Genomic DNA, 57,671 nt, shown 5'->3' with positions numbered 1-57,671 from the left:
TAGTCGTAGGTGTACGGCGACAGGCTGGTCTGCCGCACCAGCGACCACGCCCGCTGCATGTAGATGCCCTCGTCGGTGAGGTACAGCGGATACTCGAACAGGTGCCAGCCGTGCGTGACGAGGCCCGTGAGCACGGCGGCGCCCAGCGCGATCTTCCCGCCGGGCCCCAGCGGGGGGAACCGGCCCGGCGTGACGACCGGCGGCTCGGCGCGCCGCCGCGGCGCCGGGGCCTGTCCGGCGGCCTGTCCGGTCGTCTGTCCGGTCGTCTGTCCGGTCGTCTGTCCGGTCGTCTGTTCGGTCGTCTGTTCGCTGGATGCGCGTCCCTTGTCGGGGACCACGACCAGCCGGGGCCTCATCGAACCCCGTCCCGACTCACGCGACATGGGAGTCCGCCTCCGGTGGCTCGGTCCGGTGGGCGCCTACGTGCTGCGTCTTCTCCCAGTCGCTGCGGCCGGCCATCTGACGACGCATGGCGCGGATCGCCGCGTAGGCGAGGACGAGCTGGTACGGGTACCAGGCGGCGGCCATCTTCAGGACGGCCATCGGCGACCCCCGCAGCCCGTGGGCGTCGGTGAACTCGTACAGGCCGACGGCCTGCGTCACGAAGTGCGCCAACAGCATCAGCACGGGCAGCCAGGAGACGAGCGCCACCAGCACCGGGACCTTCAGGAAGAACATCATGCCGAGCGAGACCAGCAGGTACACGCCCAGCAGCGCCTGTCCGTGCGGGAACGCCAGTACGTAGAAGGCGAGCCAGCGCTGTTTGCGGGTGGGCATCTGCTTCCAGGTCCCCTTGCGCAGGGTCTGCATGAACCCCTGGCTCCACCGGGTGCGCTGCCGGACGAAGTGACCGAGCGTCGGCGGGGTCTCCTCCTTGGTGACGTAGCGGTCGTCGTAGACCACGCGTACGCGCTCCCCCGCGACGGACACCCGCAGCCCCAGGTCCGCGTCCTCGGTGAGGTTGCGGTCGTCCCAGCCGCCCAGGCGCACCAGCAACTCGCGTGCGAAGAACACCGTGTTGCCGCCGAGCGGGATGGCTCCCTCGAGGGCGTGGTAGTGCAGCCGGCTCTTGAACCAGAAGAAGTACTCCAGGACGTTCAGGGAGGAGTACCAGGTGGACTGGTAGTTCATCAGCTGCACGCCGGCCTGGACGACCCTGACCCGGTCCTGGAGCATCACCGTGTTGACCAGGTTGAAGATCGCGGGGTGGATGTCGTCCTCGGCGTCGAAGATGGTCACCACGTCGTGACGCGTCTGCGGCAGGGCCGCGTTGAGGCCGTGAGGCTTGTTGACGGGCTGGTCGTCGAAGACGACGACCCCGACGTTGTGCACCCCCTGCCGGCCGAGCTCGGCGATCTTCTCCTCCGCCATGCCGATCGTGCCGGTGTCGTCCGCCGAGCAGATCACGAAGACCTCCAGCAGTTCGGCCGGATAGTCGGCACGCACCACCCGCTCGATGGTGGTCTGGATGACGTCCTCTTCGTGCCGGGCCGGCAGCAGCACGCTGAAGGACAGCCGGGGCGGCAGGAACTCCTCCGGCGCCCTGGCCCTGTCCTCGGCGTCCTTCTGGTCCCAGGTGTAGAGCATCAGGTACAGCACGTGGGCCGACTGCGCCGTGAGCAGGACCGAGACCGTGACCAGCACGGTGTACAGGACGGAGGTCATCGGATGCTCCCCCCGGTCCCGTCCCACACCCACAGGGCGCTGGAGGCGTAGTTGACGGCGAAGGCGGCGCCGACGGCGAGCACGTTCGCCGGCACGAGGGGGACTCCGCCGTGCACCAGGATCCACAGCACGAGCACGTTGACCCCGAGCCCGGTGAGCATGGACACGTTGAACTTGCCGAACCGCTTGAGCGACGGTGCCCGCGCGGCGAAGGTCCACCAGTCGTTGAGCAGGTAGTTGTTCACCACGGCGACCTCGACGGCGACGGCCGAGGCCGCGAGGAGCGGCAGCCCCAGCGGGCCGTGCAGGAGGTACAGCACCGCCGTGTTCACGACCGTGCCCACACCGCCGACCACCGCGAACCGGAGCAGCCGACTCTGCAGCAGCGCTCGGGCCCGAGCTCCCCAGGCGGTGGACGCGGCGGTTCTCGGGGACAGTTCGTCCTCCGCTCGTGGTTCGTCGGTGTGCACAGGCACCGTTCGGAAACAGCGCATATCGGCTCCTCCAAGCGGGAGACGCCCCGACTCCGCACGGCGGGACATCACACACCAGCGTGCGCTCAGGAGGAGGCGCGGACATCACATAAACGGGTGAGCGCCATGGCCCCGTTCTGGGGAGGCGCCGCTCCCCCGTTCGGGGGACCCACCACTGACTCCCCGAAGAGGGGGGAGCCCCTTCCCTCACCCGAAGGGGGGAGCGGCTCCTCACCCGTTGGCGGGTGCAACGCCCTTCTCCCCCTGCGGAAAGTGGACCGCGCAGGGATGTCCCGGCCCGGCCCTCCCGGTGGGAGCGGCGGGGACGGGGCCACCGGGCCGCCGGACCGGACTCGGCGGCCCGGCCCATGGCCCAGCAGCGGAGGTAGGTGCCTCACATGGCCGGTCCTTACACGTCACGTTCCAGGCTAGCCGCGCGCGCCGGAGCAGCCGTCGCGGCGGCGGCTCTGGCCGTCGGGCTCTCGGGCACAGCCGCTCCGGCGGGCTCCGGAGGGCTACGCGATTCCGAATGGGCATTGCACGCCCTCAAGGCCGACCGGGCCTGGGAGACCTCCAAGGGGGAGGGCGTGACCGTAGCGGTGATCGGCACCGGCGTCGACGCCTCCCATCCCGACCTGCGGGGCCGCGTGGTCAGGAGCAAGGACGTCAACGCCACGCACGACGAGGCCTCCGCCCCGGTACAGGGCACCCACGCGGCGGGCGTGATCGCCGGAACCGGCCGCAACTACGGCGGCGACGGCCTGGTCGGGCTCGCTCCGGAGGCGCGCATACTCCCCTTCCGGGTCTACCGCGACAACACGGCCCTGACCGCCGCGACCGCCAGGGCGATCATGGACGCCGCGCGGCAGGGGGCCGAGGTCATCGACGTCACCGTCGGCTTCCGCCGCCCGAGCGACGACCTGAGGACGGCCGTCAAGTTCGCGGCCGACCGGGATGCCCTGGTCGTGGCCGGTGCGGGCGACACGGGCGGGACGGGGAACGCGGTGACCTACCCGGCCGCCTATCCGGAGGTCCTGTCGGTCACGGCCGTCGACAAGAAGGGCACGGTCTGGCCGAACTCGCACCGCGGCAAGGACGTGGACCTGGCCGCGCCCGGTGTCGACATCCTCACCACCGCCGGCGGCCACGACTACTGGACCGGCACCGGCACCGGGTTCGCGGCGGCCTGGGTGGCGGGCTCGGCGGCACTGCTGCGCTCCGACCACCCGAAGTGGACCGTCGAGCAGGTCACCCGGTCACTGACCGAGACGGCCACCGAGCGGGGCAAGGCGGACTGGAACGCGCGGTACGGCTGGGGGGCCGTGGCCCCCGCCGTGGCGCTGTCCCAGCGTGCCGCCCCGTCCGGCTCCGACGCGGCCGCGCCGGCGAACGCCCGGGCGGCGGACATCGGCGTCCGTCACGCCTCCGACACCGGGCCGATCCTGGTCGTGCTGGCCGTGGCCGCGACGACGCTCGTCCTGGCCGTCGCCGCCTGGTTCCTGATCCGCCGCAGCGTCACCGCGTCGGACGACGAATGACGACCCGGTTGAGCGAGCCCGCCCCCGAGCGCGCGTGCCCCGAAACACCGGCCCCGGGGCGCGCGCTTCCCCGTCCGCTGCGGGTGCGGCTGACGGCTCTGCTGGCCTCTTTCGGCCTGCTCGTGGTGGTCGCCGTGGCAACGGCCGCCCCGTTCCTCCCGGCCCCGGGCACCGGTGCCGCCCCGCCCCGCGCCCTGCCGGAGCCGCGTCTGCCCGCCACGGGCCGCCTCTACACCGCCCCGGACACGCCGGCCGCGGGCTGGGTGCGCGATCACGCCGACGACCCCCGGGCGGCGGTCATCCGCAAGCGCATCGCCTCCCGGCCCCAGGGGTCCTGGTTCACCGACGCGGATCCGTCGCAGGTGGAGGACCAGGTGCGCGCCGTGGTCGACGCGGCCCGGGCCCGGCGCGAGCTGCCGGTCCTGGTCGCCTACGCCGCGCACCGCCGCGACTGCTCCGGGCACAGCAGCGGCGGCACCGGCGATCTGGCCTCCTACCGTGACTGGATCAGGGGCTTCGCCCGCGGGATCGGTTCGACGCGCGCGCTGGTGGTCCTCGAACCGGACGCCCTCGCGCTCGCCGACTGCCTCAACGCCCGGGAGCGGAAGATCCGCTTCGCGTCCCTGTTCTACGCGGGCCAGGTGCTCCGCCGCGACGCCCCGGGCTCCAAGGTCTACTACGACGCGGGCAACTCCGGCTGGCAGCCCGCCCGGACCATGGCCGACCGGCTCCGGCGCGCCGGTGCCACCCGCTACGCGGACGGCATCGCGCTGAACGTGTCCAACTTCAACCGGACCCGTGACGAGATCCGCTACGGCCGCTCGGTGCTCCGGGAACTGGAGAGCACCCGCCTGACCATGGTGATCGACACCAGCCGCAACGGCGCCGGTCCGGCCCGGGGCCACCACGCCTGCGATCCGGCGGGCCGGCGCCTGGGACGGGCCCCGACGACCGACACCGGCGTGCGCGGCGTCGACGCCTACCTGTGGGTGAAGCCGCCGGGACAGGCCGACGGGTGCGCGGCGGCCGCGGGGACCTTCGACGCGCGGTACGCCTACCGGCTCGCCCGCTGATCGGACATAAGCCTCACATCATTACCTTTCACACACAACCCATATAAGTAACCAAACGGCCGAATTCGGGCTACTTCAATTGAGGTAGCCCGAATTCGGCCGTTTAGTGTGCATGGAATTCGACCGGTCGCAGGAAGATTTGACCAGAACTCTTTTCCTAGTGTCGTGGGCAACGCAGTAAGAAGTCCGAAGGAGCCCACCGCCCATGAAAAGAGTTCTCGTCGTGGAGCCTCATCCGCAGGTACGGGCGGCCCTTTCCGATCTCGTAGAGGACGAGTCCGGATGTGAACTCGCGGGGGCCTTCACCACCATCGCCGAGGCAATGCCACTGGTCAGTGAGCTAATGCCGGACGTGGTCCTGATCGACGCGGACACGCCGGACCGGCAGGCCCAACGACTCGGCGAACTCCTTCCCACGGCATTTCTGGTCTTTATCTCGACCGCCACCGAGCCGTGTGAAGAGTGCCCGGAGCCGTCGGCAAAAACAGCCGGCATCGGCATCCTCAAGTCCGACGTAACCGAATTCCTCAGGAGTCTTACCTCATGAATTCCCCCCTGGGAAAGAACAACGACTCGACCAATCCCATGCCCGAATCCGCGGCCGCTGAGAAGAAGCCGAGTCGTGGTCGGCGGCGGCTGGTGCTGAGTGTCACGGCAGCGGCTGTCACGGCCGCCGCGATCGGCGGAACCGTCACCGCGTTTACAGTGGACGGCGTGAGCGGCTCCACCAAGAAGGACACCGTTTCCGGGGTGCAGGGCGCGCTGCACACCAAGGGCGGCGACATCGTCGACGCCAACGGCAAGAAGGTGGTGCTGACCGGCGTCAACTGGTTCGGCCTGGAGACCGGCACCTTCGCGCCGCACGGACTGTGGACCCGCAACCTCGACTCCATGGTCGAGCAGATGGTCGACACCGGGTTCAACACCCTCCGGCTGCCGTACTCCAACGAGCTGTTCGACGCCAAGAGCAAGCCCAACGGCATCGACTTCAAGCAGAACCCCGAGCTCAAGGGCCTCAACGGCCTGCAGATCATGGACAAGGTCGTCGACTCGGCCACCAAGCACGGGATGATGGTCATCCTCGACCAGCACCGCCCGGACCAGTACGGTCAGAGCGAGCTCTGGTACACCGAGAAGGTCCCGGAGAGCAAGTGGCTGTCCGACTGGAAGATGCTCGCCGAGCGCTACAAGAACAACGACAAGGTCATCGGCGCGGACCTGCACAACGAGCCGCGCGGCCAGGCCACCTGGGGTGACGGCAACCCCAAGACCGACTGGAAGATGGCCTCCGAGAAGGCCGGCAACACCATCCACTCGGTCAACCCCGACTGGCTGATCTTCGTCGAGGGCAACGACAACTACAAGAACGAGACCACCTGGTGGGGCGGCGAGCTGCGGGGCGTCAAGGACCACCCGGTCAAGCTCAAGGAAGCCGACAAGGTCGTGTACTCCGCGCACGACTACGGGCCGGGCGTCTACAACCAGAACTGGTTCATGGACAAGGACTTCCCGAACAACATGCCCGCCTTCTGGGACAAGCACTGGGGCTTCGTCAAGAAGGAGAACATCGCTCCCGTGCTGCTCGGCGAGTTCGGCGGCCGGAAGAGCGCCGGCAAGAGCACCGAGGCCGTCTGGCAGCAGAGCCTGATGCAGTACCTGAAGAAGAACGGCATGAGCTACACCTACTGGTGCTGGAACCCCGACTCGGGTGACACCGGCGGCGTTCTCCAGAACGACTGGAAGACGCTGGACCAGGGCAAGAAGGATCTGCTCTCCGTCTACCAGGAGCGGCTGCCGGAGGCGAAGAAGACGGCGGATTCCTCGCAGCGCTGATTGCGGCGATCCCCCGCACAGCGGTGATCCACCGCACCCGGCCGGGTGACCGGTGAGCGTGAGAGGCCGCGGGCATTCGTGCCCGTGGCCTCTCAGCCGTACCCGCCCGCTTCCGCGGCGTCGCCGCCCGGGCGGCGACGACCGGGGCGATGCGGCTGAGCGCCTCCGTCACGCCGACCACGGGTAGTCGTCCACCGCGACGAGACCTTGGGCGAGTTCACCGGACGGCACCAGCCCCAGCCGCAGGGCGTGGGCGACCGCCTGGGTCCGGCTGTGCACACCGAGCTTGTCGAAGATGTGGCTGACGTACGTCTTCACGGTCTGCTGCCCTATGCCCAGCTCGCGCGCGATCTCCTTGTTCGCCTTGCCTCGGGCCAGCATGACCAGTACCTCGGACTCGCGCTCGGTGAGACGCTCCGGCCCGCCCGCGCCGTTGACCTGGTCCACCAGGCGGGCGACCGCCGCGCTGGAGACGTACGTCTTGCCCGCCGCCGCGGCCTTCACCGCGTGCCGCAGTTCGTCGGCCTCCGCGTTCTTCAGCAGGAAACCCGTCGCGCCCGCCCGCACCGCCGCCATCACGATGCCCCCGTCGAGCGCGCTCGTCAGCGCCACGACCCTGACCTCGGGCAGTTCCTCACGGATCTGCTCCGTGGCCTCGATGCCGTCCATGACGGGCAGCATCAGGTCCATCAGCACCACGTCCGGGCTCAGCTCCCGGGCCAGGCGAACAGCCTCCCGGCCATTGGTCGTCTCACCGGCCACCGCGATGTCACCGTCAAGGCTCAGGAAGTCACGCAAGCCCTGTCGGACCACCGCATGGTCCTCCGCGATCAGAACATGCACTGCCACTGATGATCTCCGTTGTCGAGCACCGGCTCGCGGCGCCACCACGACTGCTGCGCGGTACGCGCCCGCGGCCGACACGGCCGGCATCGTCCCTGGGTTCCCTCCAATTCCCGAACAACAGGGAACATGAATGGATTTTTAAGGACATACCGGGAACCCGCGGCGGCCCGCGCTCATTCCACACCCGGGGATGCGAGGCGAGCGCCGCACCCACGGGAGACGGCGCGGTCCGGCACCGCGCTCCGCGCACGCAGGGCCTCGGCGCCCCGTCGGCCACGGTCACCACGGGGGCCGGCCACGGCACGGGAGCGGTCCGCGACCGCTCCCGGAGCCCGCCGGCCCATACGGTCAGACGCTCGGCGAAGCGCTCGCAGCGCGGCAGCGCCAGCAGTACCAGCGCACCGGCGATCCAGCCGCCCAGGGCGTCGCTGAACCAGTGATAACCCTGGTAGACGGTGGTCAGCCCGACCGCCAGCGCGGCCAGCGCGGCCAGCACCCCCGCCGCTCCGCGGCGACGCGGGGCGAGATAGGCCAGCGTCCCCCACACGACGACGCTGTTGGCCGTGTGTCCGGACGGGAACATGTCGCCGCCCCGGAAGAACTCGGGGGATCCGAAGGCGTGCGCGTAGTCGGGCCCCACGCGCCCGGTACCGAGTTTGACCGCGCCGACGCTCACGTTGAGCAGCACCAGCGCCGCCAGCAGGACCAGCAGCGGGCGTGGGTCCCGGCTGCGCCGGAAACGCCACCCCAGCCACGCCGCCGCCACGGTCGCCGTCGGACCCCGCTGCCCCGCGACGACGAGGACGCCCAGCAGCCCGGCCGGCCGCGGCCATTGCCGGTACGGCCGCCACATGGCCACCCGCCAGTCGAGCTCCAGCAGGGGCGACCGGGTGAGCACCGCCGCTAAGAGGGCCGCGTACGTCGTGGCCGTCAGCGCGAAGAGGGCCACCGTGCGCCCGCCGCCCCCCGGCCTCCGTCGGCGTTCACGCCGAGCGGAACGGGACGGCGGAAGGGCGCCACGCACTCCTGGGACGAACAGACCCCGTCTCGGGGGAAGGGGCATCATGCCCATATCGCACTCCCAGCCCCTCGGGAAGTCCGGCCGTGCGGCCGGGAATCCGGATGCGGCGCGATGCAACGGCACATACAGGGAATTCAGCCACGCATACCGGGAATTCCCGTTTTGCCAAATATATCCTCGGGGGTCGACGGCGACCACACGGCGACCGCACGGCCGCCCGCGCCGAAGCGCCACCCGGCGGCCCAGCCCCGGCCGGCCACGCGGGGGGCGTGGCCGGCCGGGGCTGGAGAGGCGCGCGGCCGGGGCGGGAGAGGCGCGCGGCCGGGCGGGCAAAGGATGCGCGCGGCCGGGCGGGCGGGGGCGTCGCTCAGGACGCGCCGCTCCCCGTCGCCGTCAGCGGTGCGCCCTCCGGTTCGTCGACGACCGCCGAGGACAGCGGGATCGGCGTGAACATGGGGGGCTCCTCGTCCGGTGTCAGCGCGGTCGGGCCGTAGACCCAGTCGGTGAAGGAGTAGTCGTAGGTGTCCCGCGCCCGCATGAGCGCGTTGCGCTGGAGGCGCCGCGTGCCGTCGAGGTGCCACAGCTCGCCCCAGACCCGGCCCGTGCTCTGCACCCGGCGGCAGTGCTCCACCCGGACCGCCTCGTACGCCACCAGCGCGGCGTCCCAGTCGGGCCGGGTGCCCGATCCGGCGTCCGCGGCCGACCGGGCGTAGTGCTCGGCCAGCACCCAGCCGTCCTCGATCGCCATGATGGCGCCCTGCGCCATGTACTGCAGCGGCGGGTGGGCGGCGTCGCCGAGCAGGGCGATGCGCCCGTGCACCCAGGTCTCGATGGGGTCGCGGTCGAACATCCGCCACCAGCGGTCCCGCCACATCAGCGGAATGCCCTTGCGCACGGTGTCGCAGGTGGCCTCGAAGGCCGCGTCCAGCTCGTCGGGCGTGCCCCAGTCGTCCTGGCCGGCCAGGGCCTTCGGCGACTCGAACACGGCGACCTGGTTGAACATGTCGCCGCCGCGCAGGGCGTACTGGACGAAGTGGCAGCGGGGGCCGACGTAGACGGTGACGTCCTTCTCGGCGACGCCGTTGTCGCGGACCTGCTCGATCGGGACGGCGGCGCGGTAGGCGACGTAGTCGGAGCTGACCACGTCGTCGCCGACCAGCAGGCGGCGGGCCACGGAGTGCAGTCCGTCGGCCGCGATGACCAGTTCGGCGGCCTCGACGCGGCCGTCGTCGAGGAGGACCCGGGCGCCGTCCCCGGTGTTCTCGTAGCCGATGACCGTCCGGTCGGTCAGCAGCTCGACGCCGGTGCGCTCGCAGGCGCGCAGGAAGATGCCGTGCAGGTCGCTGCGGTGGATGACCATGTACGGGAAGCCGTAGCGGCGTTCGAGGTCGCGCAGGTCGAGCCGGGTCAGTTCGCTGGCGTCGAGCGCGTCGCGCATGACCATGTTCTCGGGTACGACGCCGAGTTCCTCGGCCTCGTCGAGCAGGCCGTACCGGTCGAGGATGCGGGTGCAGTTGGGGCCGATCTGCAGGCCGGCGCCCACCTCGCCGAACCGCGGGGCCCGTTCGAGGACGCGCACGCGCAGTCCCTGGCGGGCCAGGGCGAAGGCGGAGCTGAGGCCGCCGATGCCGCCGCCGACCACGAGGACGTCGGGCCGCCCGGCGGGGGTGGATGGGGGTTTCATGATCTGTTCCTTCGGTCGCGGGGCGGGCGGGCCCCGGGTCAGAGCCAGGCGCCCAGCGCGGGGGCGGGCGTCCTGTCTGCGGTGAGCGGGCCGGCGTCCCGCCCGGTCAGGTAGGCCGCGATGGCGTGCAGCTCCCCCGTGACCGGGACGGCTTCGCCGGCGCCCGGCAGGTCCCACCCGGCTCCGGCGGCCGGGGCACGCAGGGCCACGGCCGGGCCGGGGGCCGCGGCGCGCTTGGTGACGACGTCGTCGCACAGGGCGGTGAGGAAGTCGTCGGGCAGGTCGGCGAACGTCACGCCGGTCGCCAGGTCGACGGCGTGCACGCACACCTCGCGGGAGCGCAGCCAGGGCACCTCGGTGGCCGGCACGGTCCGGCCCTGCGCGGTGACGACCGGCGCGCGCCACCGCTCCGCGTCGAGGGCCGCCATCCCCTTCTCCAGCGCGTCCGCGGAGTCGTGCAGCCACGCGGCCAGCTCGGCGGCCGGCAGGGCGCGGCCCCGTTCGATGCCGGCGGCGCGTTCCTCGGGCGAGGCGTACATCGGTGTGGGTTCGCCGGTGGCGGCCCAGTGCACCAGGTTGGACAGCGCCTCGGCGTTGGCGGCGACGTGCGCCGCCACGTGCGCCCGGCTCCAGCCGGGCAGGGCGCTCGGCGCGGCGAAGGCGTCGTCGTCCAGTCCGGCGGCGGCCTTGATCACCAGCTCGGTGCCGAGCCGGGCCCAGCGGCGGGCGTCGTCGAAGGTCCGGGGCATCAGGAGGCGTTCTCCTTGACGACCCGGTTCTCCAGGCGGCCGATGCCGTCGATCTCGGCGACGACCGTCTCGCCGCCGAGGAGGTAGCGCTCGGGCCTGCGGGCGTGGCCGACGCCGCCGGGGGTGCCGGTGGCGATGATGTCGCCGGGGTTGAGGCGGACGACGGTGGAGACGTACTCGACCAGGTCGACCGGGTCGAAGAGCAGGTCGCCGGTGGTGTCGGACTGCATGACCTCGCCGTCGACGAGCAGGCGCACGTCCAGCGACGGGCGGACTCCGCCCGGCAGCTCGTCGGGGGTGACGAGGTAGGGGCCGACGGGCGTGGTGGAGTCCCACACCTTGCCCTGGAGCCACTCGCGGGTGCGGAACTGCCAGTCGCGGCAGGTGATGTCGTTCAGCACGGTGAAGCCCGCGATGGCGCGCTCGGCCTGCTCGCCCCGGGCCCGGCGCACCGGCGCTCCGACGACGACGGCGAGTTCGACCTCCCAGTCGAACTGCCCGGTCTCCTCGGGGCGCACGATGTCGTCGCCCGCGCCGATCAGCGAGTCGGCGAACTTGGCGAAGAGGGTGGGGTGTTCGGGCAGGTCGCGGCCCATCTCCTGGATGTGGTTGCGGTAGTTCAGGCCGACGCAGACCACCTTGGACGGCCGCGGGACCAGCGGCGCGAAGTCGGCGCCGGCCACGTCGTACGTCTCACCGGTCGCCGTGGCGGCGCGCTCGGCCCAGCCTTCCTGGGCGAGCAGGGCGCCCAGGTCGGGGACGCCGAGGTCGACCAGGGTGTCGCCGTCGAGCCGGACGGCCCGGGTGGTGCCGCCGGTGCGGAGGGTGGCGAGCTTCATCGGGTGGTTCCTTCCACGTGGGTGCGGTCGAGCCGGAGGGCCTCGAAGATCGGGGCGTCGCTGAACCGGAACAGGTCCAGGGCGCCGGAGTCGGAGTCGGTGGCGCCGGCCTCGGAGCGCACGGAGAGCGGCTGCCAGGACGGCACGACGAACAGGTCGCCGCGGGTGACCGACCAGGAGGTGTCGCCGACGGTGACGGTGCCGGAGCCGTCGAAGACCTGGTAGACCGACGAGCCGGTCCCGCGCACCGGCGCGGTCTCGGTGCCGCGGGCGATCCGGTGCATCTCGGCGCGGATCGTGGGCAGCACATCGGCTCCGGTGGCCGGGTCGGTGAAGCGGACGGCGGCGTGGCCGGGCTCGACGGTGCCGGCGTGGCCCTCGGCCTCCAGGGCGAGCTGGTCGGCCAGGGCACGGTCGGTGTGCTCCCAGCGGTAGGCCAGCAGCGGCGAGCCGGGGGCGGTGGCGCCGGCGGAGAGCGGGCGCAGTCCGGGATGGCCCCACAGGCGCTCGGAGCGGGAACGCTCGGGGGTGATCCGTTCCGCGTCGGTGATCTCGTCCCGGCCGAACTCGAAGAACTGGGTCTCGGTGGCGTACTGGAAGGGGATGTCCAGTCCGTCGATCCAGGCCATCGGCTCGGTGGTGGCGTTGTGGTGGGCGTGCCAGTTCCAGCCCGCCTGGGGGAGGAAGTCGCCGCGCCGCATGGCGACCGGGTCGCGCCCGACGACCGTCCACACGCCCTCGCCCTCGACGACGAAGCGGAAGGCGTGCTGGGTGTGGCGGTGCTCGGGGGCGTCCTCGCCGGGCATCAGGTACTGGATCGCCGCCCACAGCGTCGGGGTGGCGAAGGGCCTGCCGCCGAGGGAGGGGTTGGCCAGCGCGATGGCCCGTCGCTCGCCGCCGCGGCCGACGGGGACCAGGTCGCCGGCCCGGGCGGCCAGTTCGCGCAGCCGCTGCCAGCGCCACAGGTGCGGCACGGCACGGGAACGCGGGTGGGCCGGCATGAGGTCGCCGATCTCGGTCCACAGCGGTACGAGCAACTCGCTCTCGAAGCCCCGGTACAGCTCTTCGAGCGCCGGGGTGACCTCGGGCTGCCCCTCGGCGGTGACGGCCTGGAGCCGGACCGGGGAACCCGTTGCGTTGTCTTGGGCGATGGAGGACTGAGTCACACTCCGCAGCGTGCATCGCGTCCTCCAGGAGAACGGATAGATTCTGGAGAGCAGAATTCAGCCGGGGAACCGGCAGGCCCGGCGACCTGGAGGACCGGCGATGGACAAGCCGCTCAAGACGCCGCCGCCGTATCCCATCGCCAGCGTGGACCACGCGCTGCGGGCGGCGACCATCCTGCAGATGGAGGGCGGCGCGACGGTGTCGCAGATCGCCGAGCGGCTGGGCGTGGCCCGGTCGACGGCCCACCGGGTGCTGGCGATGCTCGTCTACCGGGACTTCGCCGTGCAGGACGAGGACCGTGTCTACCGGGCGGGGCCGGTGCTGGAACTGGCCGCGCACAGCCAGTCGCTGGTGTCCCGGCTGCGCGCCGCGGCGCTGCCCCACCTGCACCGGGTCGTCGATCTGCTGGACGAGACGACGAACCTGACCGTGCGCACCGGGGACACGGCCCGGTTCATCGCCAGCGTCGAGTGCCGGCAGGCGCTGCGGGTCGGCTCCCGGGAGGGCATGGTGTTCCCGGCCCACCGTACGACGGCGGGCCTGCTCCTGCTCGCCGACCTGACCGACGCGGAACTGGAGGAGGTCTACGCCCCCGAGCGTTACCGCGACCGTCCGGCCGACCGCCCGGACCTCGGCCGGCTGCGCACCGAGCTGAGGCGCCTGCGCCGCAACGGGTTCGCGGTGAACAAGGAGCGCTCCGAACGCGGCCTGGTCGCCGTCGGCGTGCCGGTGCGCGACCGGGACGGCACCGCGGTGGCCGGCCTGTCGGTGTCCATGCCCAGCGTGCGCTACGACCCCCATCGTCTCCAGTCCCTGGCCGCGACCCTGGCCGCCACGGCGCACGCCCTGGAGAAGGACCTGGCCGGGCACTCCACTTCACCCCGCTGACCCGACTCCCCCTCGCCGACCTGGCCCTGCCGCTGAGCGGACACCGGACCGGCCGCCGGAGCAGACTCTCTTTACATGACGGTTGTTCGGCTTAGATCACGAACAAATCATTGACGTGGCGTAAAGCGAATGTCATTCTCCACGGCATCGGGCGGACTCGCGTCGTGCCCTGCCTCCCCCCACCACGCACGCGGAGCCGAACCGTTCCACACGCTCGAGGCTCCCCCTGTGGGACGCCCGCCTTCCCCAGCCAGGGAGAAAAACAGCAATGACGCTCAACAACGGGACGCCGACGTCCCAGGGCCCAACCGCGGGGGCCGCCCGGACGCCGGGCTACGCGGGAACACTGGCTGCCGCCTGCAGCGCGGTCTTCGTGGCCCAGGTCGCGAACGCGCTGCCGGCCTCGCTCAACGGGCTCTTCCAGGAGGACCTGCACACCCACGGATCCCAGCTCACCTGGATCACCGCGGCCTTCATGATCGCCGTGGTCTGCTTCGAGTTCACCTTCGGCGTCCTCGGCGACCTGTTCGGACGGCGACGGCTGGTCGTGGCCGGCACGCTCCTGGTCGCCGCGGGCAGCAGCGTGGCCGCGCTCGCCCCCACCGTCCAGGTGCTGTGGATCGGCGCCGCCCTGAACGGACTCGGCGCCGGCGCCATGTTCCCCGGCTCGCTCACCGCGATCACCGCCGTCACCCGCACCATGCGCGCACGGGCGCACTCGGTGGCCGTCTGGAGCGGCTTCCTGTCCGCGGGCGCGGCCGTCTCACCGTTGCTCGGCGGCATGTTCGCCAAGATCGGGTCGTGGCGCGGCTCCTTCTGGGTCCTCGTCGGGCTCGCCCTGGTCAGCACGGTGCTCACCCTGGTGCTGGCCACCGAGTCGAAGGCGCCGGAGGGCCGCAAGCTCGACGTGCCCGGTCAGATCGCCTTCGCCATCGGTCTCACCCTGGTCCTGTTCGGCGCCGTCGAGGGACCCGAGTCGGGCTGGACCACGCTTCCCGTCCTGCTCGCCTTCGCCATCGGCATCTGCTTCCTCGCCGGGTTCGTCGTCGTGGAACTGGGGGCCGAGTCGCCGATCTTCGACCTGAAGCTGTTCCGCAACCGGGCCTTCACGGTGTCGTCCGTCGTCGCGGTCATCGGCATGCTCGCCTTCCTCGGCGCCTGCTTCGCCACCAGCATGTGGCTGGGTCCGGTGCAGCACCAGGACCCGATCCGGGTCGCGGTCCCCTTCCTGCTCCTGCAGGGGCCCGCCTTCCTGCTCATCCCGGTCGTCTCGCGCCTGCTCCACCGGGTCGCCCCGTCCTGGCTGCTGACCAGCGGTTTCGCCCTGATGGCGATCGGCTCTCTGCTGTGCGCCCGGCTGGATGTCACCGACCCGGACCTCGGGGCGTTCGTCGCGCCCGCCCTGCTGATCGGCATCGGCTTCGCCCTGACCGTCAGCTCGGTGACGGCCGTGGCGCTCAACAGCGTGCCCCTGAACCTGGCGGGCATGGCGAGCGCCACCACCAACATGCTGCGGGACCTCGGCTTCGCCCTCGGCCCCGTGGTCGTCGGCGCGGTCGCCCTGAGCAACGCCGGGTCGGCGTTCGCCTCGAAACTGCCCGGCGCGCACCTGCCGCCCGCTCAGGAGGCGGCGGCCCGTCAGATCGCCGAGGCCGACGGACCCATCGCCGTGAACAGCCTGCCGCCCGGCGTCCCCGGGTCCGCGGCGCACGGGGTGGCCCTCGAAGCCCTGGGCAGCGGCTTCAGCACCGCGTACCTGGTGTGCGGGGTGGCCGCGGCGATCGCCGCCCTGCTGACCGCCTTCGGCATGATCGGAACCCACAGGCACCGCTCCGGCGAGCACGAGGAGATTCCCGCCGCCGCGCCCGAGGGCGACGGCAGGCAGGAAACGGCCCTCACCCGCTGACCCGCCGGGCGTCCGGCCGCGCGGCCGGACGTGCGGCCGGACGTGCGGCCGGAGCCTCTCCGTACGCCGCCGCAGGTAGCCGGGGCGGGCGTCGGGGCGGCGACCACCACGGCCGGTGCCCTGCGCGTTCCCGGCTCCGGCGAACCCGCGCCGGGCGCCGGAAGGGTGGGGTGGGCCGGGGGCCGGTCCAGGGGCCAGGGAATCGCGGTTCCGGCCCGGCGGGACGAACGCTGCGATGCGTCCCGCCGGGCCGGGCGCCTTCGCATGGGGCGGGGGCCGGCGCCCTCACACTCCGCCCGTCGCGCCGAGGCCCGTCAGGGCGCCCACCGGGTCGGGGTCGGGGGTGCCGCGGGGCCACCAGTCGTCGTGGCCGGGCTCCGACTCGTACGCGTACCACAGCCCGTCCCGGCCCAGGCGGAGCTGGACGTGGCCGCGCGGGTGCGTGAGGCGGTTGCGCCAGGGCCGGAACGCCGGCAGGTCGGCGGCGAGGAGCAGCGGGCGGGCCCGGTCGAAGCGCCCGGCCGGCGGATCCCACGGTTCCTCCAGGACGGCCAGCCCCTCCGAACCGCCCTGCCGCCAAGCGGCCACGGCGCGCGCCAGCTCCGCCGGGGTGCGCCCGGCGGCCGTGGCGAGCGAGGAGTACAGCGCGCGGGTGGCCGCGGTGAGTCCCGAGCCGGGGCGGGCGGCGGCGAGCCGGACCGCGTCCTGCCAGAGCGTCAGCTCGGCCACCGGGTCGTGGCCGGTGACGAGCACGGCGTGCGCGCGTGCGGCGGCATCGGTCGCCAGCTGGTCCAGCGCGAAGGGGTCCGGCCCTCCCGGCGCCGCCGGGTAGACCGGCGGCTGCCCGGGATGCTGCGGCACGGGCAACGGCGGCGGCAGCGGCGGGAGTTGCTGCCGGGCGACGGCGTCGGTCGCTCGCACGCCGGGCAGCGGTGCCGGTTCCCGGTCCCGGGCGGCGCGGGCCGCGCGCGCGGCGCTGAGCCGGGAGAGGGCCTCGAGCAGCTCGCGCTCCCCTCGGCCGCGCAGCAGGAGCAGCACGAAGGGGTCGGCGTCGAGCAGTCGGGCCGTCTGGTAGCACAGGGCCGCGGCGTGCTTGCACGGGTGCCCCCGGTCGGGGCAGCTGCAGTGCGGCTCCAGGTCGCCAGGGCCCGGCAGCAGCGGTACTCCGCAGTCGGCGAGGGAGTGCGGCAACTCCTTGTCCAGCAGCGCGGCGATGTGCCCGGGCCGCTCGACGGCGGCGTCCAGGAACCGGTCCCAGTCGGCGTCGTCCAGCGTGCGCAACCGCACCTGTACGCGGTAGGGGCGCGGGCGGCTGCCCTGCACGTAGGCGAGTACGAGGCCGGGGGTCACCGTGATGGCGTCCACGTGCCCCTGCTCGGCGTACCCCCGGCCCCGCGCCAGCCGCTTGGCGTCCAGCGCGCCTTCCTCCAACGCCGTGACCCACGCGTTGCCCCACCAGGTCTCGGCGAAGCTCGCGTCCCCGCCCGAGGAGCGGGGCCGGAAGGCGTCGAAGGTACGGCGAAGGTCGCCGTCGCGGGAGGGGGCGGCCATCGACCGGGGAACGGCGGGGACCGCGGGGGACGCCGGGACGGCGCCGACCTCACCGCCGCCGTGACCGTCGTCGCCGTGACCGCTGCGGGCGGGGGCGCTGTGGGCGGGGGCGTCCTCCGGCCGGGTCGTCGCGTCCTGGCGAGGCACGCCGAAGGCTCCGGCGAGCAACTCCCCCACACTACGGGCCCGCCGACCACCGGCGGCGCGTGCCGAGGGACGACCGGGGGCAGGCGCGGGCCCGGCGTTCCGGCGCCCGGGGACACCGTGCTCCAGGGCGCGGTGCTCCGGAGCGCGGTGCTCCGGTCCGCGGTGCTCCGAGTTCCGGCGGTCGGCATCCACATGGTCGGCGTTCCGCCGCTCGGCGTCCGCGTCCGTACGGTCGTCATCAGGACGGCCGGTGTCCGTGCGTCCGGCGTCCGTGCGTCCGGGGTCCGCTCGCCTCTGCCGCAACGCCGCGCGCAGCGCCTCGCGCGCGATGTCGGCGGGACGTGCTCCGCGCGTCCCCGCTTCGCCGGGCGGACTCGGGCGGACCCCGGGGACGGGCTCGGCATCCCGGGCGCTCGGGCCCGCCTTCCCGCCACCCACCGGGTCCGCCGCCCCGCCGCCGGACCGGCCCGCTCCCCCGTCGGCAGGCGAACCCGCCTCCGAGCCGGGCGAGTCGACGGAGCGACCCTCCGCCGGACTCCCCTCCGCCGGACTCCCCTCCGCCGGACTCCCCTCCGCCGGACTCCCCTCCGCCGGTGTCTCCTGAGCCGGAGCCCCCTGTGCCGGTGTCCCCCCGGCCGCGTCACCCGGCGCCGGGTCGGGCGCCGGCGCCTCCGGGAGCCCCCCGGCGGAGGCGCTTGCCAGGCCGCGCCGGGCGGAGACCGCCTGCCGCAGCGCCGCGCGGGCGGCGTCGGCCGGCCGCCGCGGCTCACGTCCGGACGTCCCGGACCCCGGTGACCGGCCGCCGGCGTCCTCCGTCCCCGGCCCCCTGCTCGACTCAGCCACCGCCGCAGCAACCGACGCAGCAACCGACACCCGGCCCGCAGCCCGGTCCGCGGCCCCCTCGGCGGCCTCCACCGGCGTGGCCTCCACGTCCGAGTCGCCCGCCCGGTGCTCCCGCGCCTGTCGCAGGGCACGGCGGGCCTCGTCGGCCGGGCCGGGGGTCATGACGGCCTCCGCAGGGACACCAGGTCGGACAGCTCACGGTCCGTCAGTTCCGTGAGCGCCGACTCGCCGGAGCCGAGGATCGCGTCGGCCAGGGCGCGCTTGGCCTGAAGCATCTCGGCGATGCGGTCCTCGACCGTGCCCTCGGTGATCAGGCGGTGGACCTGGACCGGCTGGGTCTGTCCGATGCGGTAGGCGCGGTCGGTGGCCTGTTCCTCGACGGCCGGGTTCCACCAGCGGTCGAAGTGGATGACGTGACCGGCGCGGGTGAGGTTGAGGCCGGTACCCGCGGCCTTCAGCGACAGCACCAGGACGGGGGTCGCCCCGCTCTGGAAGCGGTCCACCATGCGCTCGCGTTCGGCGACCGGCGTGCCGCCGTGCAGGAAGTCGGCCGGGACCGCGCGGGAGGCGAGGTGCGTCATGATCAGGCGGGCCATGCCGACGTACTGGGTGAAGACCAGTGCCGAACCGTCCTCCGCGAGCAGCGTGTCCAGCAGTTCGTCGAGGAGGGTCAGCTTCCCGGAGCGGGCGACCAGGCGTTCGCCGTGCGCCTGCGCCGCCGTCTCCTTCAGGTACAGCGCTGGATGGTCGCAGATCTGCTTCAGCGCCCCCAGCAGCTTCAGCACCAGGCCCCGGCGCGCGATGCCCTCGGCGGTCTCGATGGCCAGCAGGGACTCCCGCACCACCGCCTCGTACAGGGCGGCCTGTTCCCGGGTGAGCGGCACCGGGCGGTCCGTCTCCGTCTTGGGCGGCAGTTCGGGCACGATGCCGGGGTCGGACTTCTTGCGGCGCAGCAGGAAGGGGCGCACCAGGCGGGAGAGGCGGGCCACCGCCTCCTCGTCCTCGCCGTTCTCCACCGCGCGCGCGTGCCGGGCGCGGAAGGACTTCAGGGGGCCGAGGAGCCCCGGCGTCGTCCAGTCGAGCAGTGCCCACAGCTCGGACAGGTTGTTCTCGACCGGCGTGCCGGTCAGGGCGACGCGGGCCGTGGACGGGATCAGGCGCAGCGCCTTCGCGGTGGCCGAGTAGGGGTTCTTGACGTGCTGCGCCTCGTCCGCGACGACCATGCCCCACCGCTGTCCGGCCAGCAGCGGCGCCGCGCCGCGCATCGTGCCGTAGGTGGTGAGGACGAAACCGCCGGACAGGTCCTCCAGGGTGCGGTCGGGGCCGTGGAAGCGGCGGACCGGGACACCGGGCGCGAACCGGCTGATCTCGCGCTGCCAGTTGCCGAGCAGGGAGGCCGGGCAGACCACCAGGGTCGGTTCGGTGCGGGCCCGCTTGAGGTGCAGGGCGATCACGGTGATCGTCTTCCCGAGGCCCATGTCGTCGGCGAGGCAGCCGCCGAGGCCGAGCGAGGTCATGAGGTCCAGCCAGGCCAGGCCCCTGAGCTGGTAGTCGCGCAGGGTGGCGTGCAGGCCCGGCGGCGGTTCGGCGGGACGCAGTCCGGCCGTGAGGCGGTCGCGCAGGGCGGCCAGGGCGCCGACCGGCACGGCCCGCACCGTCTCGCCGTCGACCTCGGCGCTGCCGGTGAGGGCGGCGGACAGCGCGTCGACCGGGTCCAGCAGGCCCAGTTCGCGTTTGCGGGCCTTGCGGACCAGCGCCGGGTCGACGAGCACCCAGCGGTCGCGCAGCCGGACGACCGGGCGGTGGGCCTCGGCGAGGGTGTCCATCTCGGCCTCGCTCAGCGGATCGCCGCCGAGCGCCAACTGCCAACGGAACTGGAGCAGTTCCTCGCTGTCGAAGAAGCCGGTGCCGTCGGTGGCCGAGCCCGGGGCGGGGCGGACCACCGCGGCCGCGGTGAGGTCCCGCGCCAGGTCCCGGGGCCAGTGCACGGCGACCCCGGCGGCCGCGAGCCGGGCGCCCGCCACGCCGAGCAGGTCGCCCAGTTCCTCGTCGGACAGGGCGAGGACGTCGGGCACGTCCTGCTCGCAGAGCCGGTCGAGCGGGGCCCAGACGCGGGCCGCCCGCCGCACGGCGAGGGCCGCGTCCACGCGCGCGCGTGGGCCGAACGCCGCGTCCGCCTCGCCCGCCCACAGCGCGGCCGCGTCGGCGACGAGGGTGGGGTCGGCGAGGCTGTGCACCTGGACGATCGCCGCGCCCGCGGTGCGCACGCCCGCGCCGCCGTCGAAGAGTTCGTACGCCGACAGGTCCAGGCGGAGCGAGAGGCGTACGCCCGCGTCCATGCCGGCGGCGACCTCGGCGGCCCAGTCGTGGGCGCCGGGCAGGTGCTGGGGCCGGCGGTCGGCGAAGGGCCGGCCGGAGGCGTGCGGCGCGGCGGGGGTACGGGGCAGCGTGTCGGCGACGGCGTCCAGGAAGGAGCGCATCAGCGCCTCCGGCTCGGGCAGCCGCAGCGGGCCGGATCCGGGCAGCGGGACGGCGTGTCCCTCGTACGGCAGGGCCGCGGCGATCGCCCTGAGGTGCGCGATGTCGTCGGGGTCGAGGGGGCCGGCCCGCCAGGCGTCGTGGCCGCCGGACGTCAGGCCGGGCAGCAGGCGGCCCCGGGCGACCAGCCGCAGGGCGTGCAGCGCGGCCGCGCCCCAGCAGGCGGTGGCGGGGTGGGCGGCCGGGTCGCGGCGGGCGCGCGCGAGCAGCGGAAGCGCCTCGCCGACCGGGAGCGCGAGGGCGGGCGCGGTGCGGCGCCGTACGCCCGCGCCGTGCTGTCGTACGACGGTGAGCTCGGTGACGGCGGTCGGCTCGGTGTCCTCGGCGGGCAGCGGGGCGCCCTCGGGGTCCCAGAAGGCGATCCGCCCGTCGCGGGGCAGGGGCGCGGGGAGGTAGACGGCCGCCAGCCGGAGCGGCACCCGCTCCCCGGCGCGCCCGGCCACCGTGGCCGTGTCGCCCATACGACTGTCACCTCCCGCCCGTCGTGTCGGATCAGACGTCTTCGACTCTACGGGCGGGGTCTGACAATCGGCCCCGGAGGCCCGTACGGCCCCGGCGCCGCCCGGTCAGGGGACGGTGCGGGAGACGACGTAGACGAACGGGTTGTGCGGGTCGGCGAGGCTGACGACGACGTCCTGGGTCGGCTTGGGGTTCTGCTGCCGGTGGACGAGGCCGTACCAGGGGCCGGGACCGGTGAACCGCCAGCCGGTGATCTTCTGGTCGCGGGCGTGGATGGTGATGTCGCCCCGCTTCAGGTCCGACCGCTCGACGCCCATGTCGCGCAGGAAGACGTCGAGGTTGGCGTTCGGCGTCTGGAACTGGACGTAGAGGCGGCTGGTCTTCCAGTTGTTCGTCTCGTAGTACGCGACCTTGCCGGAGGGATGCGGCATCGGCACCTGGTAGAGGCGGCGCTGCACCTTGGACGGCCAGCCCCTGGTCAGGCCGGTCGCCGAGTACTTCGCCTCCTTGTCCTTGCCGGCGTCGCGGCTCTGGTTGGCCGAGATCACCAGGTAGCCGGCCGGTACGCCGATGAGCAGCACGATGATGAGGAGGGTGAGCGCCCTGCGGCGGATCATGTGGCGGCGGTCCTCGGGGTGCCCGGGCCGCCCGCCGGTGGGCTCCGCCTGGCGCGGCAGCGAGGCCGTCATGCGGTGTCCTCGCGGCGGGCGGACGCGTACCGCTCGTAGCGCTCGTAGCGCTCGACCCGGCGCCGCTTGGCGCGGCGGAAGCGGCGGGCGACCAGGCGGGCCAGGTCGGCGGCGCCGACCATGCCGGCCTCGGGGCCGAGCTGGGCGCGGGTGATGCGGGCCTCGGGGCGGTAGCCGCGGCCGGTGAGATGGCGTTTGAAGGCGTCGCGCGCGGGGCCGATCAGCAGGTCGTCCGCGGCCGACACGCCGCCGCCGATGACGAAGCAGGAGGGGTCGAGGGCGGCGGCGAGGTTGGCGATGCCGACACCGAGCCACTGGCCGATGTCCTGCAGCAGCTCGATGCACATGGCGTCGCCCTCGCGGGCCAGCTCGGTGATCATCGGGCCGGTGATGTCGGAGATGTTGCCCTTGACGTGCTCGATGATCCCGTAGGCCACCGGGGAGTCGGCGGCGGCCAGCTCGCGCGCCTCGCGCACCAGCGCGTTGCCGGAGCTGTACTGCTCCCAGCAGCCGCGGTTGCCGCACGGGCAGCGGTGGCCGCCGGGCACGACCTGCATGTGGCCGAACTCGCCGGCGACACCGTACTTGCCGCGCTTGACCTGGCCGTCCTCCAGGATCGCGCCGCCGATGCCGGTGCCGAGCGTGATCATGACGAGGTGGTCCTCGCCGCGGCCGGCGCCGAAGCGCCACTCGGCCCAGGCGGCGGTGTTGGCGTCGTTGTCGACCAGGACGGGGACCGCGAGGCGGCCGGCGATACGGTCGCGCAGGGGCTCGTTGCGCCAGGACAGGTGGGGTGCGAACAGGACGCGGTTGCGGTCGGCGTCGACCCAGCCGGCCGCGCCGATGCCGACGGCGTGCACGTCGTGCCGGTCGGACAGGTCGAGGACCAGTTCGACGATGGTGTCCTCGACGACCTTGGGGCTCTTGGACTTGTCCGGCGTCTCCGTGCGGACCTTCTCCAGGATGTTGCCGTCCGCGTCGACGACGCCCGCCATGACCTTCGTGCCGCCGATGTCGATGCCCACCGTCGGGACGCGGGGCGCCGTGAGGTGCGAGCGGCGCTCCCGGGTGCCCACGGTCCTCAGGACCGGAGCGCGGCGGGAGCCTATGGGGGCGGTGAAGTCGCGGTAGGTGCTCATCAAGGCCCGATTCTGCCTCACCGTGACTCTGTGTGCCGTGCCGGGGAGAAAAGGCGGGGACGAATCACCCGCCCCCTTGTCCTGACAATATGACCGACATGGGACTCATGACCGTACGAGCAGCTGGAACTCGAAGGAGTAGCGCGACGGCCGGTAGGTGTGGCTGCCGAACTCCACCGGGCGGCCGGTGTCGTCGAAGGTGGTGCGCTGCATGGTGAGCAGCGGGGCGCCCTCGGCCTCGCCGAGCCGCTCGGCCTCGTCGGCGGTGGCCGCGCGGGCGCCGATGGCCTGGCGCGCGCTGTGCAGCGTGATGCCCGCGGCGCGCATCATGCGGTACAGGCCGGTCGTCTCCAGCTGCGCGGTGTCCAGGTCCAGCAGGCCGGGCGGGATGTGGTTGCACAGGCACGCCATCGGCTCCCCGTGCGCGAGCCGCAGCCGCTCCACCCGGTGCACGTCGCTGCCCTCGACCACACCGAGTGCGGCCGCGACCTCCGCCGTCGCCGGGACCATGGTGTTGACCAGCACCTTCGTCGCGGGGCGCTGGCCGGCCGCCTCCAGGTCGTCGTAGAGGCTGCTGAGTTCGAGCGGGCGCTTGACCTGGCTGTGCACCACCTGGGTGCCGACGCCGCGGCGGCGCACCAGAAGGCCCTTGTCGACCAGGGACTGGATGGCCTGACGGACGGTGGGCCGGGACAGGCCCAGGCGCGCGGCCAGCTCGATCTCGTTGCCCAGCAGGCTGCCCGGGGTGAGTTCTCCGCGTTCGATCGCCGCCTCGAGCTGCTGGGACAGCTGGAAGTAGAGCGGCACCGGAGAGCTGCGGTCCACCCGCAGGTCGAGCGACACGGTCGGGTCCTCTTGTGGTTTCGGCACGGGGCCGAGCGTAACTCCGTGCGTTGTTGACGGGAAGTCGTGTAGTTCGATTGTCCGGACATACGCATTGACAGTGTCCGTGTTCACGTCGCACTTTTGTTTCCATGCGCATCGGGGTCATCGGTACGGGCCGCATCGGTACCATTCATGCGAACACGCTCAGCCGTCACCCGGAGGTCGGCTCCCTGATCCTCACGGACACGGATCCGGCACGGGCCCAGGAGCTCGCGCACCGGCTCGGCGAGACGGCGGCTCCCGGAGTGGACGAGATCTTCAAGTGGGGCGTGGACGCCGTGGTGATCACGACGGCCACCTCGGCCCACGCGGAACTGATCGGCCGGGCGGCACGCTCGGGGCTGCCGGTGTTCTGCGAGAAGCCCATCGCCCTCGACCTGCCGGGCACGCTGAACGCGATCGCCGAGGTGGAGGCCGCCGGGACGATCCTGCAGATGGGCTTCCAGCGCCGTTTCGACACCGGCCACCTGGGCGCACGGGAGGCGGTCGGCTCCGGCCGGCTGGGCCGGCTGCACACCGTGCGGGCGCTCACCTCGGACCAGGCCCCTCCGCCCCCGGAGTGGCTGCCGCTGTCCGGCGGGCTGTTCCGGGACACGCTCATCCACGACTTCGACGCCCTGCGCTGGGTGACCGGGCGCGAGGTCGCCGACGTGTACGCGGCCGGGTCGGACGCCGGGCCCGCGATGTTCCGCGCGGCGGGCGACGTCGACACCGGCGCCGCCCTGCTCACCCTCGACGACGGCACGCTCGCCACGGCGACCGCGACCCGGCTGAACGGCGCCGGGTACGACGTGCGCATGGAGCTGGCCGGGGAACTCGACCAGATCGCCGTCGGCCTGGACGACCGCACGCCCATCGCCTCCACCGAGCCGACCGGGCCACCGGCCGCGGACAAGCCGTGGCCCGGGTTCCTGGAGCGCTTCGGCCCCGCCTACGAGGCGGAACTGGCCGCCTTCGTCGACGTGGTGCTCGGCCGGCGGGCGAACCCGTGCGACGGCCGGGAGGCGTTGCAGGCCCTGCGCGTGGCCGAGGCCTGCGAGGTGTCCCGGCGGGAGCGCAGGCCGGTGGCGCTGGCGGAAATCCCGGGCGGGGTCGAGTCGGCGTTCAGGTGAACGGCCCGTCGAGCGGGTGTTCCGGAGGGGAATCGGCCGAAGTTGTCATTGACATGCCACCTTCTACGCGCGTCATCATGTGGCCATGAGATTCCCCCCACGCGCCACCCGGATCGGCGCCGCAGCCACCCTCGTGTCCGCCCTCCTCGTGGGCGGCGCCGTCTCCGCCACCACGGCGGACGCCGCCGCCACCTCCGTCGGGAGCATCTGTCACAGCGACCTGCCGTCCCAGGCCCACGACACGCTCGACCTGATCGCGTCGGACGGCCCCTTCCCGTACTCGCAGGACGGCACGGTCTTCAAGAACCGCGAAGGCGTCCTGCCCGGCCGGCCGTCCGGCTACTACCACGAGTACACGGTGATCACCCCGGGCTCCTCCACGCGCGGCGCACGCCGCATCGTCACCGGCGAGGAGTACCAGGAGGACTACTACACCGCCGACCACTACGCCACGTTCGACCTCATCGACTTCGGCTGCTGAGGTCCGACGGTCCGCCGCCGCCCCGCGCGCCCGGACAGTCGTCCGCGGCGCGCGGTGGCGGCGCGGTGCGCCGCGGCCGGCCGGGCGGGCGCCCGGCGGTTCGTGCGCGCCGCGGGTGAGGCTCCGGCCGTCCTGCCGGAAGCCGTCGCGGGTGACGAAGACCGTGGAGACGCGCACGGCCGGTGCCCGCGGGACCGAGGTCGGTGTCCGCCGGCCGCCAGCGCCCGGGGGCGGCGGCCGCTGGGATGGGTCCATGACTACTTCTCAGCAGCCCCTGACCACGTCCCCCGACCGCGCGTCGGGCCCCTCGTCCCCCCTGGCCGGCAAGGCCGCCCTCGTGACCGGCGGCAGCCGCGGCATCGGTGCGGCGACGGCGGTGCGGCTGGCCCGGGAGGGCGCGGACGTGGCCATCACCTACGTCGACGGCAAGGAGGCGGCCACGGACGTCGTCCGGCGCGTCGAGCGCCTCGGGCGGCGGGCGGTGGCCCTCCGGGCGGACGCCGCGGACGCGCGGGAGGCGGCGGAGGCGGTGGAGCGCGCGGCCGGGGAACTGGGCGGGCTCGACGTGCTGGTGAACAACGCCGGCATCGGCGTCCTCGGCCCCCTCGGCACGCTCACCGCGGCGGACGTCGACCGGGTGCTCGCCGTGAACGTGCGCGGGGTGTTCCTGGCCTGCCGGGCGGCGGCCGGGCACCTGGCGGCGGGCGGCCGCATCATCACCGTCGGCACCTGCCTGACCCAGCGCGTGGCGGGGCCCGGCGCGACGCTGTACACGATGAGCAAGTCCGCCCTGACGGGCCTGACGAAGGCGCTGGCGCGGGAGCTGGGCTCCCGCGGGATCACCGCGAACATCGTGCACCCGGGCCCCACCGACACCGACATGAACCCCGCCGACGGACCGCACGCCCCGGCCCAGACGGCGCTGACCGCGCTCGGCCGCTTCGGCGACCCCGACGAGATCGCCGCGGCGGTCGCCTACCTCGCCGGCCCGGACGCGGCCTACGTCACCGGCACCGAACTGTCCGTGGACGGAGGGCACGCGGCGTGACCGGGCGCCACGGGGCACTGCCGGGACGGCCGGTGCGACGGCCGGTGCACCGATCGGCATGACGACACGCCCGATCGTCGGCGCCGGTACGCCACCACCCCCGCGTGGCGGCTCCGCCGGACCCGGCCCCCGACGCCAGGGCCGCTCCGGCGACGCACCGGGCCCGCCCCGGGGCCCCGGGACCGCAACCGGACTCCGGGCCCGCACCCGGACTCCGGACCCGCACCGGGGCTCCGGGACGGCCGGTGCGACGGCCGGTGTACCGATCGGCATGACGACACGCCCGATCGTCGGCGCCGGTACGCCACCACCCCCGCGTGGCGGCTCCGCCGGACCCGGCCCCCGACGCCAGGGCCGCTCCGGCGACGCACCGGGGCCCCGGGACCGCAACCGGACTCCGGGCCCGCACCGAGACTCCGGGCCCACACCGGGGCTTCGGGTCCGGTGCGGGTCCGGGACTCCGGACCCACACCGGACTCCGACCCACACCCGGGCTCCGGACCCGCACCGGGGCTCCGGGACCGCACCGGGCCCGGCCGTCAGCCGGTCGTCGTCCGGTGGCGGGCGGCCAGTTCCGACGCGCCGTCTTCCGTGAGGGTGCCGAACAGGCGCAGGCGGGAGATGCCGCCGTCCGGATAGATGTCCACGCGCGCGTGGGTGCCGACGGCGGGCTCCGGCAGGGCGAAGCGGTGGTCGGTGTCGGGCTGGAGGCGGGTGCGCGGGAGGATCTCGCGCCAGTCGCCGTCCTCGCCGTCCTTGACGGAGACCGACGCCCAGCCGGCGCTGTTGCCCTTCAGGTACGCCGTGTCGATCTCGACCGCGCGGATGCCGGACCGGGCGGCGAGACGGTAGCGGATCCAGTCGTGGCCCCGGTCGCGGCGCCGGCGTGTCTCCCAGCCGTCGTCCATCCTGCGGGAGCGGCCCGGGTGGATGGTGTGGGCGGCGGGCGAGTAGAAGAGGTCGGAGGCGTCCTCGACCCGGCCGCCGTTGGCCAGCGCGACCACGTCGAAGGTGCCGAGGGCGGCCAGCCAGGCCGGGTCGGGCACGACCTCGCCGTACACGCGCAGGCGGGCGATGCCGCCGTCGGGGTGCTGGTTGAGGCGGAGGTGGGTGAAGCGCTGTTCGACGTGGACGGCGAAACCGTTCGCCGCGTGGCCGCCGACCGGTGTGCGCGGCACGAGCGTCGTCCACTTCACGTCGTCGGCGAGGAGTTCGGCCGGGGACGGATGGCCCGGCACCGAGGTGCCCTCGACCGACACCGCCTGCGGGTGGTTGCCGCGGAAGTGGGCGGTGTCGACGACGATGCCCCGCACGACGCCGGGCACGCCGAGGCGCACCAGCGCCCAGTCGTGGTCGTCCGCCGCCGGCCACGGGTGGCCGGCCGACGTGCCGCGCCGCCGCCGCGTCTCCCAGCCGTCCATGATCTTGCCCTTGTTCCCGAAGCGCTCGGGGTCGAACTCGGCGCGCCCGGGCAGCAGCAGGTTCTCGCGCTCGGCGAAGAACTCGTCGTTCGCGGCGACGACGCCCGCGCCGAGCCGCCGGTCGGCGAGGTCGGCGTGGTGGGTGAAGGGGAAGTCGGCGGTGCGGTAGTCGGCGTAGGGGTCACCGCCGGAGTAGGGGCGCGCGTCGCCGGTGAAGCTCGGAATCGCCGTCACGTCGATCAGGGGTTCCATTCGGAGTCGGTTCCTTTCCGGAGCCGGCCGCTGCGGGTCGGGGCGCGCGGATCGGGGCGCGCGGATCGGCGGGGGACGCCGGTCAGCGCGGACGGGTCAGCAGCCGGCCCTTCGGGGCGGTGAACTCCCCGTCGGCCACGATCCGCTCGCCGCGCAGCCAGCTGGACCTCACCACGCCGTACAGGGTCCGGCCCGCGTACGCCGTCACGCGGTTGCGGTGGTGGAGGGCCGCCGGGTCCACGGTGAACGTCTCGTCGGGCGCGAGCACCGCGAAGTCGGCGTCGCGGCCGGGCGCGATGGCGCCCTTGCGGGCCTCCAGACCGGCCAGGCGCGCCGTCCGCGTCGACATCCAGCGCACGACGTCCTCGAGGCCGTGCCCGCGCGCGCGTGCCTCGGTCCACACCGCGGGCAGGCTCAGCTGGAGGCCGGAGATGCCGCCCCAGGCGGTGGCGAAGTCGTCGGTCTTCAGGTCGGCCGTGGACGGGGAGTGGTCGGTGACCACGCAGTCGACGGTCCCGTCGGCGAGCGCCTGCCACAGCAGGTCCTGGTTGGCCGACTCCCGGATGGGCGGGCAGCACTTGAACTCGCTGGCGCCGTCCGGGACTTCCTCGGCGGTCAGGGTGAGGTAGTGGGGGCAGGTCTCGACGGTGACGCGGACGCCCCTCGCCCTGGCCGCGGCGATCAGCGGCAGCGCGCCCGAGGACGACAGGTGCAGGACGTGCACGCGCGCGTGGAGGCGTTCGGCCTGCTCGATGAGGTGGGCGACGGCGGTGTCCTCGGCGTCGCGCGGGCGGCTGGCGAGGAAGTCGGCGTACCGGGGGCCGCCGTGCTGCGGGGCCGCGTCGAGGTGGTGCGGGTCCTCGGCGTGCACGACGAGCAGTCCGTCGAAGGAGGCGATCTCGGCCAGGGCCCGCGCGAGCTGCCGCCGGTCGAGGGGCGGGAACTCCTCGACGCCCGAGGGCGACAGGAAGGCCTTGAAGCCGAAGACGCCGGCCTCGTGCAGCGGGCGCAGGTCCTGGAGGTTGTCCGGCAGGGCGCCGCCCCAGAAGCCGACGTCGACGTGTGCCTGGTCGGCGGCGACGGCCCGCTTGGTGCGGAGGTGGCCGACCGTGGTGGTCGGCGGGAGGGAGTTGAGGGGCATGTCGACGAGGGTGGTGATGCCGCCGGCCGCCGCCGCGCGGGTGGCGGTCCAGAAGCCCTCCCACTCGGTGCGGCCGGGGTCGTTGACGTGCACGTGGGTGTCGACCAGGCCGGGCAGCAGGGCGTCGTCGCCGAGGTCCTCGAGCCGGGCGCCGGCGGTGACCGGCGCGTCGTACGGCAGGACGGCGGTGATGCGGCCGGCCGCCACCGCGACCGAGGCGGCGCGGGTGCCCTCCGGGGTGATGACGCGCGTCGAGCGCAGCACCAGCTCCGCCTCGGGCTCTGTGCCGGACACCCGGACCCCTCTCTGCCGCCGTCTGACGTGTTGCTTCCCGGAAACGGGGTTTACTTCCGCGTAACGGAATTCAACGTTCTGTTGAAGGAGTCTTCACTCCGCTCCCCCGCGTCGTCAAGGGCGCCCTCGCCCGCGGGCTCCGCGCGGGGACCGGCGGGCCTGCGGGTACGCTGCTGCCCTTGCCGCCAGTCCCGACCGGTTGCCACCGGTCCCGAAAGGAACGCGCCGTGCCGACGTCCAGCGCCAGCGCCACCGGCTCCGCCAGGCCCCCGGCCGGTGGCGGCGTCCAGTCCCTGGAGCGCGCCTTCGACCTGCTCGAACGGATGGCGGACGCGGGCGGCGAGGTCGGCCTGAGCGAGCTGTCCGCGAGCAGCGGGCTGCCGCTGCCCACCATCCACCGCCTGATGCGCACGCTCGTGGCCTGCGGGTACGTCCGCCAGCAGACCAACCGCCGGTACGCGCTCGGCCCCCGGCTGATCCGCCTGGGCGAGTCCGCATCCCGCCTGCTCGGCGCCTGGGCCCGGCCGCACCTGGCCCGCCTGGTCGAGGAGACCGGCGAGACGGCGAACATGGCGCTGCTGGACGGCGACGAGGTCGTCTACGTCGCCCAGGCGCCCTCCAAGCACTCGATGCGCATGTTCACCGAGGTCGGCCGGCGCGTCCTGCCGCACTCCACCGGCGTCGGCAAGGCACTGCTGGCCGCCGTCCCGGACGACGAGGTGCGCGCCCTGCTGGCCCGCACCGGGATGCCGGCGCTGACCGACCGGACGATCACCACGCCGGACGGCTTCCTCGCCGCCCTGCGGGAGGTGCGGCGCCTCGGCTACGCCATGGACGACAACGAGCAGGAGATCGGCGTCCGCTGCCTGGCAGTCCCGGTCCCCGACTCCCCCACCGCCGCCGCCATCTCGATCTCCGGCCCGGCGGGCCGGGTCACGGAGACGGCCACGGAGCGGATCGTGCCGGTGCTGCAGCAGGTGGCCCGGGAACTGTCGGAGTCCCTCGCGAGCACCGGCGGCACGCCGGCCTGAGCCCGGCCGGTCCCCCGACTGCCCGCGAACGGGGGCTCAGCCGCACGTCGGCTCCCCCTCGGGCCGTCCGGCCACCGTGAACGGCGCTCAGCCACGCGTCGGCTCCCCGAACAGGTCCACCGCGTCGCGGACCTGCGACATCGCGCCGGAGAGCGCGCTCACGGAGCCGATCGCGCCGACGATCACGAGCAGCGAGCGGCGCAGCCGCGGGGTCTCGGGCGCGCCGTCGAGGGTCATCGCGGTCAGCGCCGCCAGTTCCTGGTCGGCGATGCACCGGTCGGGGACCTCGGCCGGGTGCGCGGCGAGTTCACGACGCAGCCGGGACACCGCGGTCCGCAGTCCCGTCACCCTCGGATCCTCGCCGCTGCCGGTCACCGACTTCTGCCCCACGCTCCGCAACACAGCTCTCCCCCTCGCACGTACTCGCGCGCCCTTACACGCCGTTCGCGCGCCCTCGCGCGCCGCCGTGCGCCGTTCTGTCGTGATCCGCTCGACCCGCGCCCCCCGTGCGCTGGTCGGGCGCCGGGGACGCGGGCCAGTAAACGCCACCCGGGACCCCGCGCGCCACCGCGCGGGCCGAAATTCAGCCCCAGGAGACCGGGCGTCCGCCGGGATGTCAGGTATGCAGGACGCATGACCGACCACACCGACAACCACGACCGGGTCGCCGGACTGCTGCTCGCCGCCGGAGGCGGGCGCCGGCTCGGCGGTCGGCCGAAGGCGCTGCTCGAACACCGCGGGCGGCTGCTCGTGGAGCACGCGACCGGCGTGCTGCGCGCGGCCGGCTGCTCCCGCGTCCACGTGGTGCTCGGGGCGCGGGCCGCCGACGTGCGGGCACGGGCTCGGCTGGCCGACTGCGTGCTCGTCGACAACCCCGACTGGGAGGAGGGAATGGGCAGTTCGCTGCGGGCCGGACTCGGCTCGCTGTTCGGCACGGGCGCCCGGGCGGCGCTCGTCTCGCTCGTCGACCAGCCCGGCATCGGGCCGGAGGCGGCGGGCCGCGTGCTGGCGGCCTGCCGGGACGAGACCTCGCTGGCGTCGGCCGCCTACGACGGCGTACGCGGGCACCCCGTCCTCCTCGGCGCCGCCCACTGGGCGGGCGTCGCCGCGAGCGCGAGCGGGGACCGGGGGGCGCGCGCCTACCTCGGGACGCACCAGGCGGCGCTCACGCTCGTCGAGTGCGCGGACGTGGCGCGGCCGTACGACATCGACACGAGGGAGGACCTGGCCCGTCTGATCCCGGGCGAGTGAGCGGGGGCGTCCCGACGCCGGGCCCGGCCCGGGTCCGGTCCGCCCCAGTCCAGCCCTGTCCGGCCCGGTCCGGCCGTCCCGCCCTGTCCGGCACAGTCCGGCGCAGTCCCGCCCAGTCCGGCCCAGTCCCGCCCAGTCCGGCGCCCTGTCCGGCGCCCTGTCCGGCGGGGCGGCATGTCATTGAGGTTCCACGATGAGGAAATTAGTATCCGTCCAGCAGAAGCGCCCATCAGCGCCCTATCGAGGAGTGACAGCTCATGCCCGCAGCAGCGCCGTCCCCGCTGGCCGTCGTCGACGCCGAGCCCGTGCCTCGGCAGGAGGAGGTCCTCACCGACGCGGCGCTCGCCTTCGTGGCCGAGCTGCACCGCCGGTTCACGCCCCGGCGTGACCAGCTCCTCGCCCGCCGCGCCGAGCGCCGCGCCGAGATCGCCCGCACCGCCACCCTCGACTTCCTCCCCGAGACGGCCGGCATCCGCGCGGACGACTCCTGGCGGGTGGCGCCCGCGCCCCCCGCCCTCGACGACCGCCGGGTCGAGATCACCGGCCCCACCGACCGCAGGATGACGGTCAACGCCCTCAACTCCGGCGCGCGGGTGTGGCTCGCGGACTTCGAGGACGCCTCCGCCCCGACCTGGGAGAACGTCGTCCTCGGCCAGGTCAACCTGATCGACGCGTTCACCCGCAGCATCGACTTCACCGACCCGGTGAGCGGCAAGTCGTACGCCCTGCGCCCGGAGGAGGAACTGGCGACGGTGGTCGTACGCCCGCGCGGCTGGCACCTGAACGAGCGTCACCTCGTCGACGCCGACGGCGCCCAGGTCCCGGGCGCCTTCGTCGACTTCGGCCTGTACTTCTTCCACAACGCCCGGCGCCTGCTCGACCTCGGCAAGGGCCCGTACTTCTACCTCCCGAAGACGGAGTCGCACCTGGAGGCCCGCCTCTGGAACGACGTGTTCGTCTTCGCGCAGGACCACGTCGGCATCCCGCGGGGCACCGTCCGCGCCACCGTCCTGATCGAGACGATCACGGCCGCGTACGAGATGGAGGAGATCCTCTACGAACTCCGCGACCACGCCTCCGGGCTGAACGCCGGCCGCTGGGACTACCTGTTCTCCGTCATCAAGAACTTCCGCGACTGCGGGCCCCGGTTCGTCCTGCCGGACCGCAACGCGGTGACGATGACGGCCCCGTTCATGCGGGCGTACACCGAACTCCTGGTCCGCACCTGCCACAGGCGCGGCGCGCACGCGATCGGCGGCATGGCGGCCTTCATCCCGTCCCGCCGCGACCCCGAGGTCAACAAGGTCGCCTTCGAGAAGGTCCGGGCCGACAAGGACCGCGAGGCGGGCGACGGCTTCGACGGCTCCTGGGTCGCCCACCCCGACCTGGTGCCGATCGCCATCGAGTCCTTCGACAAGGTGCTCGGCGACCGGCCGAACCAGAAGGACCGCCTGCGCGAGGACGTCCACGTCGAGGCGGCCGACCTGATCGCCGTCGACTCCCTGGACGCCCGGCCGACGTACGCCGGTCTCGTCAACGCCGTCCAGGTGGGCATCCGTTACATCGAGGCCTGGCTGCGCGGGTCCGGCGCGGTCGCCATCTTCAACCTCATGGAGGACGCGGCCACCGCGGAGATCTCCCGCTCCCAGGTCTGGCAGTGGATCAACGCCGGCGTCGAGTTCGAGAACGGCACCAGGGCGACGCCGGAACTGGTCCGCGAGATCGCCGCCGGGGAACTCGACGCCGTCCGCCGCGAGACCGGCGCTCAGGCCTTCGCGTCCGGCCACTGGCAGCAGGCCCACGACCTGCTGCTCAGGGTCGCCCTGGACGAGGACTACACCGAGTTCCTGACCCTGCCGGCGTACGAACAGCTCGCGGGCTGACGCCTCGCCGCACCGGTCCGAGTGGCCCGGCGACCCGCCCGCGGCCACTCGGACCCGCCGCACGCCCGCCGCACGCCCGCCGCCCGTGCGTCACACGTCCCGCAGGCGTCTCCCCTGCGTCCCGCGCGCGTGCGTCAGCCCAGGTGGACCGACCAGTCCTGTTCCGCAGCCGGTCTGCCGTGCAGGTCGGGCACCCGCTTGAGCCAGTCGGGGCGGCCCTGCCGGGTACGTGCCGCGCGCCGGGCCTCCTCGGCGGCGATCTCCTCCCGCCCGGGGAAGTCGGTGGGCAGCCAGGCCGCCGAGGCCCGCACGCGCGCGTGCAGGTAGCCCGCGTACGCCGCGCGCACCTCGTCCGGGCCGGCGAACCCCTCCTCCTGGGCCAGCCAGGCGTCCGGCACGCACGCGGTGACCTCACGCAGCAGCTCGGGCGTCACCTTCGGCGCCAGCTCGGCGTCGGCCGCCCGGGTGTCGGGGGCGTAGTGGCCGAGGGCGTGGTGCCGGAAGTCGTACGCCTTCTCCGGGGAGGAGCTGTCCCAGCGGTGGTGGAAGACCAGGGCGGCGCCGTGGTCGATCAGCCACAGGCGCGGGGGCGCGACGCCCAGCGTGGGCCACAGCATCAGATTGGAGCTGTGGACCGTACGGTCCACGTTCGTGGTCAGCGCGTCGAGCCAGACGATCCTGCCCGCCTCCAGTGGATCGACCGGGAAGACCTTCGCGACCTCGGGCGTGAAGTCCCGAGCGCCCGGCAGGAAGTCCATGCCGAGGTTGATCCCGCGGCTGGCGGCATGCAGGTCGCGCACCTCCTGGTGCGGCTCGTGGCCGGCGATCGCCGGGTCGAAGCGGACCAACACCAGTTCGGGGAAGCGCAGTCCCAGGGCGCGGGCCAGCTCGCCCACGATCACCTCGGCGACCAGCGCCTTGTGGCCCTGCGCGGAGCCGGTGAACTTCACCACGTAGGTGCCCAGGTCGTCGGCCTCGACGATCGCGGGGACGGAGCCGCCGGAGTGCAGGGGCGCGACGTAACGGGTCGCGGTGACCTCTCTCAGCATCTCCCGGGCCCCCACGGTGTCCTTCGGCTCACTCGGCTCGCCTTCCACGGCCGGCTCCCGCCCCGGGGAGCCCCGGGTCGCCGGCCGTCTGCGCGGTCGGCCTCCGGCCCGAAGTGAGCATAGTAACCGAGCGTGACAGGCGGGGCGGAACGCCCGAACAGTCGCACCGGCGTCGCGGCCCCACGAGCGGGCGGACCGGGCCGTCCGCCCGGGGCACCTTGTCGGCCGGTTCCGACAGCGCGTCCGAACGCCCGATCGGTCATGGCGGGAACTCGCCCCGGAAGCGTGACACTTCCGCGAACCGAGCCTGCCGGACAGCCGTCTGCAACAGACTCGTGTCCGTGGCGCGGTCCCGGACAGGCGAACCGCACGACGCCGAGCCGGACGGACGCGAAGGATGTTCCGGGTGCCGACGGACGCCGGAGTGCCGTCCCACGCCGCCGCCAGCTTCCGCACGCTCACCCACGGCCCGTCGTACGGGCCCTGAACTGGCCCACCTCGGGAGGCGCCCGGTGAAGAGGTTCTCAGGTCCGGTGAAGATGGCCGAACCCCGGGTCTCCGACGCCGAACAGGAGCTGTTCGGCGGGCCGTTGCGCTACGACATGGGCTGGTCCCACCACGAGCACGCCGGCCTGGACCTCACCATGGTGTCGGCGCTGCGCTCCATGCCGTCCCTCGTCGGCGCCACCCTGCGCCTGGCGTGGAGCGCCGACCGGCGGGCGCTGTTCGCCGTGGCGGCCAGCGAGCTCGGCCAGGGCATCGCCGCGGCCGTCGGCCTGCTCGCCCTCAACGCCGTCATGCATGCCCTGCTCGCCGGAAGCGGCGACGCCGCCCAGCGGCTGCACTCGCTGCTGCCCGGCCTGCTGGCCGTCGCCGCCATCGGGGTGGTCAACTCCGTCCTCTCCGCCTGGTCGACCTCTCGGGCCGGGCGCCTGGAGCCGATGGTCGAGCGGATCGCCACCACCCAGTACCTGGCCGCCGCCACGAGCGTCGAACTGGAAGCCATCGACGACCCCGACTTCCGGCGGCTGGTGGACGTCGCCCAGTACGGTCCGGCGTCCGCCCGCCGCATGATCGGTGCCTGCGTAGCGGCGCTGAACGGCCTGATCTCCCTGGTCACCACGGCCGGTGTGCTCGCCGTCCTCCACCCGGTCCTGCTGCCCATGCTGATCCTCATCGCCGCCCCGCGCGGCTGGGGCGCCATGCGCGTGGCGCAGGAGCGGTACGTGTCGGTGATGAGCTGGATCGAGCACGTGCGGGCCGGCCGGCTCATCGGCAACCTGCTCACCGAGCGCGGCGCCGCCCAGGAGGTCCGCCTGCACGGCGTCGGCGCCTTCCTGCTCGGCCGTTACGAGCGCATGGCCGAGAGCGCGGAGGCCGAACAGGAACGCCTCGCCTCCAGCAAGGCCCTGACCGAATGGGTCGCGTCCGCGCTGTCCGGCCTGGCCATGGCCGCGACGTACGGGGCCATGTTCTGGCTGATCACGGCCGGGCACATGAGCCTCGCCATCGCCGGGACCGCGGTGATCGCGGTCCGGACCGGGTCGGCGAGCCTGGGCGCGCTGGTGATGAACATCAACCAGCTGCACGAGGAATCCCTCTACGTCCGCGACCACGGCCGGTTCCTGGTCCAGGCGGCGCGGCGCACCATCCCCGAGGGGGGCGATCCGGTCCCCGAGCGGGTCGCGGAGATCGTCCTCGACCGCGTCACCTACCGCTACCCCGACCGTGACACGGACGCCCTGGACCAGGTGTCCCTCACCCTGCCGATGGGCTCGGTCACCGCCGTGGTCGGTGAGAACGGCTCCGGCAAGAGCACGCTGATGAAGATCCTGTCAGGTCTGCTGCTGCCCCAGGCCGGCTCCCTGCGGTGGGGCGGGGCGGACATCGGCGACCTCGACCGCTCCCAGCTGTTCGAACGTGTCTCGCTGCTCACCCAGGACTTCCAGCGCTGGCCCATGACCGCGGCCATGAACATCCGCCTCGGCCGCCCCGCCCACGCGGCCACGCCGCAGGACCTGCAGCCCTCGGTGGACTACGCCGGAGCCGGACCGGTCATCGCCAGACTCCCCGACGGCCTGCGGAGCCTGCTGGCCCGCGTGTTCCGCGGCGCCATCGAGCTGTCCGGCGGGGAGTGGCAGAAAGTCGGTCTCGCCCGCACGCACTGGCGCAGCTCGACATCGCGGGCGGACAGCGTCCTGATCGTGGACGAACCCACCTCCGCCCTCGACCCCGAGGCCGAGATCCAGGCCTTCGACCGCATCCGCCGCCTCGCCGCCCCGAACCGGGCCGTCGTCCTGGTCACCCACCGCATGTCCGGCGTCCGCCACGCCGACCGCATCTACGTCCTCGACCACGGACGCCTCGCCGAACACGGCACCCACGACGAACTCATGGCCGCCCGGGGCCGCTACGCCGCCATGTTCGACGCGCAGGCAGCCCAGTACGCGCCCGACGCTGGCATCCCGAAACCCGCCGCACCCCCCGTCGTGGATCCCGCCTGACCGGCCTCGGGGTGCCGCGTGCCCGGCCGGCGCCATGCGCCCGGCCGGGGGGCATCGCCCCCGCGCGCGAGGGTTCGGCCGCGGGCTGCGGGTAGGCGTCCCGCATGGAGCTGTGGGGCAAGCGGGACGACATGGTGGTGCACGAGCGGGAGCCGTTCAACGCCGAACCGCCGCGCGGGGCGCTGGCGGGAGAGCGGCAGACCCCCGTCGGCGTCTTCTTCAGCCGCAACCACGGACCGATCCCCGACATCGACCCGGAGGCGTGGCGTCTGCGGGTGGACGGCCTGGTCGAACGCCCGCTGGAACTCTCCCTGCGGGAGCTGCGCGAGCGGTTCGGGGAGGTGGAGATCAGGGCGACCCTGCAGTGCGCGGGCAACCGGCGCGCCGGTCTCGCCGCGGTACGCGACATCCCCGGCGAGGCTCGCTGGGGCCCCGGCGCCACCGCCACCGCCCGTTGGAGCGGCGTCCGGCTCCGCGACGTTCTGGCCGAGGCCGGCCTCGGATCCCAGGCCGCGCACATCGCCTTCGGCGCCCCGGACGTCTCGCGGCAGGCCGACCCGCCCCAGCCCTACGGCGGCTCGATCCCCGCCGCCAAGGCCCTCGGCCCGGAAGTGCTGCTCGCCTGGGCCATGAACGGAGCACCGCTCCCCCGCGTCCACGGCGGGCCGCTGCGTGCCGTGGTGCCGGGCTGGATCGGCGCCCGCAGCGTCAAATGGCTCACGCGGATCACCGCCCGGTCCCAGCCCTCGGCCGGCTACTTCCAGGCGACCGCCTACCGCATCCTGCCGGCCGGAGCCGATCCCGCCCAGGCCGGACCCGGCGCCGGCATCTCCCTCGGCCCGTTCCCCGTGAACTGCGACATCCTCGCCCCCGACGACGGCGCCCGACTGCCCCCCGGGCCCACGGAGATCATGGGCTACGCCCTGGCGGGCGACGGCCGCACCGTCGCCCGCGTCGACGTCTCCGCCGACGCCGGGAGCAACTGGCAGCAGGCCGAACTCGACCCCGCGGACAGCCCCTGGGTCTGGCAGCTCTGGCGGACCACGCTCGACCTGGCGGCCGGCGAACGGCAGGTGACCGCCCGGGCGTGGGACAGCACCGGCGCGCTCATGCCCGAATCCCCCCGCTCCCTGTGGAATCCCCGGGGCTACGGCAACAACTCCTGGGCCTGCGTCCACGTCACCTGCCGCTGAACCGGGGCGGCCTCGCCGATCCCGCCGTGGCGCGGGTTCGTCCGGGCGTCGTGAGCAGGGACGTGAGGCAGGCGGTGACGAGCAGGGCGCACACGGTCGCGGGGGCGAGGGCGCGCACCCCGTCGCCGCGTCGCGCGTGGGTGATCACGACGCCGGCCATGAGCAGCCGGGCATGAGCAGCAGCCCGGCACCGGTCAGAATGCCCAGTGGCGGTACGGCCGGGCCGACGGCGGCTGCGGCGGCCCCTGCCACCTCGAGGCCCCCGATCACCCGGTAGGCCGGGACGGAGAAACCCGCGTGCGCGGCCGACCGACGCATCGGTGGCAGGGCGAGGATCTCGGGAGGTGCGCCCGCGCCGGGTCACCGTGCACGGCGAGCCGGCGAAACTGCCCCGCAGCCACAGCCCGCTCTCACCGCGGGCGGCGATCCGGAAGCCGAAGTCCCGGGCGGCCTTCGACGAACACCTCGCGGGAAACGACGACCCGGCGGAACTGGTCGCGGCCGGCTTCCGGCTCAGCGCCCGGATGACCGGCTCCCACCCGGAGCTGATGCAGGTGCTGCGCCGCCGTGGACTCGGCTGCCCGCACACGGACAACGGCCGGTCCTCCCGGGCCCGGCGCGACCTGGCGAGCGGGATCGCCTCCGGGCCGCTTCAGCGCCGTGGAACCCGCCGTCGCCCTCTCCGCGCTGGGCGGCACGCTGCTGTCACTGCCGGAGCTGAAGTCCTCCCGCCCCGACCTGGACGGGGACGAGGCGGCGTCGCACCTCGCCGAGACGGTCCTGCGCATGCTGGGCCTCTCCGCGGACGACGCCCACGAGGTCGCCCGGCGCCCCCTGCCCGGCCTCGCCCGGTGAGAGCCGGACGCAACGGAGCCGGGGCACGGATCGCCGGCGGGGCGGGGATCGCCCACGGGGCACGGATCGCCGGCGGGGCAGGGATCGCCGACAGCCCTACCCGAGCCCGCTCGGCAGGCGTGCGGAGGTGTAGGCCCGGTTCACCCATCTCTGCAGGTGCGGGGCCTGGGCCAGCAGTTCGCGGTAGACGCGGACAGCGTGGTGATGCACAGCCTCGACCACGGATGCCTCGACGGCCTCACCGCGCCAGATCAGCAGGTGCCGCTGCCACAACGGGTCCCCGGCCAGGGGCTTGACCACCACCCCGTCGATGGGGCGCACGGTGGGCTGTACCACCGTCACCCCCAGTCCCCTGGCGATCATGGACTGCAACTGGTCGAGTACGTGGAACTCGTGGGTGCCGGCCGGCATGAAACCCGCGGCCTGGCAGGCGTCGTAGAAGGCGCCGGGCCAGCCCACCCCGTCGTCGGAGGAGACGAACCAGGTGTCCTCGGCCAGTTCCTCCAGCGGGACCTCGACGCGGTGCGCCAGTGGGTGGTCGGCGTTCATGGCCACGAAGATCGGGACGGTGTTGATGGCACGATGCGCCAGAGCGGAGGAGTGCCGCAGGGGCAGTCCGGGGTAGTCGACGCCCAGCGCGGCGTCGAGTTCGCCGGCCTCCAGCAGACCGAGCAGTTCCCCGGTGGCGTAGACGCTGCACACGGAGACCTTGAGGTCCGGGCAGGCATCGCGCAGGGCGTTCAGCAGCGTCGGCACGATCGGTGTGTTGGTGGCACCGAGGCGGAGCGTGCCGTCCACTGTGGTCGGGCAGCTCGTACGCCGTCGCCCGAGGGCGTCGGCACGCACCAGGATCTCGCGTGCCTGGCTCACGACCTCCGCACCATAGGCGGTCAGCCGCACGCCCGTACTGCTGCGCAGGAACACCCCCTCACCGAGCAGTCGCTCGATGCGGCGCAGTTGCGTGCTCAGTGCGGGCTGGGTGAATCCGAGCGCGACGGCTGCCCGGCCGACGCTCCCGCAATCCGCGATCGCGCACAGCACACGCAGGTGACGCAACTCCAGTTCCATCGGTTCACCTCGTCGTGCGGCAGAAAACGGGGTCCATTATGCGCGCGAGCCGGCGGACGCGGCACTCCTCGTCCCGGGTCCGAACAGTACGGCCCGCGGGCGCCGCGCGTTATGCATGGTCCGCTCCTTCTCTTATGCCTCAGCCCGTTGTCCCCGCGGAGCCGGTCGTGGAACTCTCCACTGCACGTCCTGTCCCGCCGAGGTGGAGCGGGTCTGCTCCCGGTGACTCGGGCATCCCCGTGGCGGTCCCTTCGCCGTGAGGAGTACTCGTGCGCCCCGACGGCTGTGGCATCCGGTGACCGCCGAAGCGCCTCATCTTCGAGGAGAGACAAACATGCCTCATACCCAGGTCCGCTTCACCGTGGAGGCGACCCCGGCGGCGGTTCACGGCGCTCGCCACCGTATCTCCGCGACGGTGAGGTCGTGGGGCGCGTCGTCCGACGAGGAACTGTTCTCCCGCTTAGAACTGGTGGCTTCGGAGCTGCTCACCAACGGCCTCCAGCACGCGGGCGGACCCATGACCGTCGAGGTGTCCCTGGAGCAGGGCTTCCTCGTCATCGCGGTCCTCGACGGCAGCCGGAATCTTCCGCAGCCGAGTGCGGCCGCGGTCGACGACGAGCGTGGACGCGGCCTTCTCCTCATAGAAACCCTCTGTCTGTTCCAGGGCGTCGAACGCACCGACTCCGGCAAGCGCTGCTGGGCGGTTCTTCCCGTGTCGACCGGCCCCGCCCCGGCTGCCGGGCGGAGCACTCAGGACGGCAGCGCCCCGGATGCGCGCTGGTCGGTGACGGCCGCCGGCGAACGGCTGCTGTCGAACCTGTTCGAGATATGTCCATGACCCGTACGTCCGAGGAGGCGATGGTGGCTGCAGAGACGGCCGCGGAGACTGCCGCAGAGAGTGCCGCAGAGACGGATGAGAGCAGAGCGCGGAAGAACGGTCTGTACGGCCGGGTGAGCGTCGAACTCGCCGAGAACATGCGGCAGGGCTGGGCGGACACGGAGCGCCGCGGCCTCGAACCGATCGCGCAGGCGGCATACACGGCACGCCGCAGGACGGAGCTGTCCGCCCGGTTCCCCGGTGAGCTGCTGGTGATCCCGGCCGGCAACCCGAAGGTCCGCGCCAACGACACGGCCTACCCCTTCAGGCCCTCGTCGGACTACGTCTACCTGACCGGCGATCAGTCCCAGGACGCCGTGCTGGTCCTGGAGCCCGGCCGGTACGGCGGGCACCGGGCGATCGCGTACCTGCTCCCGCGTTCCGACCGGGAGAGCGGAGAGTTCTGGCTCGACTATCACGGTGAGCTGTGGGACGGCCGCCGCAACAGCCTCGCCGAGAACGAGCAGCTGCTCGGTCTGCCCTGCCGCGACGTCCGCACGCTCGCCGAGCGGCTCGGCACCGCCGACGGCCCGGTCCGCCTGCTGCGTGGCTACGACGCGGGTATCGACTCGGCGCTCGACGGGAAGGTGACGGCCGAGCACGACGACGAGTTCCGCGTGGCCCTCTCCGAGATGCGTCTGGTCAAGGACGAGTGGGAGATCGCCGATCTGCGTTTCGCCTGCGAGGCCACGGCCATGGGTTTCGAGGACGTCGTCCGCGCCCTCAGCTCCGCCGCACCGACACCCGAGCGCCTCATCGAGGGCACGTTCTTCACGCGTGCCCGGATCGAGGGCAACGACGTCGGCTACGCGTCGATCTGCGCGGCGGGACCCCACGCCACGACCCTGCACTGGGTGCGCAACGACGGCGAGACCCGTCCCGGCGATCTTCTGCTGCTCGATGCCGGAGTGGAGACCCGCAATCTCTACACCGCCGACATCACGCGCACCCTGCCCGTCGACGGGCGCTTCACCCCGCTCCAGCGGAAGATCTACGAAGCGGTGTACGCGGCGCAGGAGGCCGGCATCGCCGCGGTCAAGCCGGGTGCCGCGTACCGGGACTTCCACGAAGCCGCCCAGTGGGTTCTGGCCGAGCACCTGGCCGCCTGGGGCCTGTTCGGGGACCGGTCGGCGCAGGAGGCGTACGAACTCGGACTTCAGCGCCGCTGGACGCTGGCCGGCACCGGCCACATGCTCGGCCTGGACGTTCACGACTGCGCCAAGGCCCGCACCGAGATGTACGTGGACGGCACGCTGGAGCCGGGCATGGTGCTCACCGTCGAGCCGGGACTCTACTTCCAGGCCGACGATCTGACCGTTCCCGAGGAGTACCGGGGCATCGGCATACGGATCGAGGACGACATCCTGGTGACCGAGGAGGGCAACGAGAACCTCTCGGCCGGCCTGCCGCGGGAAGCGGACGAGGTGGAGGCCTGGATGTCCCGGCTGCGCGTCTGACGTGCCCTGCCGCGTTCCCCCGCGGGGGCCGGCCTCCGGGGACGGCGTCGGCACGACCCCGGTCAACCGCATCTTCGCTGCAGAGCAGAAGCCGTGCAGCCGAACCACGACACGACACAGGAGAGACCTCTCGATGCAGGAGCAGGGCAACGCCTCCGACACGGGCGACGACGAGCCTCACGCGCCGGCCACCCCGGCCGGCGCCTTCCAGGGAGGCTGGGCGAACACGGACCTCAAGCCGCAGCTCCTGCTGGGTGCGGCGTTCGCGGCCAAGCGGCGCTCGGCGGTGTCCGAACGGTTTCCCGGCGAGCGGATCGTCGTCCCGTCAGGCGGGCTGAAGGTCAGGAGCAACGACTTCGACTACACGTTCCGGCCGCACTCCGCTTTCGTCCATCTCACCGCCGATCAGGGGACGCAGGCGGTCCCCGACAGCGTCCTCGTCTTCGAACCGACAGGGTACGGACACTCGGTGACCCTGTTCGTCCGGCCGCGGTCGCCGCGTGACGGCGGCCGGAACGGCGCGGAGTTCTACGGCGACCGACGGCACGGGGAGTTCTGGATCGGCCGGCGCAGATCGCTGTCGGAGACCGCGGACGCCCTCGGCCTGGAGGTCGCCGCGCGCGACGACCTGGAGCGGGCTCTCGGGAGGAGGGTACCGACCCGCGTACTGCGCGGTGAGGACGCGCACGTCGACGCGCTGGTGCCGCCGGCCTCGCAGGCGGACGCCGAACTGGTCACCTTCCTGTCGGAACTGCGGCTGGTCAAGGACGACTGGGAGGTCGGCCAGCTGGGTGCCGCCGTGGACTGCACGGTCGCCGGTTTCCACGACGTCGTCGGCGAGCTGGGCAACGCCACTCGCCTGGTGCGGGGGGAACGCTGGATCGAGGGCACCTTCAACCGGCGCGCCCGGCTCGGCGGTCACGGTCTGGGCTTCGAGACCATCGCGGCGGCCGGGGCGCACGCCTGCGTCCTGCACTGGATGCACAACGACGGCCCGGTGCGGGACGGGGACCTGCTGCTGCTGGACGCGGGCGTCGAGGCGGACTCCTTCTACACCGGGGACGTCACCCGGACGCTGCCGGTCAGCGGCCGCTTCACCGATGTCCAACGCCGCGTCTACGACCTGGTCTTCGCCGCCCAGTCGGCGGGTATCGCCGCACTGCGGCCCGGCGCCCGGTACGGCGACTTCCACGAGGCCGCCATGCGCGTCATCGGCGAAGGGCTCGATGCCTGGGGTCTGCGGCCGCCCGGCGGTGCGGCTTCGGGTTCCGGGGCCGACCTGTACCGCCGTTACACGCTGTGCGGTTCGGGCCACATGCTCGGTCTGGACTGCCACGACTGCGCCGACGCCCGCGACGCGACGTACCTGGGCGGTGTCCTGGAGGCAGGACACGTCCTGACCGTCGAACCCGGCCTCTACTTCCAGCCCGACGATCTGACGGTGCCCGAGGAGCTGCGCGGCATCGGCGTACGGATCGAGGACGACTTCGTGATCACGGCCGACGGAGCCACGTGCCTGTCCTCGGGCCTGCCGCGCGGCGCGGACGAGGTGGAGGCCTGGATGGCGTCCTTGCGCTGACTCCCCGCCCGCCCGAGTGCGGCCCCGGGGCCTGGAACCGATCTTTGCAAGGTGGAGCAACGTGACATTGTATAGTGGGAGGTCATTGCGCTGTTTTATAGGGCTGGTTCTCGGAGGAGCGAAGATGCCTCATCTCAAGTCGCAGGCGATCTCCGTCCAGACCCATCTGCGCGATCAGGTCGCCAATGCCCTCCGAGCAGCGCTCATCGCGGGTGAACTCCGTCCGGGTGTCATCTACTCGGCCCCCACACTGGCGGCGGAACTCGGTGTTTCCGCCACCCCGGTGCGTGAGGCCATGCTGGACCTGGCGAGGGAGGGCCTGGTCGAGGCGGTGCGCAACAAGGGGTTCCGCGTCACCGAGATGACCGACAAGGACCTCGACGACTTCACCGACATCCGGACCCTGATCGAGGTGCCCACCGTGGGCCGCGTCGCCGCGACGGCGAGCGCCGAGCAGCTGGAGGCTCTGCGTCCGCTGGCGGAGCAGATCGTCGCAGCGGCCCAGGGGCACGACGTCCTGAAGTACCTGGAAGCGGATCACCGGTTCCACCTGGAGCTGCTGGCCCTGGCCGGCAACCCGCATCTGGTGGAGGTCGTGGCCGACCTGCGCAAGCGGTCACGCCTGTTCGGACTGGGCAGCCTGAGCCAGACCGGCCGCCTGGAGGGTTCCGCTCAGGAGCACGTCGAACTCCTCGACCTGATGCTGGCCGGCCGGATCCAGGAGGCGGAGGACTGCATGCGCCGCCACCTCGCGCACGTCCGCACCCTGTGGGCGGACGGCCAGGCCGACGCCGTGGCCGACGCGTCGGCTCTCCGAATCGGCAGGTAGGGCGCCGGCCACCCCCGGAAGTCGGCGGCACGCCGCCGACGGGGACGCCACAGGGGCCACAGACACACCACCGCTCCGCAGACCGTCTGCGGTACGCGGGGGACTTTTCCGCATACCCGATCACCCATAGCCATGTTCCGGACGGCCCGTTTCCCCGGGCCGTGAGACCCGCCGGTCCGCCCGGTCGCGCCGTCGTGCCCTGACGGCGTCACCCGACTCGGCAGCCCGCGTTCCGGATATCGGACACGACTCGATAACGAGACGTCATACCCCTTGGCTATGCAATTTCACATTATTACGTTACGCGTCACACCTCACAGGCGGGTTCCCGCCATCATCAGCAAGGAGTGGCTATGAGCCGTCACATGCGTGCCCTGTCCGCCTCGTTGAGCGCCTCGCTCGCACTGGCCCTGTTGGGCGCCTGTACGAATCAGTCGGACGAGGGCGGCTCCGACGAGCACAAGAGGCCCGGCGTCGCCACCGGAACGGTCATCGGCGGTACCCCGAAGAAGGGCGGCACCCTCACCGTGCTGTCCAACCAGGACTTCGGCCACCTGGACCCGGCCCGGAACTGGGTGATGCCGACCATGGACTTCGGCAGCCGCCTGCTCTACCGCACGCTGACCACGTTCAAGGCCGCCCCCGGCAACAAGGGCAGTGAGATCGTCCCCGATCTCGCCACGGACCTCGGCAAGTCCTCCGACGGCGGCCGGACCTGGACGTTCACGCTCAAGCCCGGTCTGAAGTACGAGGACGGGACCCCGATCAGAGCCCAGGACGTCAAGTACAACGTCGAGCGTTCCTTCGCCCCGGACCTGGTCGGAGGTCCCGACTACGCCCAGCGGTACCTGGCCGGCACCGAGGGCTACACCGGGCCGCTGCGGGGCAAGCACCTGGACTCGATCAAGACTCCCGACGACCGCACCATCGTCTTCTCGTTGCGCAGACCGGTCGCGGAGTTCTCCTACACGGTCACGCTGCCCACTTTCTCCCCCGTGCCCGAATCGCGGGAGAAGGGCGTCCAGTACGACCTGCGCCCGTTCTCCTCCGGGCCGTACAAGATCGAAAGCTACGCGCGGGGCAAGAAGCTGGTACTGGTCCGCAACACGCACTGGGACCCGGCCACGGACTCGGTGCGCAAGGCCTACCCCGACCGGATCGTCGTGCAGCAGGGCCTGAAGGGCGGTCAGATCGACGACCGCATCATCGCCAGCGCGGGCGCCGACGCCTCCGCCGTCGAGTGGTCGGACATGCAGCCGTCCAGCATCGCCAAGGTGCTGCCGCGGCCGGAGGTCAAGAAGAGGCTGTCCGCCGAGCAGACCGGCTGCACCGACATGCTCGCCCTGAACACCTCCCGCGCTCCCTTCGACAACCTGAAGCTGCGTCAGGCGATGCAGTACGCGGTCGACAAGTCGGCCCAGGTGACCGCCAGCGGCGGCCCCGCCCTGAACGACATGGCCACCGGCTACCTCCCGCCGGCCCTCACCGGCGACAGCCACCCCGACGCCGTCTACGGACAGTCGGCCACCGGCGACGTGGCCAAGGCCAAGAAGCTCCTCGCCGAGGGCGGCAAGCCGAACGGCTTCGACACGACGATCACGGTGTCGACGGGCGACAAGACCCGGGCCGAGGCGCTCCAGCAGAGCCTGTCCCGGGTCGGGGTCCGGCTGCAGATCCAGACCGTCGACCCGTCGGTCTACTACGACACCATCGGTGACACCAAGCACGCACCGGACATGGCGATGAGCGGCTGGTGCCCCGACTACCCGTCCGGTTCCACCTTCCTGCCCTTCGTGTTCGACGGCCGGACCATCAAGGAGAAGGGCAACCAGGGCAACGTCTCCCAGTTCCGCGACAAGGCGGTGGAGAAGCGCATGGACGAGATCGCCGCGATGTCCGACGCGGCGAGCGCCAATCAGGCCTGGATCAGCCTCGACACCGTCATCCAGCGCAAGTCGCCGGCCGTTCCGCTGCTGTGGAAGCGCAAGCCCCTGCTGGTCGGCGACAACATCGCCGGAGCCTTCGGCCACGCCGCCTGGACCGGCCAGTTCGACTTCGCGGTGATCGGTCTGAAGGACCCCTCGAAGAGCAAGGGCTGAGGACGAGCCGTCGTGACCTTCACACTGGACACCACCGCGCAGACCGGGCCCTCGGCCCTGCCCGAGCATCCGCTGCGGGCCACGTCGCGCAAGCTGTGGGGTGACCGGGGCAGCAGGATCGCCCTGGTCGCCGTCGCCCTGCTGGTCCTGGTCGCCCTTACCGCCCCGCTGCTGAGCCGGCTGGGCGGCTGGTCACCCACCGAGTTCGACAGCGACGCGATCGACCCCTACCTCGGGGGCATGCCCCGCGGAGTGCTCGGCGGCATCAGCGCAGAGCACTGGCTGGGGGTGGAGCCCGCCACCGGCCGCGACCTGTTCGCGCGCGTGGTGCACGGAGCCCAGGTCTCGCTGCTGATCGCGTTCGCCGCAACCGCGATCGTCGTCGTGGTGGGCACCGCCGCCGGCATCGCGGCCGGCTACTTCGGGGGCCGCGTCGACACCGTGCTGAGCCGGCTGATGGACCTGACCATGTCCTTCCCCTCGCTCATCTTCATGATCGCCATGATGTCCGTGGCGCAGGACGTCAACCGGGTCGTCCTGATGACCGCCGTCATCGGTGTCTTCGGCTGGCCCGGCATCGCCCGCGTGGTGCGCGGCGAGGCCCTCACCCTGCGCCACCGGGAGTACGTCGAGGCGGCCCGGGTGGCCGGCTCGGGACCGTGGCGCATCCTGACCCGCGAGGTCCTTCCCAACATCTCCGGGCCCATCATCGCCTACACCACGTTGCTGATCCCCGGCATGATCAGCACGGAGGCGGCACTGAGCTTCCTCGGAGTGGGCGTGCGCCCGCCGACCTCCTCCTGGGGTCAGATGATCGCCGAGGCCGTCGCCTACTACGAGACGGACCCCATGTACTTCTTCATCCCGAGCACCTTCCTCTTCGTCGCGGTGCTGGCCTTCACGGTGCTGGGCGACGCGCTGCGCGACATCCTCGATCCCCAGGGAGGCCGCTCGTGACCGCCTACCTGCTCCGCAGATGCCTCGGCGTGGCCGGCGTGCTGCTCGCCATCTGTGCCGTCACCTTCGTCATCTTCTACCTCCTGCCCGCCGACCCGGCCGCGGCCGCCTGCGGCAAGACGTGCAGCGCGGAGCGGCTGGCGGAGGTGCGCCACCACATGGGGCTCGACCAGCCGTTGTGGCGCCAGTTCGGCGACTACGTCGTCGGCATCTTCGCCGGACGGGACCTGGGCAGCGGGCCGCACGCGCTGCACTGCGGCTTCCCGTGCCTGGGCTACTCCTACGACAACGCCCTGCCGGTGTGGGACCTGCTCATGGACCGGCTGCCCGTCTCCGCCTCGCTCGCCTTCGGGGCCGCCTGCATGTGGCTCGTGCTGGGGCTGGGCGCCGGGGTGACCGCCGCCCTGAAGAAGGGCGGACTGCTCGACCGGACGCTCATGGTCGGCGCCGTCGCCACGGCCTCGCTCCCCGTCTACTTCACCGCCGTCATGCTGATCTACGGCCTGGTCCGGGTCGGCGGGCTGCTGCCCTACCCCACCTACACCCCGCTGACCGACGACCCGCTGGGATGGGCCGCCAACCTGCTGCTGCCCTGGACCGCGCTGGCCCTGCTGTACGCGGCGATGTACGCCCGCCAGAGCCGCAGTTCCATGATCGAGGCCATGGCCCAGCCCTACATCCGCACCGCCAGGGCGAAGGGCATGCCTCAGTACACCGTGGTGGCCAAACACGGCCTGCGGTCCGCCATGATGCCGGTGCTCACCATCTTCGGCATGGACCTCGGCGCCCTGCTCGCCGGAGCCGTCATCACCGAGTCCATCTTCGGCATCCCCGGGGTGGGCCGGCTGTTCTACGACGCCCTGCAACGCTCCGACCAGCCCGTGGTCCTGGGCGTGACGCTGCTGGCCGCCTTCTTCATCGTGGCGGCGAACGTCGTCATCGACCTGCTGTACGCCGTCGTGGACCCGAGGGTGAGGAACTAGCCGTGCCGTCCAGCACCACAACCGACGCACCACTGCTGCGCGTACGCGATCTGCGCGTGCAGTTCGACACCCCGGCCGGAACCGTCCGGGCGGTCGACGGGATCTCCTTCACCGTCGAGGCCGGCCGCACCCTGGGGCTGGTCGGTGAGTCCGGGTCCGGCAAGTCGGTCACGTCGATGGCCGTCATGGGGCTGCACCGGCGAGCCCGGGTCAGCGGCTCGATCGCCCTGGCCGGACAGGAACTGCTCCCCCTGACCGACCGGCAGCTCAGCCGGCTGCGCGGCCGGCGCATGGCCATGGTCTTCCAGGACCCGCTCTCCGCCCTGCACCCCGCCTACACGGTCGGCGAGCAGATCGCCGAGGCGCACCGCCGCCACTTCGGCACCGGCCGCCGGGCGGCCCACCGGCAGGCCGTGGACATGCTCGGCGAGGTCGGCATCCCCGAACCGGCGCGCAGGGCGAGGGAGTACCCGCACCAGTTCTCCGGCGGCATGCGCCAGAGAGCCGTGATCGCCATGGCGCTGTCCTGCGAACCCGACCTGCTCATCGCCGACGAGCCCACCACGGCCCTGGACGTCACCGTGCAGGCGCAGATCCTCGAACTCGTCGCCCGGCTCCAGCAGCAGCGGCGGCTGGGCGTCCTGATGATCACTCACGATCTGGGGGTGGTGGCCCGCGTCGCGCACGACGTGCTCGTCATGTACGGCGGGCGCGCCGCCGAACAGGCCCCGGTGGACGACCTGTTCGGCAAGCCCGCGCATCCGTACACCCGCGGCCTGCTCGACTCGCTGCCGCGGCTGGACGACCCCGACGACGCCCCGCTGCGCGCCATCCCGGGCAGCCCGCCGTCCCTGGCCGCGCCGATACCCGGATGCGCCTTCGCCCCGCGCTGTCCCCGCAGGGCCGAAGCCGACGAGGCCGCCCGTCTCCGCTGTGCCGAGGAGCGGCCCTCGGTCGCGTACTACGCGCCGGGCCGGCTGGTCGCCTGCCACCTGCCCCTGAGCGTTCCGGCACGTTCCACGCCGCGCGACGGCACCCAGATCCCGGCCGAGGAGACCCGATGACCCGACCGAACGCCCCGGCCCCCGCGATACCGGCCGATTCCGCGCTGCTCTCCGTACGCGATCTGACCAAGACGTTTCCCGGCCGGCGCAGGGTCGGCCGTCCCGCGGCTCCGGTGCGGGCGGTCGACGGGGTGAGTCTCGACCTGGGGGCGGGCGAGACGCTGGGGCTGGTCGGCGAGTCCGGGTGCGGCAAGTCCACCACCGGCCGGATGCTCGTACGGCTGCTGGAGCCGACCTCCGGCGCCATCGCCTTCGACGGCCAGGACATCACGCACGTCCCGCAGCGCCGGCTGAGACCGACACGGCGGCACCTGCAAATGATCTTCCAGGATCCGTACGCGTCGCTCAACCCCCGGCAGACCGTCGCACGCATCATCTCCGAGCCGTTGCTGATCCAGGGCGCCTCCGCCCAGGCCGCACGCGACAAGGCCGCGGAACTGCTGGACCTGGTGGGCCTCAGCCCGGAACACCTGGACCGTCATCCGCACCAGTTCTCCGGCGGCCAGGCTCAGCGCATCGGCATCGCCCGCGCCCTCGCCACCGGCCCCCGGCTCATCGTCGCCGACGAACCGGTCTCCGCGCTCGACGTCTCCGTACAGGCCCAGATCGTCAACCTGCTGGAGCGCCTGCAGCAGGAGCTCGGCCTGGCCCTCCTGTTCATCGCCCACGACCTGTCGGTCGTGAAGCGGATATGCGACCGGGTGGCGGTGATGTACCTCGGCCGCATCGTCGAGGTGGGCGACAAGCGGGACGTGTACGAGACGCCGGCCCACCCCTACACCCGGGCGCTGCTGTCCGCCGTCCCGCTCCCCGACCCCGTCGCGGAGCGCAGCCGTGAACGCATCGTGCTGCTGGGCGATCCGCCGAGCCCGGCCGCGCCGCCCAGCGGCTGCGCCTTCCACCCACGGTGCCCCAAGGCGCAGGAGATCTGCCGTACCGAGCGGCCCGCTCTGGCGGCCGTCGGTCCCGGGACCCGGAAGGCGGCCTGCCACTTCCCCGAGAACGGTTAGCCGGACGACGGGTTCCGCCGGACGAGGAGCACGGGGGCGGGTCCGGTGACTTCCGGACCCGCCCCCGCGTTCATCAGCCCGTTTCCTCCCGCGGAGCCAACTCCCCATCGCTGCAAGCGAATTGGCAGCACCGGATTCCGGCCGACACCTTCCCAGGACCATGTCACGTGTGCAATGGTACATGTCACAGGTCGTGGTCATGTCAATAACGACATCGGTCGAAGCCCCCGTCGGATCGACGGCGCGGCCCTCCCCGGCACCACGAACCCTCATCCCCCATAGGCCACCCACGGGTGGTCCGAATCCTCATGGGAGGCGTAGTGAGAAAGTCACTCGTCCGGCGAAGTCTCGGTGCGGCGCTGCCGCTGGCCCTGACCTTCGCCATGGGCGTCGGCCTGCTCGCGCAGCCGGCCAGCGCTCGGACGGAAACCCCCGTGTCCGCCGCGCACGCGGCGGCCGGAGGCGCGAAGCACTCAGGTCCGGCGCCCGTGGCGCAGTCCGCCACGGCCGAGACCGAGCATGTCGGCAAGGGGCGGCTCAAGGCGTCCCAGCTGCCGCCGCTGGGAGCGAGCAAGAACGCGCTCAAGACGCCCTACGGCCGGCCCGAGAAAATGCCGGTCCGGCCCTCCATGTCGGCGAAGACCAAGGGCACGAAGAAGGCCGGGAAGAACGGTCTCGCCGCCGCGGCCACGTGCAACGTCTCCGACTTCACCAGCCGCACCGGCAGCGCCCTGGTGACGCAGATCAAGGCGTCCACCACCGACTGCGTCAACTCGCTGTTCAGCCTGACCGGCACGAACGCCTACTACGCGTTCAACGAGTCGCAGATGGCCAGCGTCGCCTACGCGGTGCGTGACGGCTCGGCGTCCTACCCCGGCAACGGCACCACCGGGATGCCGCAGCTCGTGCTGTACCTGCGCGCCGGCTACTACGTCCACTGGTACAACGCCACCGACGTGGGCACCTACGGCACCACCCTGGAGACGGCCATCCGTGCCGGTCTGGACGCCTTCTTCGCCAGCGCGCACTCCGGCGACGTCTCCGACGCCAACGGCGAGACCCTGGCCGAGGCCGTCACCCTGATCGACAGCGCCGAGCAGAACGCCCGCTACATCTACGTCCTCAAGCGGCTGCTGGCGAACTACAACTCCTCCTGGAACACCTCCTGGTGGATGCTCAACGCGGCCAACAACGTCTACACCGTGACGTTCCGCGGCCACCAGGTGCCGGCGTTCGTCAGCGCGGTCCAGTCGGACCCCAGCCTGATCGACTCGCTGTACAACTTCGCCAACGGCCACCTCTCGCTCCTGGGCACCGACCAGTCGTACCTCACGTCCAACGCCGGACGTGAGCTCGGCAGGTTCCTCCAGGAGACCGGGCTGCAGACCAAGGTCCGTCCGCTGGCGGCCGGCCTGCTCAACTCGAGTTCGATCAAGGGCACGACCGCCCCGCTCTGGGTCGGCGTGGCCGAGATGACGGACTACTACGACAAGGCCAACTGCTCCTACTACGGCACCTGCAACCTGCAGCAGCAGCTGACCAGCTCGGTCCTGACGGTGACGTACAACTGCAGCTCCAGCATCGTCATCAAGGCCCAGCAGATGACCGCGAGCGAGCTGTCCTGGGCCTGCAACAGCCTGCGCAACCAGGACGCGTACTTCCACAGCGTCGTCAAGGACAGCGGCGCGGTCGCGAACGACAACAACAACACCATCGAGGTCGTCGTCTTCGACTCCAGCACCGACTACCAGACGTACGCCGGTGCCATGTACGGGATCGACACCAACAACGGTGGCATGTACCTCGAGGGTGACCCGGCGGCGGCGGGCAACCAGCCCCGCTTCATCGCCTACGAGGCCGAGTGGCTGCGTCCGGACTTCCAGATCTGGAACCTCAACCACGAGTACACGCACTACCTCGACGGCCGGTTCGACATGTACGGCGACTTCAACGCCAACGTCACCACGCCGACCGTCTGGTGGATCGAGGGCTTCGCGGAGTACATCTCCTACTCCTACCGCGGTGTCACCTACAACGAGGCCATGACCGAGGCCGGTTACGGCACGTACTCGCTGCGCACGCTGTTCGACACCACTTACAGCAACGACACCACGCGGATCTACCGCTGGGGCTACCTCGCCGTCCGGTACATGCTGGAGAAGCACCCCTCCGACATGACCACCGTGCTCGGCTACTACCGCACCGGTAACTGGAACGCCGCCCGCACCTACCTGACCAGCACCATCGGCACCCGCTACGACGCCGACTTCCGCACCTTCCTCGCCGCCTGCGCGGCGGGCAACTGCGGCGGCGGTGGCGGCGGCACCAACCAGGCCCCGACCGCGGCGTACACCTTCTCCGTGAGCAACCTGACGGCCAGCTTCACCGACCAGTCCACCGACGCCGACGGCACCATCGCGTCGCGTTCCTGGACCTTCGGTGACGGTGCCACCTCCACGGCGACCAACCCGAGCCACGCCTACACCACGGCCGGCTCCTACAGCGTCAAGCTCACCGTCACCGACAACAACGGTGCGACCAACTCCGTCACCAAGACCGTCACCGTCGGCGGCGGCGGCACCGTGACCGAGTGCACCGACCCCGACACGCGGGTGCTGGGCCAGAACTGCAAGCGCAGCAACCGGACCGCCACCACCGGCAACAACGACTACCTCTACGTCTACCTGCCGGCCGGTGTGACCTCGCTGAAGATCACCACCTCCGGTGGTACCGGTGACGCCGACCTCTACTACAGCGGCAGCGGCTGGGCCACCACCACCAGCTACACCAGCCGTGCGACGGGCGCGGGCAACAGCCACACCCTGACCATCACCAACCCGCCGGCCGGCTACAACTACATCACCCTCTACGCGAACCAGAGCTTCTCCGGAGTCACCGTCACCACCCAGTACTGAGGGGTCTCCCCGGTACTTCCCCCACCTCACGGCCGGGCGGCTCCCCCCGCCCGGCCGTGATACCCCGGGCGGCGGCGGCACGGGGTGGCGCCGCCGCCCGGACTCCGAACAGCGCAAAACGACCGGTCCCCCCTCAGCGAAGGAGGTAATCAAGTGAAAGCCTCGACCGCACGACGCCTTCTCTGGCCGATCCTCGCTTCTCTCACGGTCACCTGTGTCCTGGCCTCGCCCGCCGTGGGCAGCGGCGGCTCCGCCACGCCGCGACTGAGCGCCACGCAGCAGGCCGCCGCCGTCCAACTCTCCGCGGACCAGCACCTGTCCGCACAGGAAGCACGACGACGGATCCTCCGCCAGGACCGTCTCACCGACGTCGCCACCGCCCTGCGCACGTCCCTGGCCTCCCGCTTCGGCGGAGCCTGGATCGACCAGGAGCACGGCGGCAGACTCACCGTCGCCGTCACGCGACCCGCGGCCGCGGCGTCCGCGCGGCAGCAGGCGGCACGGGCCCAGGCGCCCGACACCGCCACCGTGGTCGTGCGCCGCAGCTGGCAGCAGCTCAGCCGCATGTCGGACACACTGGCCAGGCGCATAGCCGCGGCGAACAAGTCGGCCCCCCACGGCCTGCAGTCCGCGGTGGTGGTGCAGGACAACAAGCTGCGCCTGGACCTGCCCCGGGGCAAGGCCCTGACGGCTGCTCAGCGCACGGTCGTGCGGTGGGCGAAGCACACCTTCGGTGACGCCCTCACCGTCAGCACCTACGCGCACGCCTCCAAGCCGTTCTACTGCGGCGGTCAGTACTCCTGCGACCCGCCGCTGCGCTCGGGCCTGGCCATCTACGGCAGCAACATCCGCTGCACCAGCGCCTTCATGGCCTACGACTCGTACGGCTACTACATGATGACCGCCGGCCACTGCGCGGAGGGCAGCTCGTACTGGCAGGTCCCGACCTACAGCTACGGCTACCAGGGAGTCGGCAGCGTCTCCGACTACACCTTCGGCTACTACGGCGACTCCGCCGTCGTACGCATCGACGACTCCAACTGGTGGCAGCCCCGGGGCTGGGTCTACCCCTCGACCCGCATCACCGGCTGGGGCTACGACTACGTCGGGCAGTACGTCTGCAAGCAGGGCTCCACGACCGGCTACACCTGCGGGCAGATCACCGAGACCGACGCGACCGTGTCCTATCCCGACCGCACACTGGCCGGCATGACCTGGAGCACCGCCTGCGACGCTGCCGGTGACAGCGGAAGCGGCGTCTACGACGGATCCACCGCTCACGGCATCCTCAGCGGCGGGCCCAACAGCGGCTGCGGCATGATCCACGAGCCGATCAGCCGGGCGCTGTCCGACCGGGGGGTGACGCTGCTGGCCGGCTGAGCGCGCCACGCGCCCGGAGACCAGCGGCTGCGGCCCGGGGCCTGTGCAAGCACAGGCCCCGGGCTCACCCGCGCCAGGACGTCCGGCAGACCGGCCACGACGGAGGTCATGCCCTCCTGCCGCCCTGCCGGTACACCGCCACGGCCACCGCCAGGTCCTCCCACGCCATTCCGCTCGTCTTCACCACCAGGGGACGGTCGGCGAGGACGGTCGCCCGCGGGCCGATCCGGTCGGCGATGGTCTTCAGCGACGCCGGGTCGAGCCTGCCCTCCCGCACCGCGAGGACGACGTCTCCCGCCTCACGGAGCGCGACTTCGCGGCTCTCGACGACGACCGTGGCGCGCCCCATCAGCGCACCGTCGAGCTCCCGTACCGTCGGCTCGTGGGAACCGACGGCGAGGACGACCGCCGAGTCGCGCACCAGAGTCCCGTCGACGACCGGTTCCCGGGCCGAGGTCGCCGCCACGATCACGTCCGCCCCGCGGACGCGGCCGGCGACCGCCGCGTCGTCCGCCGTCAGGTGACGGTCCGCCCACACCGGGACGGCACCGCCGCGACGGGTGACGACCGTGACGCCGGCGACCGGCACGTGCGCCCGGATCGTCCGCACGTGTCCCTCGCCCTGCGGGCCCGCGCCGAAGACCACCAGCCGCAGCCCGTCCGGCGAGCAGTCCGCGGCGGCCCGCAGCCGGTCCAGACAGGCCGCGACCGCGACCGCGGGCGTGCGCAGGGCCGTCAGCGCGACCCCGTCGAGGATCGCGGCGCAGGTCAGCGTCTCACTGTCGTACAGCAGGTAGGTGGCGTCGATCCGGCGCAGGCCGCGCGCGGGGTTGCCGGGCGCGACGGTCGCGACCTTCACCCCGAACCAGCCGCCGGTCTCCGACGGCATGAGCAGCCCCTGGCCGCCCGCGAGGTCGAGGACGACGCGAGGCACGTCGGCGTCCGGGTCGAGTCCCCCGGCGAGTACGTCACGGATCGCGGCGACCGCGGCGACGGGACCGAGCGAGAAGACGTCCTGGGCGTCGAGGATCACGCTCATCGCAGCACGAACCCGGGGAGCAGGGCGTCGCGGGGATCGACGGTGAACCGGCAGGTCCCCGTCGCGTGGGCGGTGCCCGTCACCGCCGTGATCACGGCCGGCCTTCCGTGTGCCGTGGTGGACTCCGTGATCCGGGCGCGGAAGACGGAGCCCACCACGGACGCGTGCCGCAATTCGTCAACGGGACGCAGTTCGCCGGTGTCGGCCAGCAGCGCGACCCTGGCCGACGTGCCCGAACCGCACGGGGACCGGTCCACCTGGCCGTCGGCGAACACCGTGATGTTGCGCTGGTGCAGTTGCCGGCTGCCGTCGGTCCGCAGCAGGGGAGGGCGGACCTCCTCGGTGAAGATCGTTCCGTAGACGCCGGAGAGCCGGGCGTCACCGGGGTGTTCGGCGGCCCCCGCGGCGTTGAGGGCGTCGCGGATCTCGCGGCCGACCGCGACGATCTCGGCGAGGTGCTCCGGCCCGACGCGCAGGCCGGCCGAGGCCGCCGGCAGCACGGCGTACATCGCACCGCCGAAGGCGATGTCGACGGTGACCGTTCCGCGGGACGTCGCGACCTCCACGCCGCGGGCGTGGACATGGCTCGCGACATTGGTGAAGGTGACGTCCTCGACCAGGCCCGCTCTGGTGCGGACGCTCGCCGTGACGCGCCCCGAGGGGACGTCGATCAGGACGTCGGTCGAGCCGTCGGCGGGGGCCGCGACCCGGCCCGAGGCGACGGCCCAGGCGCCGAGGGCGATGGTGCCGTGTCCGCATGCCGTGGAGAACCCGTCCTTGTGCCAGAACAGGACTCCCAGATGGGCGCCGGCGTCGTCGGGCGGGACCAGGAAGCCGCCGTACATGTCCGCGTGACCGCGGGGCTCGCCGCACAGCAGCGCGCGTACCCACTGTGCCTCGTCGCTCCGGATGGCGAGGATCCGGCGCTCGGCGACGGTGAGCCCGTCGCCGGTCAGCGCGGCCGGG

At 72.7% G+C, this 57,671-nt stretch carries 47 protein-coding genes and 2 pseudogenes (2 of these 49 only partly in view); 26 read left to right on the top strand and 23 right to left on the bottom strand.

Going from position 1 to position 57,671, the window contains the following annotated elements; translation table 11 throughout:
- The 3 genes in view from VKA29_RS18595 to VKA29_RS18585 are tightly spaced (at most 16 nt apart) and all read right to left on the bottom strand, a layout consistent with a single transcriptional unit that may run on beyond the window.
- Positions 1-356, bottom strand: the start of a protein-coding gene (locus tag VKA29_RS18595; protein WP_324786959.1) for an ArnT family glycosyltransferase. Its footprint begins 1,381 nt before the window's first position; the window shows 356 of its 1,737 coding nt (coding positions 1-356); it begins with the start codon at positions 354-356; its stop codon lies off the left edge, out of view.
- Between the two features lie 16 nt (positions 357-372).
- The gene (locus tag VKA29_RS18590) at positions 373-1,665 is read right to left on the bottom strand and encodes a glycosyltransferase (protein ID WP_324786958.1); all 1,293 of its coding nucleotides are present in this window, start codon (positions 1,663-1,665) and stop codon (positions 373-375) included.
- Positions 1,662-2,159 carry a GtrA family protein gene (locus tag VKA29_RS18585; protein WP_324786957.1) on the bottom strand — a complete coding sequence of 166 codons (498 nt, stop codon included), beginning with the start codon at positions 2,157-2,159 and terminating at the stop codon, positions 1,662-1,664. Before VKA29_RS18585 ends, VKA29_RS18590 begins: the two co-directional genes overlap by 4 nt.
- Positions 2,160-2,725: 566 nt before the next feature.
- On the opposite strand from VKA29_RS18585, the gene VKA29_RS18580 reads away from it, so the two are divergent.
- From VKA29_RS18580 to VKA29_RS18565, 4 genes are all read left to right on the top strand, one after another.
- Positions 2,726-3,676, top strand: coding sequence for a S8 family serine peptidase (locus VKA29_RS18580; RefSeq protein WP_324786956.1), 951 nt, complete (start codon positions 2,726-2,728; stop codon positions 3,674-3,676).
- A gap of 8 nt (positions 3,677-3,684) precedes the next feature.
- Positions 3,685-4,749, top strand: coding sequence for a glycoside hydrolase family 6 protein (locus VKA29_RS18575; RefSeq protein WP_324786955.1), 1,065 nt, complete (start codon positions 3,685-3,687; stop codon positions 4,747-4,749).
- A gap of 205 nt (positions 4,750-4,954) precedes the next feature.
- Positions 4,955-5,296, top strand: a complete 342-nt coding sequence (locus tag VKA29_RS18570; RefSeq protein WP_324786954.1) for a DNA-binding response regulator — start codon at positions 4,955-4,957, stop codon at positions 5,294-5,296.
- Between the two features lie 167 nt (positions 5,297-5,463).
- On the top strand, positions 5,464-6,582 hold the full coding sequence (locus VKA29_RS18565) for a glycoside hydrolase family 5 protein (RefSeq protein WP_324786953.1): 1,119 nt from the start codon (positions 5,464-5,466) through the stop codon (positions 6,580-6,582).
- Between the two features lie 168 nt (positions 6,583-6,750).
- On the opposite strand, the gene VKA29_RS18560 is transcribed toward VKA29_RS18565, so the two are convergent.
- The 6 genes from VKA29_RS18560 to VKA29_RS18535 all read right to left on the bottom strand — a co-directional run bounded on the left by VKA29_RS18560 (position 6,751) and on the right by VKA29_RS18535 (position 12,887).
- Positions 6,751-7,395, bottom strand: a complete 645-nt coding sequence (locus VKA29_RS18560) for a response regulator transcription factor (protein WP_324786952.1) — start codon at positions 7,393-7,395, stop codon at positions 6,751-6,753.
- Positions 7,373-8,377, bottom strand: coding sequence for a phosphatase PAP2 family protein (locus VKA29_RS18555; RefSeq protein WP_324786951.1), 1,005 nt, complete (start codon positions 8,375-8,377; stop codon positions 7,373-7,375). The genes VKA29_RS18560 and VKA29_RS18555 overlap by 23 nt, the downstream gene beginning before the upstream one ends.
- A gap of 439 nt (positions 8,378-8,816) precedes the next feature.
- Positions 8,817-10,133 carry an FAD-dependent oxidoreductase gene (locus tag VKA29_RS18550; RefSeq protein WP_324786950.1) on the bottom strand — a complete coding sequence of 439 codons (1,317 nt, stop codon included), beginning with the start codon at positions 10,131-10,133 and terminating at the stop codon, positions 8,817-8,819.
- A 38-nt stretch (positions 10,134-10,171) separates the two neighbouring features.
- On the bottom strand, positions 10,172-10,882 hold the full coding sequence (locus tag VKA29_RS18545; RefSeq protein WP_324786949.1) for a maleylpyruvate isomerase family mycothiol-dependent enzyme: 711 nt from the start codon (positions 10,880-10,882) through the stop codon (positions 10,172-10,174).
- Entirely contained in the window at positions 10,882-11,721 is an 840-nt protein-coding gene (locus VKA29_RS18540; protein WP_324786948.1) for a fumarylacetoacetate hydrolase family protein, read from the bottom strand. The genes VKA29_RS18545 and VKA29_RS18540 overlap by 1 nt, the downstream gene beginning before the upstream one ends.
- Positions 11,718-12,887: a cupin domain-containing protein gene (locus VKA29_RS18535; protein ID WP_324786947.1), complete on the bottom strand. Its 1,170-nt coding sequence runs from the start codon at positions 12,885-12,887 to the stop codon at positions 11,718-11,720. Before VKA29_RS18535 ends, VKA29_RS18540 begins: the two co-directional genes overlap by 4 nt.
- Before the next feature lie 100 nt (positions 12,888-12,987).
- On the opposite strand from VKA29_RS18535, the gene VKA29_RS18530 reads away from it, so the two are divergent.
- Together VKA29_RS18530 and VKA29_RS18525 are read left to right on the top strand one after the other, a co-directional pair.
- Positions 12,988-13,776 carry an IclR family transcriptional regulator gene (locus tag VKA29_RS18530; protein WP_324786946.1) on the top strand — a complete coding sequence of 263 codons (789 nt, stop codon included), beginning with the start codon at positions 12,988-12,990 and terminating at the stop codon, positions 13,774-13,776.
- 268 nt (positions 13,777-14,044) lie between these two features.
- Entirely contained in the window at positions 14,045-15,682 is a 1,638-nt protein-coding gene (locus VKA29_RS18525) for an MFS transporter (RefSeq protein ID WP_324786945.1), read from the top strand.
- 285 nt (positions 15,683-15,967) lie between these two features.
- Here VKA29_RS18525 and VKA29_RS18520 read toward each other — a convergent pair whose 3' ends face one another.
- The 5 genes from VKA29_RS18520 to VKA29_RS18500 all read right to left on the bottom strand — a co-directional run bounded on the left by VKA29_RS18520 (position 15,968) and on the right by VKA29_RS18500 (position 23,891).
- Positions 15,968-18,385 carry an SWIM zinc finger family protein gene (locus tag VKA29_RS18520; RefSeq protein WP_324786944.1) on the bottom strand — a complete coding sequence of 806 codons (2,418 nt, stop codon included), beginning with the start codon at positions 18,383-18,385 and terminating at the stop codon, positions 15,968-15,970.
- On the bottom strand, positions 18,382-21,222 hold the full coding sequence (locus VKA29_RS18515; RefSeq protein ID WP_324786943.1) for a DEAD/DEAH box helicase: 2,841 nt from the start codon (positions 21,220-21,222) through the stop codon (positions 18,382-18,384). Before VKA29_RS18515 ends, VKA29_RS18520 begins: the two co-directional genes overlap by 4 nt.
- A gap of 105 nt (positions 21,223-21,327) precedes the next feature.
- Entirely contained in the window at positions 21,328-21,909 is a 582-nt protein-coding gene (locus tag VKA29_RS18510) for a sugar kinase (protein ID WP_324786942.1), read from the bottom strand.
- Entirely contained in the window at positions 21,906-23,048 is a 1,143-nt protein-coding gene (locus VKA29_RS18505) for an ROK family glucokinase (protein ID WP_324786941.1), read from the bottom strand. Before VKA29_RS18505 ends, VKA29_RS18510 begins: the two co-directional genes overlap by 4 nt.
- 105 nt (positions 23,049-23,153) lie before the next feature.
- A complete protein-coding gene (locus VKA29_RS18500) occupies positions 23,154-23,891 on the bottom strand; it encodes a GntR family transcriptional regulator (RefSeq protein ID WP_324787001.1) in 738 nt (245 codons plus the stop codon).
- A gap of 131 nt (positions 23,892-24,022) precedes the next feature.
- Between VKA29_RS18500 and VKA29_RS18495 the strand changes: the two genes are divergently transcribed.
- The 3 genes from VKA29_RS18495 to VKA29_RS18485 all read left to right on the top strand — a co-directional run bounded on the left by VKA29_RS18495 (position 24,023) and on the right by VKA29_RS18485 (position 26,574).
- Positions 24,023-25,045: a Gfo/Idh/MocA family oxidoreductase gene (locus VKA29_RS18495; RefSeq protein ID WP_324786940.1), complete on the top strand. Its 1,023-nt coding sequence runs from the start codon at positions 24,023-24,025 to the stop codon at positions 25,043-25,045.
- An 85-nt stretch (positions 25,046-25,130) separates the two neighbouring features.
- A complete protein-coding gene (locus VKA29_RS18490; RefSeq protein ID WP_324786938.1) occupies positions 25,131-25,526 on the top strand; it encodes a ribonuclease domain-containing protein in 396 nt (131 codons plus the stop codon).
- 253 nt (positions 25,527-25,779) lie between these two features.
- Positions 25,780-26,574: an SDR family NAD(P)-dependent oxidoreductase gene (locus tag VKA29_RS18485; protein ID WP_324786936.1), complete on the top strand. Its 795-nt coding sequence runs from the start codon at positions 25,780-25,782 to the stop codon at positions 26,572-26,574.
- A gap of 539 nt (positions 26,575-27,113) precedes the next feature.
- On the opposite strand, the gene alc is transcribed toward VKA29_RS18485, so the two are convergent.
- Together alc and allB are read right to left on the bottom strand one after the other, a co-directional pair.
- A complete protein-coding gene (gene alc / locus VKA29_RS18480) occupies positions 27,114-28,229 on the bottom strand; it encodes an allantoicase (protein ID WP_324787000.1) in 1,116 nt (371 codons plus the stop codon).
- A 100-nt stretch (positions 28,230-28,329) separates the two neighbouring features.
- Positions 28,330-29,682 carry an allantoinase AllB gene (gene allB, locus VKA29_RS18475; protein WP_324786935.1) on the bottom strand — a complete coding sequence of 451 codons (1,353 nt, stop codon included), beginning with the start codon at positions 29,680-29,682 and terminating at the stop codon, positions 28,330-28,332.
- Positions 29,683-29,909: 227 nt separating this feature from the next.
- Here allB and VKA29_RS18470 point away from each other — a divergent pair, with 227 nt between their 5' ends.
- A complete protein-coding gene (locus VKA29_RS18470; protein WP_324786934.1) occupies positions 29,910-30,713 on the top strand; it encodes an IclR family transcriptional regulator in 804 nt (267 codons plus the stop codon).
- 87 nt (positions 30,714-30,800) lie between these two features.
- On the opposite strand, the gene VKA29_RS18465 is transcribed toward VKA29_RS18470, so the two are convergent.
- Positions 30,801-31,115, bottom strand: a complete 315-nt coding sequence (locus VKA29_RS18465) for a DUF5955 family protein (protein ID WP_324786933.1) — start codon at positions 31,113-31,115, stop codon at positions 30,801-30,803.
- A 231-nt stretch (positions 31,116-31,346) separates the two neighbouring features.
- On the opposite strand from VKA29_RS18465, the gene VKA29_RS18460 reads away from it, so the two are divergent.
- Positions 31,347-31,964 (top strand): nucleotidyltransferase family protein, encoded by a 618-nt coding sequence (locus VKA29_RS18460; RefSeq protein WP_324786932.1) that lies wholly within the window; start codon positions 31,347-31,349, stop codon positions 31,962-31,964.
- 257 nt (positions 31,965-32,221) lie between these two features.
- Positions 32,222-33,847 carry a malate synthase A gene (gene aceB / locus VKA29_RS18455; RefSeq protein WP_324786931.1) on the top strand — a complete coding sequence of 542 codons (1,626 nt, stop codon included), beginning with the start codon at positions 32,222-32,224 and terminating at the stop codon, positions 33,845-33,847.
- A gap of 134 nt (positions 33,848-33,981) precedes the next feature.
- Here aceB and VKA29_RS18450 read toward each other — a convergent pair whose 3' ends face one another.
- On the bottom strand, positions 33,982-34,896 hold the full coding sequence (locus VKA29_RS18450) for a HipA family kinase (protein WP_324786999.1): 915 nt from the start codon (positions 34,894-34,896) through the stop codon (positions 33,982-33,984).
- A gap of 539 nt (positions 34,897-35,435) precedes the next feature.
- On the opposite strand from VKA29_RS18450, the gene VKA29_RS18445 reads away from it, so the two are divergent.
- Positions 35,436-37,400 carry an ABC transporter ATP-binding protein gene (locus tag VKA29_RS18445; protein ID WP_324786930.1) on the top strand — a complete coding sequence of 655 codons (1,965 nt, stop codon included), beginning with the start codon at positions 35,436-35,438 and terminating at the stop codon, positions 37,398-37,400.
- 104 nt (positions 37,401-37,504) lie between these two features.
- The gene (locus VKA29_RS18440; protein WP_324786929.1) at positions 37,505-38,593 is read left to right on the top strand and encodes a sulfite oxidase; all 1,089 of its coding nucleotides are present in this window, start codon (positions 37,505-37,507) and stop codon (positions 38,591-38,593) included.
- Between the two features lie 144 nt (positions 38,594-38,737).
- Here VKA29_RS18440 and VKA29_RS37040 read toward each other — a convergent pair whose 3' ends face one another.
- On the bottom strand, positions 38,738-38,911 hold the full coding sequence (locus VKA29_RS37040; RefSeq protein ID WP_420718518.1) for a hypothetical protein: 174 nt from the start codon (positions 38,909-38,911) through the stop codon (positions 38,738-38,740).
- Positions 38,904-39,041, bottom strand: a pseudogene (locus VKA29_RS18435) (2,3-dihydroxybiphenyl 1,2-dioxygenase); the annotation flags it as partial. The pseudogene VKA29_RS18435 and the gene VKA29_RS37040, both read right to left, overlap by 8 nt.
- A 4-nt stretch (positions 39,042-39,045) precedes the next feature.
- Here VKA29_RS18435 and VKA29_RS18430 point away from each other — a divergent pair.
- A pseudogene (locus VKA29_RS18430) lies at positions 39,046-39,448 on the top strand (TetR/AcrR family transcriptional regulator); the annotation flags it as partial.
- Between the two features lie 96 nt (positions 39,449-39,544).
- Here VKA29_RS18430 and VKA29_RS18425 read toward each other — a convergent pair.
- On the bottom strand, positions 39,545-40,516 hold the full coding sequence (locus VKA29_RS18425) for a LysR family transcriptional regulator (RefSeq protein WP_324786928.1): 972 nt from the start codon (positions 40,514-40,516) through the stop codon (positions 39,545-39,547).
- A 334-nt stretch (positions 40,517-40,850) separates the two neighbouring features.
- On the opposite strand from VKA29_RS18425, the gene VKA29_RS18420 reads away from it, so the two are divergent.
- From VKA29_RS18420 to VKA29_RS18370, 11 genes are all read left to right on the top strand, one after another.
- Complete coding sequence (locus VKA29_RS18420) at positions 40,851-41,354, top strand: ATP-binding protein (RefSeq protein ID WP_324786927.1); 504 nt, start codon at positions 40,851-40,853, stop codon at positions 41,352-41,354.
- Between the two features lie 20 nt (positions 41,355-41,374).
- On the top strand, positions 41,375-42,850 hold the full coding sequence (locus VKA29_RS18415) for an aminopeptidase P family protein (RefSeq protein WP_324786998.1): 1,476 nt from the start codon (positions 41,375-41,377) through the stop codon (positions 42,848-42,850).
- A gap of 133 nt (positions 42,851-42,983) precedes the next feature.
- On the top strand, positions 42,984-44,429 hold the full coding sequence (locus VKA29_RS18410) for a Xaa-Pro aminopeptidase (RefSeq protein WP_324786926.1): 1,446 nt from the start codon (positions 42,984-42,986) through the stop codon (positions 44,427-44,429).
- 124 nt (positions 44,430-44,553) lie between these two features.
- Positions 44,554-45,258: a GntR family transcriptional regulator gene (locus VKA29_RS18405; RefSeq protein WP_324786925.1), complete on the top strand. Its 705-nt coding sequence runs from the start codon at positions 44,554-44,556 to the stop codon at positions 45,256-45,258.
- A gap of 353 nt (positions 45,259-45,611) precedes the next feature.
- Positions 45,612-47,357: an ABC transporter substrate-binding protein gene (locus tag VKA29_RS18400; RefSeq protein ID WP_324786924.1), complete on the top strand. Its 1,746-nt coding sequence runs from the start codon at positions 45,612-45,614 to the stop codon at positions 47,355-47,357.
- Positions 47,358-47,429: 72 nt separating this feature from the next.
- Entirely contained in the window at positions 47,430-48,314 is an 885-nt protein-coding gene (locus VKA29_RS18395) for an ABC transporter permease (RefSeq protein ID WP_420718523.1), read from the top strand.
- Complete coding sequence (locus VKA29_RS18390; RefSeq protein WP_324786923.1) at positions 48,311-49,297, top strand: ABC transporter permease; 987 nt, start codon at positions 48,311-48,313, stop codon at positions 49,295-49,297. The genes VKA29_RS18395 and VKA29_RS18390 overlap by 4 nt, the downstream gene beginning before the upstream one ends.
- A gap of 2 nt (positions 49,298-49,299) precedes the next feature.
- Complete coding sequence (locus tag VKA29_RS18385; RefSeq protein WP_324786922.1) at positions 49,300-50,361, top strand: ABC transporter ATP-binding protein; 1,062 nt, start codon at positions 49,300-49,302, stop codon at positions 50,359-50,361.
- A complete protein-coding gene (locus tag VKA29_RS18380) occupies positions 50,358-51,371 on the top strand; it encodes an ABC transporter ATP-binding protein (RefSeq protein ID WP_324786921.1) in 1,014 nt (337 codons plus the stop codon). Before VKA29_RS18385 ends, VKA29_RS18380 begins: the two co-directional genes overlap by 4 nt.
- A gap of 320 nt (positions 51,372-51,691) precedes the next feature.
- Positions 51,692-54,286 (top strand): collagenase, encoded by a 2,595-nt coding sequence (locus VKA29_RS18375; RefSeq protein ID WP_324786920.1) that lies wholly within the window; start codon positions 51,692-51,694, stop codon positions 54,284-54,286.
- Positions 54,287-54,439: 153 nt separating this feature from the next.
- A complete protein-coding gene (locus tag VKA29_RS18370) occupies positions 54,440-55,666 on the top strand; it encodes a S1 family peptidase (protein ID WP_324786919.1) in 1,227 nt (408 codons plus the stop codon).
- 106 nt (positions 55,667-55,772) lie between these two features.
- Here the strand turns inward: VKA29_RS18370 and VKA29_RS18365 are convergent, their stop codons facing one another.
- The gene (locus VKA29_RS18365) at positions 55,773-56,705 is read right to left on the bottom strand and encodes an ornithine cyclodeaminase family protein (protein ID WP_324786918.1); all 933 of its coding nucleotides are present in this window, start codon (positions 56,703-56,705) and stop codon (positions 55,773-55,775) included.
- Positions 56,702-57,671 carry the 3' portion of a proline racemase family protein gene (locus tag VKA29_RS18360; protein WP_324786917.1) on the bottom strand. 74 nt of this gene lie beyond the right edge of the window, so only the last 970 of its 1,044 coding nucleotides appear in the window; its start codon lies off the right edge, out of view; its stop codon occupies positions 56,702-56,704. The genes VKA29_RS18365 and VKA29_RS18360 overlap by 4 nt, the downstream gene beginning before the upstream one ends.

This window comes from Streptomyces sp. H51, from assembly GCF_035656535.1.
Taxonomy (GTDB): Bacteria; Actinomycetota; Actinomycetes; order Streptomycetales; family Streptomycetaceae; genus Streptomyces.
This window is presented reverse-complemented; position numbering and strand designations above follow the sequence as displayed.

Excerpts from the sequence above, each read along its gene's own strand:
- VKA29_RS18590 (WP_324786958.1), bottom strand. The coding sequence starts at position 1,665 with ATGACCTCCGTCCTGTACACCGTGCTGGTCACGGTCTCGGTCCTGCTC.
- VKA29_RS18585 (WP_324786957.1), bottom strand. The coding sequence starts at position 2,159 with ATGCGCTGTTTCCGAACGGTGCCTGTGCACACCGACGAACCACGAGCG.
- VKA29_RS18570 (WP_324786954.1), top strand. The coding sequence starts at position 4,955 with ATGAAAAGAGTTCTCGTCGTGGAGCCTCATCCGCAGGTACGGGCGGCC.
- VKA29_RS18550 (WP_324786950.1), bottom strand. The coding sequence starts at position 10,133 with ATGAAACCCCCATCCACCCCCGCCGGGCGGCCCGACGTCCTCGTGGTC.
- VKA29_RS18545 (WP_324786949.1), bottom strand. The coding sequence starts at position 10,882 with ATGCCCCGGACCTTCGACGACGCCCGCCGCTGGGCCCGGCTCGGCACC.
- VKA29_RS18540 (WP_324786948.1), bottom strand. The coding sequence starts at position 11,721 with ATGAAGCTCGCCACCCTCCGCACCGGCGGCACCACCCGGGCCGTCCGG.
- VKA29_RS18530 (WP_324786946.1), top strand. The coding sequence starts at position 12,988 with ATGGACAAGCCGCTCAAGACGCCGCCGCCGTATCCCATCGCCAGCGTG.
- VKA29_RS18525 (WP_324786945.1), top strand. The coding sequence starts at position 14,045 with ATGACGCTCAACAACGGGACGCCGACGTCCCAGGGCCCAACCGCGGGG.
- VKA29_RS18520 (WP_324786944.1), bottom strand. The coding sequence starts at position 18,385 with ATGACCCCCGGCCCGGCCGACGAGGCCCGCCGTGCCCTGCGACAGGCG.
- VKA29_RS18515 (WP_324786943.1), bottom strand. The coding sequence starts at position 21,222 with ATGGGCGACACGGCCACGGTGGCCGGGCGCGCCGGGGAGCGGGTGCCG.
- VKA29_RS18510 (WP_324786942.1), bottom strand. The coding sequence starts at position 21,909 with ATGACGGCCTCGCTGCCGCGCCAGGCGGAGCCCACCGGCGGGCGGCCC.
- VKA29_RS18505 (WP_324786941.1), bottom strand. The coding sequence starts at position 23,048 with ATGAGCACCTACCGCGACTTCACCGCCCCCATAGGCTCCCGCCGCGCT.
- VKA29_RS18495 (WP_324786940.1), top strand. The coding sequence starts at position 24,023 with ATGCGCATCGGGGTCATCGGTACGGGCCGCATCGGTACCATTCATGCG.
- VKA29_RS18490 (WP_324786938.1), top strand. The coding sequence starts at position 25,131 with ATGAGATTCCCCCCACGCGCCACCCGGATCGGCGCCGCAGCCACCCTC.
- VKA29_RS18485 (WP_324786936.1), top strand. The coding sequence starts at position 25,780 with ATGACTACTTCTCAGCAGCCCCTGACCACGTCCCCCGACCGCGCGTCG.
- VKA29_RS18460 (WP_324786932.1), top strand. The coding sequence starts at position 31,347 with ATGACCGACCACACCGACAACCACGACCGGGTCGCCGGACTGCTGCTC.
- aceB (WP_324786931.1), top strand. The coding sequence starts at position 32,222 with ATGCCCGCAGCAGCGCCGTCCCCGCTGGCCGTCGTCGACGCCGAGCCC.
- VKA29_RS18450 (WP_324786999.1), bottom strand. The coding sequence starts at position 34,896 with ATGCTGAGAGAGGTCACCGCGACCCGTTACGTCGCGCCCCTGCACTCC.
- VKA29_RS18445 (WP_324786930.1), top strand. The coding sequence starts at position 35,436 with ATGGCCGAACCCCGGGTCTCCGACGCCGAACAGGAGCTGTTCGGCGGG.
- VKA29_RS18440 (WP_324786929.1), top strand. The coding sequence starts at position 37,505 with ATGGAGCTGTGGGGCAAGCGGGACGACATGGTGGTGCACGAGCGGGAG.
- VKA29_RS37040 (WP_420718518.1), bottom strand. The coding sequence starts at position 38,911 with ATGCGTCGGTCGGCCGCGCACGCGGGTTTCTCCGTCCCGGCCTACCGG.
- VKA29_RS18425 (WP_324786928.1), bottom strand. The coding sequence starts at position 40,516 with ATGGAACTGGAGTTGCGTCACCTGCGTGTGCTGTGCGCGATCGCGGAT.
- VKA29_RS18420 (WP_324786927.1), top strand. The coding sequence starts at position 40,851 with ATGCCTCATACCCAGGTCCGCTTCACCGTGGAGGCGACCCCGGCGGCG.
- VKA29_RS18415 (WP_324786998.1), top strand. The coding sequence starts at position 41,375 with ATGGTGGCTGCAGAGACGGCCGCGGAGACTGCCGCAGAGAGTGCCGCA.
- VKA29_RS18410 (WP_324786926.1), top strand. The coding sequence starts at position 42,984 with ATGCAGGAGCAGGGCAACGCCTCCGACACGGGCGACGACGAGCCTCAC.
- VKA29_RS18405 (WP_324786925.1), top strand. The coding sequence starts at position 44,554 with ATGCCTCATCTCAAGTCGCAGGCGATCTCCGTCCAGACCCATCTGCGC.
- VKA29_RS18400 (WP_324786924.1), top strand. The coding sequence starts at position 45,612 with ATGAGCCGTCACATGCGTGCCCTGTCCGCCTCGTTGAGCGCCTCGCTC.
- VKA29_RS18380 (WP_324786921.1), top strand. The coding sequence starts at position 50,358 with ATGACCCGACCGAACGCCCCGGCCCCCGCGATACCGGCCGATTCCGCG.
- VKA29_RS18365 (WP_324786918.1), bottom strand. The coding sequence starts at position 56,705 with ATGAGCGTGATCCTCGACGCCCAGGACGTCTTCTCGCTCGGTCCCGTC.